Below are 47937 nucleotides of genomic sequence, written 5' to 3' on the forward strand. Positions count from 1 at the left end.
TTTCACGATAGGGGACCCAATTTTGGGTCCCCTATCGTCGTTTTGGGGTGCTTCCGCGCCCCTGGCGCCGTCGCGTCCGAGCCCCACCGACGGCACGTGATTCAATTTATGGGGCCCTGAATAACTCAGCGGAACCTAGAGAGGGATCACCGTGTCCGAACACAACGACGGTCGGAAGCCATTCCGACGTGGCGCTTCCGCCCCCGGTCAGCGCGACGCCGGTTCTGACCGGCCGTCCCGCGACACTGGTGGCTCCGCACGCGGCGACCGCGAGGGCGGCGACCGCAGTCAGCGCGGCGGCTTCGACCGCAGGAGCGGATCGGGTGAGCGCGGCGAATCCGGTGGCCGCGGCGGTTTCCGCCGCCGCGAGGATTCCGGCGGCGCGGACAGACGTCAGGGCTCCGAAGGGCGCGGCGGTTTCGATCGCGGCGGCGAACGTCGCGGTGGCTTCCAGCGCGGTGAGGGCGGCGGCGCCCGCGGTGGCTACGGTTCGCGCGGCTCCTCCGAGGATCGCGGCGGCTTCCAACGCCGCGGCGGCTCGGACGATCGCGGCCACGAGCGCCGCGGCGATTCCGGAGAACGCGGTGGCTTCAAGCCGCGCCGTGACTCCGAAGACAGAGGCTTCAAGCCACGTGGTTCCTCCGAGGAACGCGGCGGTTTCAACAGGGGCGGCTCCGGCGACCGGGGTGGATTCGACCGGCGCGGAGGTTCCGGTGAGCGCGGTGAGTTCAACCGTGGCGGCTCGGGTGAGCGCGGCGGTTTCAACCGTGGCGGTTCCGGTGAGCGCGGCGGTTTCAACCGTGGCGGCTCGGGTGAGCGCGGTGAGTTCAACCGTGGCGGTTCCGGTGAGCGCGGCGGCTTCAGCCGTGGCGGCTCGGGTGAGCGCGGTGGCTTCCATCGGGGTGGTTCCAGCGACCGTGGCGATTCGGGAGATCGCCGTGGCTACGAGCGCCGCGGCGACGCGGGAGATCGCGGTGGTTTCAAGCCGCGTCGCGACTCCGAGGACAGGGGCTTCAAGCCGCGTGGAGGCGATTCCGGTGAGCGACGCGGGTTTTCGGGTCGTGGTGACTCGGAGGAGCGCGGCGGCTTCGAGCGGCGCGGTGATTCCGGTGAGCGCGGTGGTTTCCAGCGTCGGGGTTCCGGCGACCGCCCCGATTACGGTCGGCGTGGCGAAGGCTCCGGTGGTCGACGCGATGCGGAGGATCGTGGCGAGAGCGGCGGCTTCAAGCGTCGCGGCGAGTCGGGCGAGTACGACCGTGGGCAGCAGGACCGTCGTCGCGGCGGCGAAGGCGCCCGCAGCGGTGGCCGTTCCCTGGACCGGCGTCCCCCGCGTCCTGAGGAGCCGGATCTCCCCGACGACGTGCAGGCGTCCGATCTGGACACCGCGATCCGTCGGGATCTCCTGAGCCTGGACAAGGGCAATGCCGAGACCGTGGCGCGGCACCTGGTGATGGCGGTCCGCCTCGTCGATGACGATCCGCGCCTCGCCCTCGCGCACGCGCGCGCGGCCAGACAGCGCGCAGGCCGGATCGCCGTGGTGCGCGAGACCGCGGGCGTCGTCGCCTACCACGCGGGTGAGTGGGCGGAGGCGCTGTCCGAGCTGCGCACCGCACGGCGCATGTCCGGCGGCTCCGGTCTGCTCGCCGTGATGGCCGACTGCGAACGCGGTCTCGGTCGTCCCGAGCGCGCCATCGAACTCGGCCGTAGCGAGGAGGCGCGGGCGCTCAGCGGTGACGAGGCCACCGAGCTGCGCATCGTGGTGGCGGGCGCCCGAATGGATCTCGGCCAATACGACCAAGCCGTGGTGACCCTGCAGACCTCCGACCTCGATCCGGAGCGCACCGGTTCCGCCGCGGCCCGCCTCTTCTACGCCTACGCCGACGCCTTGGTGGCCGCTGGCCGCACCGACGAGGGCCTGACCTGGTTCCTCAACGCGGCCTCCGCCGACCTCGACGGCGAAACCGACGCCGAAGAACGCGCAGAAGAACTGACCGGCGACACCGACCTGTAGCCTCGGCCGACCGCTCACAGGCGGTCCTGCCGACGCTGCCGAACTGAGGGCTGCTGGCCGGACGGCTGCCGACCGCCGACTGGTGGCCGGGGAACGCACCGAGGATGGCCTGGTTCCTCGACGAGCCCTCCGCCGACCTCGACGGCGACACCGAGGAACGCACAGAAGAACTGGCTGCCTGGCGGCACCGGCCTTTGGCTTCGCTCGACTGTCGACCAGTAACTGCTGACCACCGACTGGCGACCGGACACTGCAGATCAGAGACCGCCGACTGGCGATCACCGACTGCGACAGGCGACTGGTGGCCGCCGGGCGCACCGTTGAGGACCGGGTTCCTCAACGCGCTTTCCGCCGACTTCGACGACGAAACTGTCGTCGGGGATGCGCAGACGGCCTGACCGGCGGTATCGATCTGCCGACTGCCGACTGCCGACTGCTGGCCGCTGGCTGGCGATGGCCGACCGGCGACCGGGCGATTGTTGACTGGTGGCCGCCGACCGCCGATCGGCGACTGTCGACTAGCAGACCGGTGACCAGCAGACCGGTGACCAGCGACTGGTGGTCGGTGGCTGTCGGCTGCCGACCGGCGACGGGTGATCACCGACTGTCGGGCCTGCGGTCAGCGGGTCCGGCGGCTGTCGGATCCGCGGATCGACCACGCGCCGCCGTTCGTCGTAGACAGGTAATCGTGGGTCGCACGGCAGCAGGCATCGATCGATGGTTCGGTCGCTGGCCCGGTTCCAAGGTGCAACCACCATCGCGCGACGTGTGCCTTCGCGGAACGGGTTTCGGCCCTCGAAAGGTGTTATCGATCGCGCCATGCGGCGGGTGCGTGGCGTTGTGGGGCAGGCAACGCGATGGCGTGTCTGTCGGCCGGCTGACGTAGGGTCGAGTCCTCGGCGTGTTGTCGAGGCGGCCCGGATCGGCGGCCGCGCGTGGCGATGTGGCCATCGCGGCCCGACCGGCCATGGGCGCGCACGGAATTCGGCACGGCGCCGAGTGGTGACACGGAGAGTGGTGTGAAGCGGCTACGAGATCGCTATGAAGCCCTGCTGCTGGACCTGGACGGCACGCTGTACCGCGGTCCCGCGGTAATCGAGGGTGCACCGGAAGCGTTGGCGGGCGACGGCGAGTCGGCGCAGCGGCTCGTGTATGTCACCAACAATGCCAGCCGCGGCCCCGAGGTGGTGGCCGAGCATCTGGTGGAACTGGGCTATCCCGCGACCACGGAGGACGTGGTGACCAGCGCCCAGGCGGCCGCGCGGCTGCTGGCCGAGCGTCTGCGGCCCGGCGCGGAGGTGCTCGTCGTCGGCACCGACGATCTCGTCGCGGAGGTCGACGCGGTCGGCCTGCGCGCCGTGCGCCGATTCGACGGGACCGTGCCCGCCGCCGTGGTGCAGGGGCATTCGCCGCAAACCGCCTGGCCGGATCTGGCCGAGGCCGCGTACGCGCTGCGCGCCGATGCGCTGTGGGTGGCGGCCAACACCGACAAGACGCTGCCGAACGAACGCGGTCTCGCGCCGGGCAACGGCGCGATGGTCGCCGCGCTGCGCGCCGCGTCGGACCGCGAGCCGATCGTCGCGGGCAAGCCGTACGCGCCGCTGCTGGAGGACGCCCTGGTGCGGGCGGGTACCCGCAGCGCGCTGGTGGTCGGTGACCGGCTGGACACCGACATCGAGGGCGCCCAGTGCGTCGGTCTCGAATCGCTGCTGGTGCTGACCGGCGTGAGCACCCTGGACGAGCTGCGTACCGCACCCGAGACGCGCATCCCCACCTACGTCGCGGATTCCCTGGACGCGCTGAACCACCCCCCGGTCGAGGACGACTCGACCGATGACCTGTCCGAGCGCCTGCGGCGGAACCCCGGTCGGGCGGTGACGGTGCGCGCGGCCGGTTCGGAAATCCGATAGCGTTGGCACCACGATGACTACTCCGACGCCCCGCCCGCAGGGACCCGGTGTGCCCGGTCCCGGACCGAACGCGCCCCGCCCCGGCGTCCCGCTGCCCGGCAGGCATCTGCCGGGCGCGCAGGGTCGCCCGGAGCCCGCCGACCCGGACCGGATTCGCACCGAGATCGACAGCCTGCTGGCCGAGCTCGACGCGCGCGGCGCCGCCTTCGTGGCGGCGGCGGACAGCGCGGAATCCGGCGTCGACATCACCCGGCGCGCGCGCATCCTGGAGCAGGCACACGACGTGCTCGTCCAGGCCCTGGCTACGGTGGACAAGATCTGAGGTGGCCAGGCGCGCACGAGTGGACGCCGAACTCGTTCGCCGCGGGTTGGCGCGATCGCGAGAGCACGCGGTCGAGCTGATCGGCGCGGGTCGGGTCTTGATTGCTGGATCGGTCGCCACGAAACCGGCGACCGCGGTGGAAGCGGGTACCCCGCTGCTGGTGCGGGAGGAACCCGACGAGGTGCAGTGGGCTTCGCGCGGCGCGCACAAACTCCTCGGCGCGCTGGAGCGCTTCGAACCCGAGGGTGTGCGCGTCGAGGGCAAACGCTGCCTGGACGCGGGTGCGTCGACGGGCGGCTTCACCGACGTGCTGCTCAGTCGCGGCGCGCGGGAAGTGGTGGCCGTCGACGTCGGGTACGGCCAGCTGATCTGGCGGTTGCAGAACGACGACCGCGTGCGCGTCCACGACCGCACCAATGTCCGCAACCTGACGCCCGAACTCATCGACGGCACGGTCGAACTCGTCGTCGGCGACCTGTCGTTCATCTCCCTCGGCTTGGTGCTGCCCGCGCTTGCCGCCTGCGCCGCCGACGGCGCCGACCTGCTGCCCATGGTGAAACCGCAGTTCGAGGTGGGCAAGGAGCGGGTCGGTTCCGGTGGGGTGGTGCGCGATCCGGCGTTGCGCGCGGAGGCGGTGCGCACGGTCGCCGCGGTGGCCGCCGAGCACGGGTTGCGTACCCTCGGCGCGGTGGCCAGCCCGCTGCCCGGTCCGTCGGGCAATGTCGAATACTTTCTGTGGCTGCGCAAAGACGGGCAGTTCGAATACGACGCGGAACAGGTCGCTGCGCTCGTCGAGCGTGCGGTTGAGGAGGGTCCACAGTGAACGCGGTGGCGCCGGAATCCGGCGGCCGGGAGATCCTGCTGGTCTCGCATCCGGGCCGGGCGGAGATCATCGAGACCGCCCATCGGGTGGCGAAGATCTTCACCGAGGCGGGGATCGGGCTGCGGGTACTGGACGACGAGGCAGGCAGCACCCGCTTCGATGTCGAGGCAGGCCCGGACGCGGTGGCGCTGGCGGCGCCCGGCGGCTATCCGGTGCGGGTGGTCGAGCACGGGCCCGACGCCGCGGTCGGCTGCGAGATGGTGCTGGTGCTCGGCGGTGACGGCACATTCCTGCGGGCCGCGGAGCTGGCGCGGCCCGCCTCGGTTCCGGTGCTGGGAATCAACCTGGGCCGCATCGGTTTTCTCACCGAGGCCGAGGCCGAGCACCTGGACGAGGCGCTCGGCCAGGTGGTGCGCGGCGATTACCGCATCGAGCACCGGATGACGATCGACCTGTCGGTCCGGGTGGACGACGAGCTGGTGGAGACCGGCTGGGCGTTGAACGAGGCCAGCATCGAGAACGCTTCGCGCATGGGCGTGTTGGAGGTGGTGCTCGAGGTCGACGGGCGCCCGGTCTCGTCGTTCGGTTGCGACGGCATCCTGCTCGCCACGCCGACCGGTTCGACGGCTTACGCGTTTTCGGCGGGCGGTCCGGTGGTGTGGCCGGAGCTGGAGGCGCTGCTGGTGATCCCGAGCAACGCGCACGCCCTGTTCGCGCGGCCGCTGGTGACCAGCCCGGAGTCCAGGATCGCGGTGGAATCCGTTGCCACGGGTCACGATGCGATAGTTTTCCTGGACGGCAGGCGCACCATGGCGTTGCCGAAGGGCGGCCGCGTGGAGGCGGTGCGCGGCGCCGAACCGGTGCGCTGGGTGCGGTTGGACTCCGCGCCGTTCGCGGACCGGATGGTGCGCAAGTTCCAGTTGCCTGTGACCGGCTGGCGAGGCCGACGGCGAACGGAGAGCACACGTGCTGACAGAGATCAGGATTGACAGCCTCGGCGTCATATCCACGGCCACGGCGCAGTTCCACGAGGGGCTCACCGTCCTGACCGGTGAGACCGGCGCGGGCAAGACCATGGTGGTGACGAGCCTGCACCTGCTGAGCGGCGCGCGCGCAGACGCGGGCCGGGTCCGGCTGGGCGCGGCCCGCGCGGTGGTGGAGGGCCGCTTCACCGTCGACGACGTGAACGAGGCCGCCCGCACCGAGGTGGGTCAGGTGCTCGAGTCGGCGGCGGCCGAGGCCGACGACGACGGCAGTGTCATTGCGATCCGCACGGTGGGCAGCGACGGACGCTCCCGCGCGCATCTCGGCGGTCGCGGCGTGCCCGCTTCGGTGCTCGCCGATTTCACCGCGCCGCTGTTGACCGTGCACGGCCAGAACGATCAGCTGCGCTTGCAGCGCCCGGAACAGCAGCTGAACGCGCTGGACCAGTTCGCCGCCGAGACGGTCGGCTCGCTGCTGCGCAAGTATCAGGTGCACCGCCGCTCCTGGCTGGACGCCCGCGCCGAGCTGCTGGAACGCACCGCTCGCAGCAGGGAATTGGCGCTGGAGGCCGACCGGCTGAAGCATTCGCTCACCGAGATCGACGCCATCGCACCGGAACCCGGCGAGGACGCCAGGATCGTCGGGGAAGTGCGCAGGCTCAGCGACCTGGATTCGCTGCGCGAGGCCGCCGCGACCGCGCACGACGCGCTGGCCGGTCCGGCCCACGCGCCCGAGGACGGTTCCGGCGCACTGGAATTGCTCGGCGCCGCGCGTTCCCGGCTGGAATCCGCCGACGATCCGGCGCTGTCCGCGCTCGCGCCGCGGCTCGGCGAGGCCATCGCTGTGGTCGTCGACCTGACCACCGAGCTCAGCGGCTATCTCTCCGACCTGCCCTCCGATCCCGGTGCGCTGGATTCGCTGCTCACCAGGCAGGCCGAGCTCAAGAGCCTGACCCGCAAGTACGCCCCCGACATCGACGGCGTGATCGCTTGGGCCGACGAGGCACGCACCAGGCTGGATTCGCTGGACGTCTCCGAGGAGGCGCTCACCAAGCTGGCCGCGGAGGTGGACATCGCCGCCGAACGGGTGCGCACGGCGGCACGCAAGCTCACCGCGGCGCGCACCAAGTCGGCGGGCAAGCTGGCCGCGGCGGTCAGCGCCGAACTCGGCGGTCTGGCGATGGGGAAGGCCCGGCTGGAGGTCGAGGTGCGTCCGGTGCCCGCGGGCGCACAGGATTCCGCGCCGCTGACCGTCGACGGCGCCGAGCTGCACGCGGGCTCGTCCGGCGTGGACGAGGTCGAGTTCCGGCTTTCGGCGCATTCGGGTGCGCAGTCGCTGCCGCTGAGCAAGAGCGCCTCCGGCGGTGAACTCTCCCGCGTGATGCTCGCGCTCGAGGTGGTGCTCTCCAGTTCCGATCACGGCGCCACCATGGTGTTCGACGAAGTGGACGCCGGCGTCGGCGGCCGGGCCGCGGTGGAGATCGGCCGCAGGCTGGCCCGGCTGGCGCGCACCCATCAGGTCATCGTGGTGACCCACCTGCCCCAGGTCGCGGCGTTCGCCGATACGCATCTGGTGGTGGACAAGTCCGACGACGGCAAGGGCAAGGTCAACAGCGGCGTCCGCGCGCTCACCAAGGACGAGCGCGTCATCGAGCTGGCGCGCATGCTCGCCGGTCTGGACGACACCGAGACCGGTCGCGCGCACGCCGAGGAACTGCTCGAGACCGCCCGCGCCGAACGCGCCACCGCCTGACCTGTCGCACGAAAAGACCCTCGCCCCGCAGCATTACGCCATTCGGGGCGAGGGCCTCGTCATGTCGGTCTTGGTGTGAGCCCTCGATGGGTGGGCTCAGCGCGGCTGCCGTGAATTCAGCGGCACCGTGCAATCAGCGCCGCTGCCATGGGCTCAGCGCGGCCGGTGTGAATTCAGCTGAACGCCTTCTGCGCGCCCTTGATGAACTGGTTGATCAGGACCCGCAGCCCGGCCTCTACCGCCTTGGCGGGCACCGGCAGGCTCGGCTCCGACTCCATCGTGTACGTCACCCGGGTGCCGCCCTCGGCGTCGGCGAAGGTCACGATGCCTACGTGGCGCTTCACCGGCGCGCCCTTGATGATCTTGTATTCCATCCGCTCGCCGGGCACCAGCTTGGTGGTCTCCTCGACGAGGCCGACGCCGCCGACGCCGACCTGGTACTGCGCGCCGACGCCCGAGGGTGTCGGGGAGCCCGGCTTCTTCAGGGTGAACTGCACGACCGGGAGATGGCCGTTGATGCCGTCCCGTTCGGCGAAGAACTTGTAGACGGCCTCGCGCGGTGCGGGGATTACGGCGTCGACGGTGCTGGTGGCCATACGTGTCTCCTCTTCGAGCTGTCTGTGACGGAAGTGTATAGGTACCACGTCACGCGGCCGAGTGCCGTGTAGACGCGGTCACATTCGGTCGTGGTGGATTCGCCGAAGCCGGTTTCGGCGCGTGCTGGCGGGCAAATGCGGAAGCATCGACAGTCGAAACAGGAGGACGACGATGTTCCGAACGAGTGTTCGTTTGGCATTCATCACCGCGGCCGCCGCGTCGGCGGTCGTGCTCGGCGGCGGGCTCGCCGCCGCGGCGCCGACGCTCACCGCCGACACCACCGAGGAAGGCAGCATCGCGGTCGGCAGCAACCCGACCGGGGAGCAGTGGACCTGCGTGCTGGTCGGCTCGGCGGAGCAGGCAGGCAGCCGCTTCGACATGGCACGCGCCGGGGAGAGCCGCGGTGGCTTCGCCGCGGGCAGCACGGTGACCGCGGGATGCCTGAACAACCAGACGTTCGCGCTCACCGTCGTCACGGGCGTGACCTCGCTCGACGACGAGGACTGAGCGAACGGTCGAAATCACCCCTCGGCGCCCGGTTCGACGGCGCGGTGAAGACCGTGCTCGACCCCAGCGCGTGATCGCGGTCCTCAGTGGCGCCGCTTGCGCATCATCAGCACCCCGATGATCCAGCCGAGAACGAACATGACGAGCAGGATGAGCCACATCGGGGATTGCACGCTGATCAGCAGGAACTCGACTGTCACCGTGGCGCGGTTGTCGAAGACGAACAGGACGGCGAGCACGGTGAGGAGCAGCGCTACCCACTGCGTGGGTGACACCCGTGACAGAAATGAACGGGATTTGGTGGCCACCGGTCGAATGTAATCGAGGCGCCGGGTGCCGGTGGCTGTGACACGCTCGGGTGCCCGGGCCTCAGTCGGTGGCGACGTAGGCGTCGATCTCGCGCAGGTAGCCGTCCAGGCGCGCCGGGGTCAGCCAGGACGCGCGGAAGGAGTTGCGGGCCAGGCGCACCAGCTGGTCGACGTCCAGGCCCGCATGCTCCCGCAGCGCCAGGTAGTTGTCCGCGGCGTAGGCGCCGAAGTAGGCGGGATCGTCGCTGTTGAGCGTGACGAGCAGACCGCGGTCCAGCAGCCCGACGATCTCGTCGGACTTCATCTGCGCGGTGACGAAGGAATTCGAGACCGGACAGCAGGTGAGCCCGATTCCCTTGGCGCGCACCAACTCGACCAGTCGATCGTCCTCCACGATGTTCGTGCCGTGATCGAGCCGGTCGACGCCGATCTCCTCGAGCGCCTGGCGGATGTGCTCCCGGGAATCGGGTTGATCGATGTCGCAGTGCATGGTGAGCAGGAAGCCTTCGCGCCGCGCACGTTCGAATACCGCCGCGAACTTGCGGGGCGGGTTGCCGCGCTCGTCGGAGTCGAGACCGACGCCGATGATCCAGTCGCGATAGGGCAGCGCCTCCATCAAGGTGGCCATCGCGTATTCCGCCGAATGGTCGCGCAGGAAGCACAGGATCAGCTCGGCGGAGATGCCGAACTCACGGCGGGCCTGCACGATCGCGGAACGGTATCCGCTGATGACGGAGTGGAACGGGACGCCGCGTCCGGTGTGCGCCTGCGGATCGAAGAACATCTCGACGTGCCGGATGCCGTCGGCGTTCGCCCTGGTCAGGTAGTCGAACGCCAGATCGTGGAAGTCTTGTGGCTGCTGAAGCACCTGTATGGCCGGGTAGTAGACCTGGAGGAACGAGGTCAGGTCGTGGAAGCGGTAGGTCTGGCGGACCTCTTCGACCGTGCGCTGCGGCAGCTCGATGCCGTTGCGTTCGGCCAGCCGGAACTTCAGCTCCGGCTCCAGGGTGCCCTCGAGGTGCAGATGCAGCTCGGCTTTGGGCAGGCCGCGGACGAACTCGGCGAGATCGGGACGAACCGTGCCGGTCATGGGTCACCACCGTGTGCGTCGCGGAGGGCGGCGAACCCGGGGGCGCCGCATGCCAACGACCACGGTAGCCGGTGGCGGGGGCGGATTTCCGAGGTTCGTGCGCTCACCGCAGCCGCTGGAGTTCGGCGGCGAACTCGTAGCTCGCCTCCCATCCCGCGGGCGACGGCGCGAGGATCACCCGTTCGGCGCCGGACGCGGCGTATTCGCCCAGCTGATCGGCCGCCTGGCGGGGCGCTGCGGCCAGCGGTGGGGCGACCACGGTGATCGCCGGGGCGTTGCGGCCGAATGTCTCGGCGAGCGTGGATAATTCACGTCCGGCTGCGGCCACGTCGGCCGGGCTCGCGCCGATCGTGATCCAGCCGTCGGCGAACTCGGCGGCACGCCGCCGGGCCCGCGGACCGTCTCCCGCGACCAGGATCGGTGGCATCGCCGCGCTCGGGGCGAGGGTGAATTCCGCGCCGTCGGCGAATGTCACCGGTTTTCCCGCGACCAGGTCGGGGAGCACGCGCAGCGCCTCGTCGGTGTTTTGGCCGCGATCGGCGAAAGAGGCGCCCGCGGCACGCCAGCCGAGGTCGCCGTGGGCGGGATTGCCGGTGCCGACCCCGAGCAGCAGGCGGTTCTCGGACACGTACTGCAGTGCGCCGATCTGCTTGGCGGCCCAGGCGACCGGGCGCAGGGTGAGCAGCAGCACGCCGTAGCCGATGCGGAGGCGGTCGGTTGCCGCGGCAGCGGTGGCGAGCGCCACCGTGCTGTCGAGGATCGGTGCACTGGCCACCAAATGATCGGTGGACCACACCGATTCGAGCCCCGCCTGTTCGGCGAACCGGGCGGCCGCGCGGATGTCACCGAGGATGGGGTGTTCGGGATCGGGGGAGGAGGTGGGCAGGATGGCGCCGAGATGCAGTGTCATGTCCGTGACGGTACGAGCGTGCCTGGCCTGCGGCCAATGTCGCGGAAGCTCATCCTCATGTCACGGACGCTCAGAGCGAGAATTCCTGTCTACCAAGGACTTCGACGGTGGTCGAGACGATGCGCATTGCCGAGCCGAGGTAGTGGTGTTCGGCGCTTCGGGATCTGTTGGCGACGAATGGTTTCGAGCCGCGGTCACGGGAGTCGAGTGAGGGATTCGCCGTTGACGGTGGCGATTTCGGTGCGGATCTCGCGCGGGATTTCGTACACGGCGAACGGGGTGTAAGGACGGAAGCACTCGGGGTGGTCGACGCCGCCGAGCATTGCCGGGCGGAAATCGGCGCCTTGGCGGTGCAATTCGGTGGAGACGGGGGCGCGGCAGCCGGTGAGGGTGACGACCGCGAGGTAGGCGCTGCGCTCGAAGCCGGTGAGGCGACCCGGATCGCGGACGACCTCCGGCGAATTCGAGTGGACGCGTGCGGTGAACCACTCGGCGAAGGCGCGCGCGGCATCCGGGCTGTCGATGATCACCGCGAAGGGGGAGCCGTACACGCCGTTCGGATCGAACTCGACGACATTCGCGGCCACGCGTCCGCCGGAAGGGTCGGCGTTCGTCGCGGCGCCGCACCCGGCGGTGAGCAGGATGCCGATGACGACTCCGATGAGCAGCGCTGTTCTCCGCACACTGGCTTATCCGGTGCGGCACCGCTCGCCGTTACCGTGTGCGTCTACTTCTCCCGCCGCAGCGTGCGCGCGAGGGCGCTGGACCGTGGCATGCGGCCGCTCGGGCGGGAACTGTTCGGGGTTGGAGAGCGCCCTGACCAGCATCTCGATCAACTGAGGATGACGTGGCCGATGAGTTCGACACGAAGGCAACAGTCCGGTCGGTTCGGGAATGTGACGTGCTGGTATCACTGTGACGAATGTGGCGGGTGGGTTCGGCGCGCCTCCACCATTGGTCGAGGGTTTGCGCCCATCATCGGGCCATGAGGATGCTGGCGTTGTTGTCGAAGAACACCGAAACGATGCCCGGTCTGACCGGGATGGCCCGGGTGGATCGCAACACCCGGCGTCTACTGCGGCGAGTCGGTCCCGGTGATGTCGTCGTGCTCGACGAGATGGACCTGGACCGGATCACCGCCGACCGACTGGTACAGGCCGGTGTGGTCGCGGTGATCAACACCTCGCCCTCGATCTCCGGCCGCTACCCGAATCTGGGTCCGGAAGTGCTGGTGGCCAACGGCATTCTGCTGCTGGACACGGTCAGTTCCGACGCCTTCACCAAGATCAAGGACGGCAGCAAGGTCCGCATCGACGAGGGCGTCGTCTACGCGGACAAGCTGACCAAGAAGGAGCCGGAGGCCCTGGTCGAGGGCATCGAGCTCACCGAGGCCGCCGTCGCCGAGCGGATGATCGAGGCGCGCAACGGCCTGGCCGATCACCTGGAGGCCTTCGCGGGCAACACGATCGAGTTCGTCCGCACCGAGAGCGCGCTGCTCATCGACGGCATCGGCGTTCCCGATCTGGAACTCGAGATGAAGCGCAGACACGTGGTCGTGGTGGCCGATGGCCCCGACCACGCCGACGACCTCAAGCGGCTCAAGCCGTTCGTCAAGGAATACACGCCGATCATGGTCGGCGTCGGACGCGGCGCGGACACCCTGGTGAAACAGGGCTACCGGCCCGACCTCATCGTCGGCGATCCGGAGGAGATCACCTCCGCGACCCTGAAGTGCGGCGCCGAAGTCATCCTGCCCGCCGATACCGATGGCCACGCCAAAGGCCTGGAACGGATCCAGGATCTCGGCATCGGCGCGACCACCTTCCCGTCCTCCGGCGCGCCCGCCGACCTCGCGCTGCTGCTGGCCCACCACCACGGCGCCGCGCTGATCGTGACCGTGGGCGCCGCCGCCTCGCTGGACGACTTCTTCGACCGCGGCCGCCGCGACAGCAACCCGGCCACCTTCCTCACCCGGCTCAAGCTCGGGACCAAGCTGATGGACGCCAAGGCCGTCGCCACCCTGTACCGCAACCGGGTGTCGGGCGTGGCGATCGCGATGGTGGTGCTCGCCGCACTGATCGCGGTCATCGTGGTGCTGCTGGCCTCCCACTCCGGCACCGAACTGCTCGACTGGGCCGCGGACACCTGGCACCGCTTCGCGGTCTGGTCCAAGGACCTACTAGACGCGCGCGAGAAGTAGGCCGGGGGAGATCATGATTTCACTACGCCAGCACGCCGTATCCCTGGTGGCCGTCCTTCTGGCGATCGCGATCGGCGTGGTGCTCGGCTCGCAGACGCTGGCCGCCGACCTGCTCGCCGGTCTGCGCGCGGACAAGACGGATCTGCGTCAGCAGGTCGACGGGCTCGGCGCACAGAATCACCGCCTGACCGGCGAGCTCGACGGCGCCGACCGGTTCATCGCGGGGTCGGCGGGTCGCATCCTCGGCGGGGCTCTCGGCGGGCGTTCGGTGGTGGTCTTCACCACTCCGGACGCGGACGCGGCCGACGTGGAGGCGGTGTCGAAGGGTCTGGAGACCGCGGGCGCGACGGTGCCGGGCCGGATCGCGCTCACCGACGCCTTCACCGACGCGACCGAAGGCGACCGGCTGCGCACCGCGATCACCAACGTCATCCCGGCGGGCGCGCAGCTGCGCACCGGTGGCGTCGATCAGGGCAGCATGGCGGGTGACCTGCTCGGGATGGTGCTGCTGCTGGATCCGGCCAACGCGCAACCGCGCAGCACCCCGCAGGAGCTGAGCCTGGTGCTGGAGACCCTGCGCGGCGGTGGCTTCCTGGCCTACGGCGACACCCCGGTGCAGCCCGCCCAGCTCGCGGTGGTGGTGACCGGCAACGGCGCGAAAGCCGCTGAGCACGGCCAGGGTTCGAACCTGGCCCGATTCGCGGGCGGGCTGCGCGGCCGCGGCGCGGGCGTCGTGCTCGCCGGCCGTGCGGGCGCGGCCGAGGGCGCGGGACCGATCGCGTCCGTCCGTTCCGACGCGGACCTGGCCACCACCCTGACCACCGTCGACAATCTGGATCGGGAGATCGGCAGGGTCACCGCCGTCCTCGGCCTCACCGAACAGCTCAACGGCGGCGCGGGCCGATACGGCACCGGCGCCAAGGCGACCTCGCTCACCCTGGCCGCACTGCCGGGCTGAGCGCGGCGAGCACCCGACCGGCGTCGCGATCCCGCCGCACCTGCGGCCGCCGCCGAGCGATCCCGCTCACAGTCCGCGGCCCGGCGCTCTGACCGGGCTCCGGCGATCGATCAGCAAACGTGCGTGGCGTTCGTTTTACCGGGTGCCGACGTGTTACCGTGAAGACCCGTGGGTCAAACACGGATTCAGGCGCGAACTGCCACGAAACACATCTTCGTCAGCGGTGGTGTCGCCTCCTCATTGGGTAAAGGCCTTACCGCTTCCAGCCTCGGTCAGCTGCTGACGGCGCGCGGTCTGCGCGTCACCATGCAGAAACTCGACCCTTATCTCAACGTCGATCCGGGCACCATGAATCCGTTCCAGCACGGAGAGGTGTTCGTGACCGAGGACGGCGCCGAGACCGATCTCGACGTCGGCCACTACGAGCGATTCCTCGACCGGGACCTGTCCCGCGACGCGAATGTGACCACGGGGCAAATCTATTCGACGGTGATCGCCAAGGAGCGCCGCGGCGAATACCTGGGCGACACCGTGCAGGTCATCCCGCACATCACCGACGAGATCAAGAGCCGCATCCTCGCGATGAGCGGCCCCGATCTGCAGGGCCATGCCCCCGACGTGGTGATCACCGAGATCGGCGGCACGGTCGGCGACATCGAGTCGCAGCCGTTCCTGGAGGCCGCCCGGCAGATCCGCCACGACGTGGGCCGCGACAACGTCTTCTTCCTGCACGTCTCGCTGGTGCCGTACCTGGCGCCCTCGGGTGAGCTGAAGACCAAGCCGACTCAGCACTCGGTGGCCGCGCTGCGCAACATCGGCATCCAGCCCGACGCGCTGATCCTGCGCTGCGACCGCGAGGTGCCGCAGGCGCTCAAGAGCAAGATCGCGCTCATGTGCGACGTCGACGTGGACGCCTGCATCTCCACCCCCGACGCGCCCTCCATCTACGACATCCCGAAGGTGCTGCACCGCGAGGGCCTGGACGCCTACGTGGTGCGCAGGCTCGGCCTGCCGTTCCGCGACGTGGACTGGACCGTGTGGGGCGATCTGCTCGACCGCGTGCATCAGCCGCGTGAGGAGGTCGAGGTCGCGCTGGTCGGCAAGTACGTCGACCTGCCCGACGCGTACCTGTCGGTCACCGAGGCGCTGCGCGCGGGCGGGTTCGCCTCGCGGGCCAAGGTGAAGATCCGCTGGGTGCCCTCGGACGAGTGCGAGACCGAGTCCGGCGCGGCGGCGGCGCTGCGTGACGTGGACGCGGTGCTGATCCCCGGCGGCTTCGGCATCCGCGGCATCGAGGGCAAGGTCGGCGCCATCCGCTTCGCCAAGACCAGGAAGATCCCGCTGCTCGGCCTGTGCCTCGGGCTGCAGTGCGTGGTGATCGAGGCGGCCCGTTCGGTCGGCCTGGCCGAGGCCAACTCCGCCGAGTTCGAACCGGACACCCCGCACCCGGTCATCTCCACCATGGCCGACCAGAAAGAGGCCGTGGCGGGCGAGGCCGATCTCGGCGGCACCATGCGCCTCGGCGCGTACCCGGCCGTGCTGCAGAAGGGGTCCGTGGTCGCGCATGCCTACGGTGCCGACCAGGTGTCCGAGCGGCACCGGCACCGCTACGAGGTGAACAACGCCTACCGCGACAAGATCGCCACCAGCGGTCTGAAGTTCAGCGGCACCTCGCCCGACGGGCACCTGGTCGAGTTCGTCGAGCTGCCCGCCGCCGCGCATCCGTTCTTCGTCGCGACCCAGGCGCACCCGGAGCTCAAGAGCCGCCCGACCCGCCCGCATCCGCTGTTCGCGGCGCTCATCGCGGCGGCGTTGAAATATAAACTGGCCGAACGGCTTCCGGTGGACATCCCCGGCGAGGAACTGGCAAGCGCGGACCAAGGGTCGTAATGGATCAGGGAGGGGGAGACATGCCAGGCAGGCACGATTTCGAGACGGTAGCGAGCAAGACGCTGTACACCGGTGCGATCCTGGCGCTGCGCCAGGATCGGGTCGCGATGCCCGGTGGCGAGGTGGTCGAACGCGAGGTCGTCGAGCACCATGCCGCCGTCGCGGTGGCCGCCGTCGACGACGACGACGACATCGTGCTGATCCGTCAGTACCGGCATCCGCTCGGCATCCGGTTGCTCGAGCTGCCCGCGGGCCTGCTCGACATTCCCGGCGAAGACCCGCTCGAGGCGGCCAAGCGGGAGCTGGCCGAGGAGACCGGGCTGGCCGCGCGGGACTGGGCGGTGCTCGTCGACGTGGCGCTCTCGCCGGGTTTCACCGACGAGGCGCTGCGGGTCTACCTGGCAGGCGGTCTGTACGACACCGAGCGGCCGGATCCGGAGTTCGAAGAGGCCGACCTGGAGCTGGTCCGCATGCCGGTCGCCGAGGCGGTGCGCGCCGCGCTGGCCGGTGAGATCACCAACGCCACCGCGGTGGCGGGCGTGCTGGCCCTCGTCGCGGCGCGGTCCGGCGACACGCCGCTGCGACCCGCCGATGCGCCGTGGCCGGGCCAACCCACCGCACTGCTGCGGCGAAAAGCGGCGACGCCACCGGGAACCTGACAGGATTCCAGGGTGATTGCGCGCGAGATCGACTCCTACCTCGACCATCTCGCGGTCGAGCGCGGAGCCGCGCGCAACACCCTGGGCGCCTATCGCCGCGATCTGGATCGCTACCGCGATTTCCTGATCGACCGTGGCGTCACCGAATTGGACAGGGTCGCCGAATCCGACGTCGCCGATTTCACCGTCGCGCTGCGCGCGGGCGGTGAGCAGCATCCGCCGCTGGCGGCGAGTTCGGTGGCGCGGGCGTTGATCGCGGTGCGCGGACTGCACCGCTTCGCCGCGGCCGAGGGACTCACCAGAACCGATGTCGCGCACGCGGTGAAGCCGCCCGCGCCGGGGCGGCGGCTGCCCAAGGCGCTGCCCTACGACAAGGTGCTGCGCCTGCTGGAGGCGGCGGGCGGCCCGGCCGCGGGCGAGGAGCAGGACGTGGCCCCTGCGGTCGATGGCGGCCCGCGCGGGCTGCGCGACCGCGCCCTGCTGGAGCTGCTCTACTCCACGGGGGCGCGCATCTCCGAAATGGTCGGCCTCGATGTCGATGATCTCGACGCCGACGACCGCGCGGTCGTGCTGCGTGGCAAGGGCGGCAAACAACGCATGGTGCCGATCGGGCGCCCCGCGCTCGCTGCGGTGGACGCCTACCTGGTGCGCGGGCGACCGACACTGGCCGCCGCGGGCAAGAATGCCGCGGGCGCGCTGTTCCTGAACGCGCGCGGCGGCAGGCTGTCGCGTCAGAGTGCTTGGCAGGTCTTACAAACCGCGGCCGAGCGCGCGGGTATCGGCGCCGCCGTCTCGCCGCACACGCTGCGGCACTCCTTCGCGACACACCTGCTCGACGGCGGAGCCGACGTGCGTGTCGTGCAGGAACTGCTCGGCCACGCCTCGGTGACGACCACTCAGATCTACACGCTGGTCACCGTGAACACGCTGCGCGAGGTATGGGCGACCGCCCACCCGCGTGCTCGCTGACCATCGCGCGGCGGTGTCGAGTGCTCGTCGCCGCCCCGGACAGCGGGTATCGTCCGACAGCGAAGTGCTTCCGGCAGCTCGGTCGCGACATCTGCGGCGAGTCGGGGTGGGAGAGCATCGCGACAGCAATGCAGGTGTCGCGTGTCCGAGCGCGGGTCTCGCGCGGTCAAGCGGTAGCGTCTACCGAGAGCTGGACCGTACGAAAGCGAGGTCGGGCCTGATCGGTCTCGCTAGGCTCGGCGAGGCAACGGGCAGGAACTTCTAAGGAGCAGCGGATCGTGACGACAGCCGGAGCGGCGGAGCCGCCGATGGGTGCTGGGGCGCAGCCGCTTACGGGGCCCCGGTCGGACGGATACTCGGATGGCGCGGCGGAAACGCTGTGGGGCAACGGAGCCGAGCCCGTTCCGGAGAGTACGGACCTGGGACCGACGGGACGCCCGCTACGCCTCGTGCCCGACCCACCGCCGGTGGCCAGGCACGGCGAGGCGCTCATCGTGGCCATGTGCAACCAGAAGGGCGGGGTCGGCAAGACGACCTCGACCATCAATCTCGGCGCGGCACTGGCCGAATACGGGCGACGCGTGCTGCTGGTCGACCTGGACCCGCAGGGTGCGCTCTCGGCCGGACTCGGCGTCGCCCACCACGATCTCGAACTCACGGTGCACAACCTGCTGGTCGGCAGCCGCACCTCCATCGATGACGTGCTGATGCCGACCAGGGTCGAGAACATGGACCTGCTGCCGAGCAACATCGACCTCTCGGCCGCGGAGATCCAGCTGGTCAACGAGGTCGGCAGGGAGCAGACCCTCGGCCGCGCTCTGGAACCCGTGCGCGACCGCTACGACTACATCCTCATCGACTGCCAGCCCTCGCTCGGCCTGCTCACCGTCAACGCGCTGGCCTGCTCCGACGGCGTCATCATTCCGATGGAGTGCGAATACTTCTCGCTGCGCGGGCTCGCGCTGCTCAACGACACCGTGGAGAAGGTGCGCGACCGGCTGAACCCGCGGCTGAGCCTGTACGGCATCGTGGTCACCATGTTCGATGCCCGCCTACTACATTCGCGCCAGGTGATGGCGCGTGTCGTCGAGGTGTTCGGCGAGCTGGTCTACGACACCGCCATCTCGCGCACCGTCCGCTTCCCGGACGCCAGCGTGGCCGGTGAACCCATTACCACTTGGGCGCCGAAATCCGGTGGCGCCGAAGCGTATCGGGCGATGGCGCGGGAAGTCATCCACCGGTCGGGCCGGTGATCGAGGCAGCGGACCCCGCACGACAGAGGACGATCACGCAGACGCTCGGCCCGCACGTCGTCGACGCGCGGGCCGATTCGTTTGCGCCACGCGATATCGCGGAATCGGACGATGCGGTGCGACCTGGCGATTCGACGTTGCCTGGCGATTCGACGACTCCGCGCGATGCTGTGAAGCCGGGCGTTTCGGTGGCACAGGACGGTTCGGCGACACAGGGCGGCGCCGAGCCCGCCGAGCAGGGCGGATCCGGATTCCGGCTCAAGCTCAGCAATTTCGAGGGACCCTTCGACCTGCTGCTCACCCTGATCAGCTCGCGCAAGCTCGATGTCACCGAGGTGGCGCTGCATCAGGTCACCGACGAGTTCATCGCCTACACCAAGGCCATGACCGCCAGCATGAACGAACAGAGCGGGCTGCGCGCGGACAAGATCCTCGATCAGACCACCGAGTTCCTGGTCGTCGCCGCGACGCTGCTGGATCTGAAGGCCGCGCGGTTGTTGCCCTCGGGCGAGGTCACCGACGCCGAGGATCTGGAGCTGCTGGAGGCGCGCGACCTGTTGTTCGCCCGCCTGCTCCAGTACCGCGCGTTCAAGCAGGTCGCCGAGTTGCTCGGGGAACTGGAGGCGGTCGCGCTGCGCCGCTATCCGCGCTCGGTCGGCTTGGAGGAGCGGTTCGCCGGTCTGCTGCCCGAGGTTACGCTGGGAGTCGACGCGGCCGGATTCGCCGACATCGCCGCCGCGGCGTTCCGCCCGCGCCCGACGCCGACGGTCGGGCTGGACCACCTGCACGCGCACGCGATCTCGGTCGCCGAACAGGCCGCGCTGGTGCTGGAGCTGCTGAAGGCGCGCGGCGCGGGCGGCTGGACGACGTTCGCCGAGCTGGTCGCCGACTGCGAGATGCCGGTGCAGATCGTGGCGCGCTTCCTGGCGCTGCTCGAGCTGTACCGGGGCAAGACCATCGAGTTCGACCAGCCCGATCCGCTCGGCCCGCTCGCGATCAGCTGGATCGGCGAGCCCGAGGACGGAGCGCCTGCGCCGACCGTGACGATCGAGGAGGACTACGGGTGACGGACTCGACCATCGACACCGCGGCCGACGACACGGCGGAAGCCGCCGCGTTGGACGACGCCCGGTCCGGTGCCGACGCCGGCGACACCGCAGCGCGGGGTGTCGCCGAGAACGATGCCGAGGACATCGGAGCGCCCGGCGCGGCGGCGAACGCCTCCGATGACGTGACCGCAGCACCGAACGTGGCGGAAAACACCTCCGCGCGCGCTGGCTCCGAGACGGTGGCGGGTCTCACCCCCGAGCCCCTGGACGACGCCGAATTCCGCTCCGCGCTGGAGGCGATGCTGCTCGTCGTGGACGCTCCCGCCCCGGTAGAACAGCTGGCAGCGGCCCTGGACGACACCGCGGAACGGGTGGAGGCGGCCTTGCGCGCGATGTCGGCCGAGCTGACCGCGCGCGGCAGCGGCATCGATCTGCGTTTCGTCGGCGACGGGTGGCGCTTCTATACTCGCAGCGAGTACGCACCGTATGTGGAGCGCGTACTGCTCGACGGCGCCAGGACCAAATTGACACGGGCGGCGTTGGAGACACTGGCGGTGGTGGCCTACCGCCAACCGGTGACCAGGACCAGGGTGAGCGCGGTCCGCGGCGTGAACGTCGACGGTGTGATGCGCACGCTGCTCGCCCGCGGGCTGATCGCCGAGGCCGGGGTCGACCCGGACACGAACGGCACGCAGTACTGCACGACCGAACTGTTCCTGGAACGGGTCGGACTTGCCTCGCTGTCCGCTCTGCCACCACTGGCGCCCCTGCTCCCGGGCGTCGACCTGATCGATGAGATCAACGAGAGCCTGGAAACGGACCCCCGTTACACCAGGCTGAAGAAACCCGCCGAGACCAACCTGGATCTCGGCAGCGAGGATTGACAGGACAGATGAATACGCCCGCTCGCCGAGATGGCACACCGGATCGTAGGAAGAACAGCGCCCAGCCCGCCAGAGGCGGTACGGGTCGCAATGTAGGCGCCCGCGGCGCCAGGACCGCGCAGCGCGGTGAAACATCACGCGGCGGAACATCACGCGGCGCCGCGCCGTGGGGGTCGGACGACAGCGCCGGAGGGCGTCGCGGCGGCTCGAGCCAGGGCGGATCCGGCCAGCGTGGCGCGGGTCAGCGCGGTTCGAGTCAGCGAGGATCGGCCCAGGGTGGATCGGCCCACGGTGGTTCGAGTCAGCATGGTTCGAGCCAGCGCGGCTCGGCCCAGCGCGGTTTCGGCCGCGGCGGCTCCGGCCAGGGCGCCGCGCCGCAGCGTTCGTCGTGGGGCGGGCCGAGTGCGGCCAAGCAGGCCCCGGCCGCACGTAAGGCGAAGACCCCCAAACCGCAGCGCCAAACCCCGGCGCAGCCGCTGCTGAGCAACGCCAAACCCGCGCGCCGCCAGAACGTCGAGCCCGCGCACACCGAGGGTCCGGCGAAGCTGCCGTGGGGCGAGGGCGAGCGGCTCCAGAAGGTGCTCGCGAAGGCCGGTGTCGCCTCGCGGCGCGCGGCCGAGGAGATGATCGAGCAGGGCCGGGTGGAGGTCGACGGCGCGATCGTGCGCGAGCAAGGCCTGCGCATCGACCCGCAGACGGCCGTGGTCCGCGTCGACGGAACCCGCGTCGTGGTTCGCGACGAGCTGGTGCACGTCGCGCTCAACAAGCCCAAGGGCTGGCAGTCCACCATGTCCGACGACCTGGGCAGGCCCTGCGTCGGTGACATCGTCGCCGAGCGCATCGCGGCCGGGCAGCGGCTGTTCCACGTCGGGCGACTGGACGCCGACACCGAGGGGCTGCTGCTGCTCACCAACGACGGCGATCTCGCGCACCGGCTGATGCACCCGTCCTTCGAGGTGTCCAAGACCTACCTGGCGACCGTGCAGGGCGAGGTCAACAACAAGATCATCGGCAAACGGCTGCGCGACGGCGTCGAGCTCGAGGACGGCCCGGCCAAGGTGGACCGCTTCCAGGTGCTCGAACTCGGCGAGGGACGCTCGCTGGTGAAAGTGGTGTTGCACGAGGGGCGCAAGCACATCGTGCGCCGCCTGCTCGACGCGGTCGGCCATCCGGTGACCCGGCTGGTGCGCACGAATATCGGCCCGGTGACGCTGGGCGATCAGCGGCCCGGCACGCTGCGCGTGCTCGGTCGCGATGAAATCGGCAAACTCTACGAGGCGGTGTCGTTGTGAACGGTGTGGAGATTCCGGTCGAGGTTCCCGGTCCGGTGGCCGGTGAGACTCCGCTGGTGGTCGCCATGGACGGGCCTTCGGGCACCGGGAAGTCCAGCGTCTCCCGGCGCCTCGCCACCCGGCTCGGCGCCCGTTACCTCGACACCGGCGCCATGTACCGCGTCGCCACGCTGCGGGTGCTGCGGGAGGGCATCGAGCTCACCGACAGCGCTTCGATCGGCGCCGCCGTCAAGGAGCTGCCGCTCACGATCGGCACCGATCCCAGCCACGAGGTGATCGAGCTCGACGGCGAGGACGTGTCCGCCGAGATCCGCGGCGACGCCGTCACCAAGGCGGTCTCGGCCGTGTCCGCGGTGGCCGAAGTGCGCGAGCTACTCGTCGCGTTGCAGCGCGAGCTCACCGCGGTGGCCCAGCGCATCGTCGTGGAGGGCCGTGACATCGGCACCGTGGTGCTGCCTGCCGCGGACGCCAAGATCTACCTGACCGCCTCCGCGGAGGCGCGCGCCGAACGGCGCAACCAGCAGAACATTCGGGAAGGCCGCGGCGACGACTACGCGGCCGTGCTCGCCGACGTGCAACGTCGCGACAACCTCGACTCCACCCGCAAGGTGTCCCCGCTGCGCCCCGCCGCGGACGCGGTGCTGGTCGACACCAGCGAACTGGGTATGGACGAGGTCATCGACGAACTGTATCGCGTTGTCGCGCAGCAGATTGCGACTCCGGGAGGGGATCGATGAGCGAGGACGTACTGGCAGGCGACGGCATATGGGGCGACGAAACCGACTGGGAGATCGCCGATCTCGAAGGTGAGCAGGAGGGCGAGGAACACCTCGCCATGCCGACGCTCGCGGTCGTCGGCCGTCCGAACGTCGGCAAATCCACCCTGGTGAACCGGATCCTCGGCCGCCGCGAGGCCGTCGTCGAGGACGTTCCCGGCGTCACCCGCGACCGCGTCTCCTACGAGGCGAGCTGGGCCGGACGGCGGTTCCTCGTGCAGGACACCGGCGGCTGGGAGCCCGACGCCAAGGGCCTGCAGCAGCACGTCGCCCGCCAGGCCGAGGTGGCCATGGCGACCGCCGACGCGATCCTGCTCGTGGTCGACGCGACCGTCGGGGGGACCGCCACCGACGAGGCCGCGGTGAAGAAGCTGCGCCGATCGAAGATCCCGGTCATCCTGGTCGCCAACAAGGTCGACGACCAGCGCGTGGAGTCCGAGGCGGCCGCGCTGTGGTCGCTCGGGCTCGGCGAGCCGCGCATGGTCTCCGCCGCGCACGGCCGCGGCACCGGCGACCTGCTCGACGACGTGCTCGGGGTGCTGCCCGAGACGCCGCGCGAGGGCACCGGCGGCACGGGACCGCGCCGCGTGACGCTGGTCGGCAAGCCGAACGTCGGCAAGTCCAGCCTGCTCAACAAGCTCGCCGGCGACGAGCGCTCGGTGGTGCACGATGTCGCGGGCACCACCGTCGATCCGGTCGACTCGCTCGTCGAATTGGGCGGCAAGATCTGGAAATTCGTCGACACCGCGGGTCTGCGCCGCAAGGTCTCCAACGCCAGCGGTACCGAGTTCTACGCCTCGCTGCGCACCAAGTCGGCGCTGGAGGCCTCCGAGGTGGCGATCATGCTGATCGACGCCTCGCAGCCGATCACCGAGCAGGACCTGCGGGTGATCAGCCTGGTCGCCGACTCCGGCCGGGCGCTGGTGCTCGCCTTCAACAAGTGGGACCTGGTCGACGAGGACCGCCGCCTGCAGCTGGAGAAGGAAGTCGACCGCGAACTGATCCGGGTGCCGTGGGCTCAGCGCGTCAACGTCTCCGCCCACACCGGCCGCGCCGTGCAGAAGCTGGTGCCCGCCATGGAGACCGCGCTGGAATCCTGGGACAAGCGGATTCCCACGGGCAGGCTGAACACCTGGCTCAAGGAAGTCGTCGCGGCCACGCCGCCGCCGATGCGCGGCGGTCGCCTGCCCCGCATCATGTTCGCGACGCAGGCCTCCACCCGTCCGCCGACCTTCGTGCTGTTCACCACCGGGTTCCTGGAGGCGGGCTACCGCCGCTTCCTGGAACGCCGCCTGCGCGAGGAATTCGGTTTCGACGGGTCGCCGGTGCGCATCTCGGTGCGGGTGCGCGAGAAGCGGGATCGGAAGAAGTAGTTCGGAGCTGTCGCGGGCCCCGGGAGGACATCGTCCACCCGGGGCCCGTGTCGTTCCTGCGGCACCGCTTGCGGCACTGTCAGCTCGCCGAACTGGCTGCGCCGGTCGGCCTTCGCAACTCGTCATCCAGTCGGTGATGCCCCCCTGACCTGTGCGGGGACCGACTGGATGCGGTCGGTCGCAGGCCGCAGGTGACACTGAGAAGATGGCGAACGGTGGCGATGCGAGACGGTGGCGGGGTGTGGCCGCGCTGCGGCCGGGGCGGCTCGTGATCGGGACCGCCGCTTTGCTCGCCCATCACACGGCGCAGGTCGTCCTCGCCGAGGACATGGTGCTGGCGGACCGGCTGGGGGAGGGGTGGTCTGGTGGGCGTGGGTGACACTGAGGCGATGACGGGCACGGGTGGTGTGCGGCGCTGGCGGGGCATAGCCGCGTTGAGCCCCGGGCGATTGGTGATCGTCGGGCAGATCGGGACCGCGGCATTGCACGCCCATCACACGGTGCAGGTCATCGTCGCCGCCGAGGACATGGTGCTGGCAGACCGGGCGGGGGAGCGGGTGGTCTGCCGCGCGGCTGTCGTTCCGCCGGACGTGGCCCACGCGGTCGTGCGCGGTGCGTCGCACGGCGCGTTGGTGCACCTGGATCCGGAGTCGGCGCAGGGCGCGCGGTGGGCTGCGTTGTCGCGCCCGCGCGACTCTGCGCGCGGATGGGTTTGCGCCGCAGCGGAATTGCAGCTGGACATGCTCAGCGAATGGTTGCGCGGCGACCAACACGCGGGCGAAGGGTCATCCGCTGGGCAACGTGTGGGCGAAGGCCGATCCGCGAAGCTGGGCGGGGGCCAACTGTCATCCCCGGAGCTGGGCGAGGGCCAACTGTCACCCGCCGAGTTGGGCGAGGGCCAAAGATCACCCGACGGACCATCCGCCGGTGAACCGCCGCACGGCCCGCTCACCGACGAGGCGGCTGCCTTCGCAAGCTGGGTCCGGTCCGCGCTAGCCTCGGAATCGGAGAAGGAGTGGCTGCGCGTCGGGACGGGGGAGACGGTGCGCCATCCGGCCGTGGCCGAGGTGCTGCGGCTGCTGCCGGAGTGTTTGTCCGCCGGTCCCGTGCGGCTCGCTGAACTGGCCCGTGCGGTCCATCTGTCGGAAAGCCGTCTCGCCCACGTGTTCTCGGCCGAGCTCGGGATACCGTTCCGTCCGTACCTGCGGTGGCTGCGCGTGCAGCGCGCCGCGGAACTGATCGCGGCGGGACAGTCCCTCACCGACGTGGCGCACGGCGCCGGATTCGCCGACAGCGCGCACCTGACCCGCGTCTGCCGCAGCATGTTCGGCGCTCCGCCTTCGGAATTCGGCAGCCTGGACTGGCGAGGCGCCCTGCACCGGCCGCAGGCCACGCCTCCCTCGTAACAGGGCCTGCGCCATCCACACCGGACACCGGTCCCGGCCGCTTTGTGACACCCCGTGTCGGTGATGCACGCCACCTGGCCGAGCCGTCACAAATGCGCGGTCGTCGGCATCTTCTGTACGTCCAGTTATCAGACAGGAGGCCGACATGCAGGTGGTAGTGGTGGGCAGCGGTTACGCGGGCACGCTCGTGGCGAACCGGGTGTCCAAGAAGGTGAAGGATGCCGAGATCACGGTGATCAACCCGCGCCCCGACTTCGTGGAGCGGGTCCGGTTGCATCAGCAGATCGCGGGAACGGCGTCGGCGGCAACGCCTCTCGTCGAGGTGCTGCGGGAAGGCATCACGGCGCGGGTCGGCACGGTCGACAAGATCGGCAACGGCACCGTCGCCCTGACCGACGGCGCGAGAATCGACTTCGACTACGTCTTCCTTGCCGTGGGCAGCACCGTGGCGCCGATGCCGGGAACGGTCCCGGTGGGCACGTGGGAGGGCGCGCAACAAGCTCGCGAGGCGCTGACGGCGCTTCCCGCTGGCAGCCAGGTCACGGTGATCGGGGGAGGCCCGACGGGCATCGAGACCGCGGCCGAGATCGCCGAGGCCAGAACGGATCTGCGGGTGCGGCTGGTCGGTTCCGCGGTGGGCGGTGGCCTTGCCGACGGTGCGCGCCGACGTCTCCGCGCCGGGCTGGAGCGGTTGACGATCGACATCGTCGACGATGACGTGCTCGAGATCGGCTCGGGCGCAGGACAGTTCGACGGCGTCGTGCGGCTGCGGTTGGGGTGGGACCTGGCTTCCGATCTGACCCTGTGGGCGATCGTGTCGGACGTTCCCGACCTCGCGGCGCGCAGCGGCCTCGCGGTCGATCCGCGCGGTCGTGCGGTCGTCGACGAATTCCTGCGCAGCGTCAGCGACGAGCGGATCTTCGCGGTGGGTGACTGCGCGGCCGTGCCCGGCGCGCGCTTCGCCTGCTACACCGCGCTACCGCAGGCCATTCACGCGGCCGACAATTTCGCCCGGCTGCACAAGGGACGCAAGCCCAAACCGCACTCCTTCCCGTACTGGAACCGTGGCATCTCCCTCGGACGAAAGGACGCGATAACCCAGTTCACGCATGCCGACGATTCCGTGCGGCGGGCCTACCTCGCAGGCCGCGTCGCGGTGACGCTCAAGGAGATGGGGGCGCACAGCGCGTTCTCCACCGCTCGCGCGGGCGTCTCCAGCTTCTGACAAAGCACTGGCGTACGTCGTCCGGCGGGGATTCAGTCGGCCAGCGCCGATGCCAGCCGTTCGTAACCCGGTCCGAGACGGCGGATCTCGGCGGCCAGCGTCGCATCGTCGGCGACGACCAGCGGATGCTGGAGGCCGCCGACGATTCGCGACTGCTCGATGGCGATTCGGGCCGCGCGCTGCCGACCGACGATCGTCAGGCTCGAGGCGGCATCGGCGAGCCTGCGAGCGCCGAGACGGATACCGAACACCCCCAGCAGGTCTCGGGCGTCCGGCGACAGTCCCGCGTCGACCAACTCGGCGATGCGCTCGACGGAGTCCGCCGCTCCCGTCAGCCAGCGGAGGGCTCTCGGCACCGCGGCGTTCAGTGCCGCGTCGATGGAAACCGCACGCTCCCGGACGAATTCCGATCGCATGACGAAAGGAGCTTCGGCGTAGGCAATCTCGTCGGCCCGCCACGCCGCCACGAAATCGGAGGCGGGCAGCGTCGCGAAGGGATGCCCTTGCGGGTCGTGCAGCACGACGACGTCTGCCTCCATCGCGAGCGCTACGACGTAGTGGTCCGCGCCGAGGGGCGCGCCGGAGCCGGGCCGGTAGCTCAGCAGCCCCATATCGAGCGGACCGACCAGGACCGGGCCGTGTTCGAGCGCGGCACGCAGGCGGTCTACGGCATCGGCGGCGGACCCGCCCTTCGCTCGCGTGCACTGCCACCCCAGCAGCTCGATCGCCGCGTCCAGTCCGATCTCCGGATGCCAGCCGACCGGATCGAAGTACGGTTGCACGCCCTCCACCTGCGCGCCGAACGGTGATCCGGTCAGGGTTTCGATCACCCCGACCGGCGGTGCGTGCTCACCGAGCAGCATCGCCAGTGCGTTGCTGTAGCAGTAGGGACCGGAGCCGATGTAGGGATGCACGAGCTCCAGCCAACGGTCTGACACGGTGTGAGAGTCAAGACGCAGCAGGTTTGTTCAAGACTCCGGGCAGGCGGATAGGCGAGTCTCGAGGGCGAAGGCATTCCACGATTCCAGGAGAGACCATGGCCCCCATGCCGCCTATCGTTCGTACCGCTTTCGAGGAGGAGCTGCGCGCCGCGAACGACGCCGCCGATCTCGACGCCATGTGGCGCGCGTTGGAGCGCGCGCACATCCTGTCCCAGCCGTGGCCGTGGCCGCACACCCGCTCGCACTGGCACATGCTGCGGCTGGCGCTGCGGTGCCACGACCGTCGTGAGGCGATCGGCCAGCTGATCCGGTTGTCGGGGGCCGGGCTCGGTTCGTCACTCGGCCGGGTGCCCATCGGCAATACCGGCCGCACCGCCGTCGGCATCATGACGCCCATGCCGATCCCGTCCGACCTGGCATCGATCCTGGAAGCGGGTCGTCGCGAGACCGCGCGCACCTAGCCCGAATATCTACTACGGGCTGTCGTTTCGAGCGTAGGATGGCGGCAATCGGAAGTATCCGTGACCAGCTGAGGGGAGCCCGGGAAATGCGAACCGTTCTTCGTATTCGGAGCCACCTGGGGGCGTTCCGGCGGGCACGCCGGAACCGTACCGACCTCGTCGGCTGGCTGGGGCGCAGGCCGCAGCTGCTGGTGAGCACGGCGGTCTACGAGACCATGTCGATCTTCGCCAACCGCCTCGATCCGCATCTCAAAGATCTGGCCGAGCTGAAGACCGCGGGCTTGGTGAACTGCGAATTCTGTCTCGACATCGGCTCGGCCATCGCGCAGTCCGCCGGGGTCACCGAGCGGCAGATCACCGATCTGCCGCGCTATCGGACCAGCGACGCCTACACCGAGCTGGAGAAACTGGTCATCTCCTACGCCGAGGCCGTCACGGCGACGCCTGCGATCGAACTCGGCGAGCTGCGCGACCAGCTGCTGACCCATCTCACCAAGGCGCAGCTCGCCGAGCTGGCCGCCGCCATCGCCTGGGAGAACCAGCGCGCTCGCCTCAACCAGGCGCTCGGCGTGCGGCCCACCGGCATGTCCGAGGGCATGGCGTGCGCGATTCCCGAGTCGCGCATGGGCTGAGCGGTCGGGAGCGCTGTCCCGGATCGGATGACCGGGCGGCGCCCTGGCATCATCCGACCATGGTCATTCCCAGCGTCTTGCCGGAACGTCCGTCCATCGGAACCCCCTTTCGCACGGGGTGGCCGGTCCGTCTCGCCGACACCGACAGGGAACAGCGGCTTCGCCTCGACGCGGTGGCCCGCTACCTGCAGGACATCGGCTTCGAACACCTCGACGCGGTCGAGGATGGCGACGCGCACCGCGGCTGGGTGGTGCGCCGCACGGTGATCGACGTGCTCGAGCCCGTGAGGTGGGGCGAGCGGGTCACCCTGCAGCGCTGGTGCTCGGCCCTGTCCAACCGCTGGTGCAACATGCGCGTGCAGATCTTCGGCAGCGCGGGCGGCCGCATCGAGACCGAGGCCTTCCTCATCCACTTCGGTATCGACAGCGGCGTGCCGACCCGGATGAGCGACCGCTTCATGGCCCCGATGCTGGCCAGCACGACCGAGCATCGCCTGCGCTGGAAGGCCGCCCTCACCGACCCCGCGCCCGATGCGGCGGCGGCCGACGTCGAGGTGCTGCCGTTCCCGCTTCGGGTGGCCGACATCGACGTGCTCGATCACGTCAACAACGCGGTCTACCTCGGTGCGCTGGAGGAACTGCTGGCCGGGCACAGCGACCTGATCGCGACCCCGTACCGGGTGATCATCGAGTACGCCAAGCCGCTCGAGTCCCGCGACGAGGTCCGGGTGATCGGCCGCCGCGTCGACCACACCCTGGACGCCTGGCTCGCCGTCGGCGACGAAGTGCGCGCGGTGGCCCGCGTGACCCCGCTCTGAATCGGCGGCTGTGACGATGCGGTCTCGGGCTCCGCGGAACCCGTGACCGAGATCCTTAGGTGAGCTAACGTGTCGAAGGGGACCAGTAGCTCATCGTGGAGGCGGGTCAATGGCGGACGAAGCGCGGGCTGTGCGACAGACCGAGCGGATCGCGCGGTTGTATGCCGAGCATCCGCAGATCCGGGACGCGGCACCGAGCCGGGAGATCAGCGAGCTGATCCGGCAGCCGGGCATGCGATTGCCGCGCCTCGTGGAAACCCTCATGACCGGCTACGCCGACCGCCCCGCGCTCGGACAGCGCTCGGTACAGCTGAGCACCGATCCGCGGACCGGCCGCCGGACGACGCGGCTGCTGCCGACCTTCGACACCATGACCTACGGCGAGGCGTGGGCGCGCATCGGCGCGGTCGCCGCCCACTGGCGTCACGAAATCTCGGTGCGCGCGGGAGATTTCATCGCCATTCTCGGTTTCACCAGCGCCGAGTACACCATCCTGGATCTGGCCTGCGTGCACGTCGGCGCGATCGCGGTGCCGCTGCAAGCCGCCGCGCCCGTCGCGCAGCTGCGCCCCGTCCTCGCCGAGACCGCCCCGCGGATCCTCGCCACCGGTCTCGACCTGCTCGATCACGCCGTGGCCTGTGTGCTCGACGGCCACGCTCCGGAGCGCTTGATCGTCTTCGGCTACCACCCGGGCGACGACGATCACCGCGAGGCGCTGGAATCGGCTCGCCGCCGCCTGGTCGGCGTCCCGACCGTGGTCGACACCCTGGACGACATCATCACCCACGGCCGCGGACTCCCGCCCGCGCCCCTGCGCGATCCTGAAGACGACGCGCTGACGCTGCTCGTCTACACCTCGGGCAGCACCGGGACGCCGAAGGGCGCGATGTACTCGGGCAGTTTGGTGACCGCGATGTGGCTGGCCCAGCCGCTGGTCGCGGCGATCAACCTCAACTACATGCCGATGAGTCACGTGGCGGGCCGGATGACCCTGTACGGGGTGCTGGCCCGCGGCGGCACGGCGTATTTCACCGCGGCCAGCGATATGTCGACGTTGTTCGAGGACCTTGCCCTGGTGCGGCCCACCGAGCTGTTCTTCGTACCGCGCGTGTGCGACATGGTCTTTCAGCGTTATCAGAGCGAGCTCGATCGCAGGGCGGGCGCGGGCGTCGCCGCCGCCGATCTGGAGGCCGCGGTGAAAACCGAACTCCAGCAGGACTTCTTCGGCGGTCGCTACATGACCGCGATCTGCGGCAGCGCCCCGCTGGCCGCCGAGATGAAGACCTTCATGGAGTCCGTGCTCGACCTGGACCTGCACGACGGCTACGGCTCCACCGAGGCGGGCGGCGGACTGGTCATCGACACGGTGGTGCGCAGGCCACCCGTTCTCGACTACAAGCTCCTCGACGTGCCGGAACTCGGCTATTTCCACACCGATTCGCCGTATCCGCGCGGCGAGCTGCTGCTGAAGACGACCGCGATGATCTCCGGGTACTACCGGCGCCCTGAGCTCGACGCCGAGATCTTCGACGACGACGGCTTCTACCGCACCGGCGACATCGTCGCCGAACTCGGCCCGGATCGCCTCGTCTACGTCGACCGGCGCAACAACGTAGTGAAGCTGTCCCAGGGCGAATTCGTGACGGTCGCCAAGCTGGAGGCCGTGTTCGCGGGCAGTCCGCTGGTGCGGCAGATCTTCGTGCACGGCAGCAGCGAGCGCGCCTATCTGCTCGCGGTGATCGTGCCCACCGCCGACGCGCTGGCCCGCTGGGAGGGCGCGGAACTGGCCGCGGCGCTGAGCGCGTCGCTGCACCAGGTCGCCAAGGACGCGGAGCTGAATTCCTATGAGATCCCACGCGATTTCCTGATCGAGACCGAGCCGTTCAGTGCCGCGAACGGACTGCTGTCCGGTATCGGAAAGCTGTTGCGCCCCAAAATGAAGCAGCGGTACGGCGAACGGCTGGAGCAGCTCTACGCCGAGCTCGCCGCGGCGCAGAACGAGGAACTGCTCGCGCTGCGCCACGAGTCCGCGACACGACCGGTGCTGGAAACCGTCGGCCGGGCGACCCGCGCCCTGCTCGGCTGTGCGGGCACGGATATTCGTCCCGACGCGCATTTCACCGATCTCGGCGGCGATTCGCTGTCGGCTCTGTCGCTGTCGAACTTGCTCGGCGAACTGTTCGGCGTCGAGGTGCCGGTCGGCGTGGTCACCAGCCCGGCGAACGACCTGCGCGGGCTCGCCGACTACATCGACGCCGCACGTTCCGGGGGGACGCGACGGCCGAGCTTCGTCGCCGTGCACGGCGACACCGGCCGGGTCACGGCCGCGCAGCTCACACTGGAGGCGTTCCTCGATCCGGTGACACTGGCCACCGCCGCGGACCTGCCCTTGGCCGCCGATCCTGCCGGGACCGTCCTGCTCACCGGAGCCAACGGGTATCTCGGGCGCTTCCTCTGCCTGGAATGGCTCGAACGGTTGAATGCCACCGGCGGCCACCTGATCTGCCTGGTGCGCGGCGCCGACGAGTACGCCGCACGCAAACGGCTCGACGAGGCCTTCGACACCGGCGACGCCGACTTGATCGATCGCTTCCACGAGCTGGCCGAGCGCGGCCTCGAGGTGCTCGCGGGCGATATCGGCGAACCGAATCTCGGTGTGGACGAGGCGACTTGGCGGCGTCTGGCCGCGGACGTCGACCTCGTCGTGCATCCCGCCGCGCTGGTCAACCACGTGCTGCCGTACCGGCAGCTGTTCGGCCCCAACGTGGTCGGCACGGCCGAACTGATTCGCCTGGCGCTGACCACGCGCCGCAAGCCGATCACCTACCTGTCGACGGTGGCGGTCGCCGCGCAGATAGATCCGTCGAAGTTCGCCGAGGACGGCGACATTCGCGAGATGAGCCCGGTCCGGGTCGTGGACCAGAGCTACGCCAACGGGTACGGCACCAGCAAGTGGGCGGGTGAAGTGCTGCTGCGCGAGGCCAATGATCGCTTCGCGCTCCCGGTCGCCGTCTTTCGCTCGGACATGATCCTGGCGCACAGCCGATTCGCCGGTCAGCTCAACCTGCCCGACATGTTCACCCGGTTGCTGCTCAGCCTGCTCGTCACCGGCATCGCACCCGCCTCGTTCTATGAGACCAATGGCGCAGAGCAGCGTCCTCGCGCCCATTACGACGGCCTGCCAGCGGATTTCACCGCCGCCGCCATCGCCGCGCTCGGCGCCGCGACCACCGCAGGCTTCCACAGCTACGACGTGCTCAACCCGCACGACGACGGAATCTCCTTGGACACCTTCGTCGATTGGCTGATCGAGGCGGGGCACCCGATCCACCGCATCGCCGACTACGACGACTGGTTCGCCCGTTTCGAATCCGCGCTGCGCGCGCTCCCCGAGCACCGGCGCACCCACACCTTGCTTCCGCTGCTGCGCGCGTACCGGCGTCCGGCGCCGCCCCTGCACGGCGCGGCCCTGCCCGCAGCGAATTTCCGCGCCGCGGTCCGATCGCTCGGACTCCCCGGTGCAGCGGACATCCCGCACCTGTCGCGGCCCCTCATCGAGAAGTACGTCAGCGATCTGCGGCGGCGCGGACTGCTCTGATCGGTGCCGCACAGAGCCGAGGCGCCGCGCACCGACGTTGCGGTGCGCGGCGCCTCGGCGCTCGGAATCAGGAGCCCACGAACTGATCTCCCGCGATCGACCGGGACGGTGCGCCGTCGACGCCTACCGGAATGTCGCCTTCGAGCGTCGTCCGGTAGAGCACCCGGGTGACGTCGAGGTGCTCGAGGTCGCTCGGGGCCAAGTGGGCGGTGGCCCGGTTGTCCCAGAACGCCAGACTGCCCTTCTCCCAACGGAACCGGACGGTGTACGCGGGATCGGACAGCTCGTCGAACAGCAGCTTCAGCACCGCGTCGCTCTGGCGCGGGCTGAGTCCGACGATCCGGGTGGTGAAGCCCGGGTTGACGAACAGAACGCGCTCCCCGGTGACCGGATGCACCCGCACCACCGGGTGTTCGGTGATCAGCGGCGCCTTGGCCACCTTCTTCGCGTAGTCGCTGTCCTCGTGCCACGCGGGCTGTCTGCCGCCGAACCGGTGCTCGGCACGCAGACCGTCCACGAATGTCCTGAGCACCTCGGGCAGGCCCGCGTAGGCGGCGGCCAGGTTGGTCCAGCTGGTGTCGCCGCCGCGTTCCGGTGCGATCTCCGCGCGCAGCAGCGAGGCGGCGGGCGGGTTGATCAGCGGCGAGACATCGGTGTGCCAGTGGTTGGTGTAGCTGAACTTGCGCACGCCGAAACGCTTTTCGTACAGGCGGCTGTCCACGGCGAGGATCTCCGGGAACTCGGTGGGCGCGTCGTCGTACGGGTGCGAGGGCGTGACGGAGCCGAAGCGCCGGGAGAACGCGATCTGTTCGGCGTGGCCGATGTGCTGGTCGCGGAAGAACAACACCTTGTGCGCGTGCAGCGCGGCGGTGATGTCGGCGACCTGCTGGTCGGTGAGATCGGTTCCCAGATCGACGCCGGTGACCTCGGCGCCGATGTGCCCGGCGACGGGGGCGATGTGGGCGGTGCTGGTCGGAGCTTCGCTGACGGTGGTCATTGTCGTGTCTTTCGGGAGGTGATCGGCGGTGGGCGGCGGTCACGGCGACAGTTGCTGCTGCCCATACGCATGTAGTCGACCTCGAGTCGTCGGATCAGCGGCATGGCACTGGTGGTTCGGTGCGTGCTCAGGCGCTCGCGCGCGTGGCGCTGTGCGCGAACTGGTTGTCCACGGGGTCGAGGCCGTAGTGCCCGCGCAGCGTGGTCGCCGTGTACTCCGTGCGGAAGAGCCCGCGGTCCTGCAGGATCGGCACCACCCGGTCGACGAAGTCGGTGAGCCCGCCGGGCAGGTACGGGGGCATGATGTTGAACCCGTCGGCGGCGTCGTTCTCGAACCAGGTCTGCAGTTCGTCGGCGATCTGCTCCGGTGTCCCGGCGAAGGTGCGGTGCCCGCGCCCGCCGCCGAGCTTGCCGATGAGCTGGCGCACCGTGAGCTGCTCCTGCTCGGCGAGCTCCTTCACGAGCGTGAATCGGCTCTTGCCGCCCTCGATCTCGCTCTCCGCGGGCAGCGGAGGCAGCGGCGCGTCCAGCGCGTGCGCGGTCAGGTCGACGCCGAGCAGGCCGGACAGCTGGCGCAGCGCGTAGTCGGGGGAGATGAGGTCGGTGAATTCCTGCTCGAGGGCGCGCGCCTGCTCGGGGGTGTCGGCAATGAACGGCACCAGGCCGGGCAGCACCTTCAGCTCGCCTGCCGAGCGCCCGTACTTGGGCAGCCGCGACTTCAGGTCGCGATAGAACCGCTGCCCTTCCTCGAGCGTGCGCTGCGCGGTGAACACCGCCTCGGCGTACTGGGCGGCGAACTCTTTGCCGCTCTCCGAGGAACCGGCCTGCACCAGCAGCGGCCGCCCCTGCGGGCTGCGCGGCGCGTTGAGCGGGCCGCGGACGCGGAACCGCTCGCCCGCGTGATCGATGGTGTGCACCCGGTCCGGATCGGCGAACACGCCGGACTCCTCGTCGAGCACGATCGCCTCCGATTCCCAGCTGTCCCACAGTTGGACGGCGACGTCGACGAACTCCGTCGCCCGTTCGTAGCGGCGCGCGTGCTCCGGGATGGCGTCGTAACCGAAGTTGAACGCCTCCTGCTCGTTACCGGAGGTGACGATGTTCCAGCCCGCCCGGCCGCCGCTGAGGTGATCCAGCGAGGCGAAGACGCGGGCCAGGTTGAACGGCTCGTTGTAGGTCGTCGACGCGGTCGCGATGAGCCCGATCCGTTCGGTCGCCGTGGCGATCGCCGACAGCAGGGTCACCGGCTCGAAGACGGCCAGCGTGTTGCGTTTGATCTGCGGACCGACCGCGAGCCCGTCGGCGAAGAAGACGGAATCGAGCTTGCCGCGCTCGGCGATCCGCCCGAGCTCCTGGAAATGCGCGACGTCGAGCACCCGGCGCGCCTCGGTACGCGGGTGCCGCCAGGCGGCCTCGTGATGGCCGACGCCCATCAGAAAGGCGTTGAGGTGAAAGGTTTTACGAGGTTCGGACATGGGGTTCTGCGTTCTTTCGGAAGGGCACGATCAGGAGTGGTTGCGCCAGCGGGAGAAGCGGCGCTCGAGGGCGACGAGTACCCCGTTGAAGGTCAGGCCGAGCAGCGAGATGGCGAGGATGCCCGCGTACATGTTCGGGATCTGGAAGTTCTGCTGCGCGGCGGTGATGAGGTAGCCGAGTCCGGCGCGCGCGCCGACCATTTCGGCGGCGATGAGCACCAGGATCGAGGACGCCGCGGCCATCCGGACACCGGTGAAGATCGACGGCACCGCGGCGGGCAGCACCACCTTCTGGAACAGCCGCAGCGGTCCGAAGCCCAGGGAGACCGCCGATTTGATCAGCAGCGGGTCGACGGTGCGCACGCCGGTGATGGTGTTCAGCAGGATCGGGAAGAAGCTCGCGTAGAGCACCAGCGCAACCTTCGACGTCTCGCCGATGCCGAGGATCAGGATGAAGACCGGAAGCAGCGCCAGCGCGGCGGTATTGCGGAACAGTTCGAGGATCGGATTCAGGAAATCGGCCACCGGCTTGTACCAGGCGATGCCGATGCCGACCGGAATGGCGACGAGCAGCGCCAGGGTGAAACCGCTGAGCGAGCGGGTCAGACTGGTGGAGACGTGATCCCACATCTCGCCGCTGGCCACCAGCTCGGCGAACGCCTGCACCACCACCGAGAAGCGCGGCAGGAACACCTCGTCGACGAGCCCGAGGCGCGGCGCTGTCTCCCACAGCGCGAGGAACAGCGCGATGACCACCGTCGGCTTCAGGACCCGCCACCCGAGTCGCAGGGTGAGGCCGAGCAGGCGGGACGTCCGCCCCGGGCGCACTCGCGCCGGTGGCGTCGCGGCGGCCGTCTTCGGTGCGGCCCTCCGGGCGGTGGTCTTCTCCAAGACCTGCACTGCGCTAGACATGGGCGTGCCTCCTGTCGTTGCCCGCGGAGCCGATCTCCGCGCGTTCGAGTCCCTGCGCGCGACTCACTTCGGTCTGCAGCTGCTCCCAGATCGCGTGCCGGTATTCGCGGAAGCGTTCGCCGGAGCGGATGTCGGCGCCGGACGCACGGTCGATGTCGATCTCGAGGATCGACTTGACCCGCCCCGGCCGCGAGGTCAGCACCGCGACGCGCTGCCCGAGATAGACCGCCTCATCGATGCCGTGGGTGATGAACAGGATCGTCTTCCCTGTCGTCTTCCAGATGCGTAACAGCTCGTCCTGCAACGACTCCCGGGTCTGCGCGTCCAGCGCGGCGAACGGCTCGTCCATCAGCAGCACCTCGGGGTCGAACGCGAGGCTGCGGGCGATGGCCACCCGCTGTTTCATGCCGCCGGACAGCTCGTGCGGGTAGCGGTCGCCGAACCCCGCCAAGCCGACCAGTTCCAGGTAGTGATCGGCCAGCTCCCGGCGCTGCGCCCGGCGCAGCCCTTTGGCCTCGAGGCCGAATTCGATATTGGCCCGCGCGGTGCGCCACGGCAGCAGCGCGTACTGCTGGAACACGATGCCGCGGTCCAGCCCGGGTCCGGTGATCGGCTTGCCGTCCAACAGTAGTTCGCCCTCGGTGGGCTTGCTCAACCCGCCGAGCAGATCCAGCAGCGTCGACTTGCCCGACCCGCTGGGGCCGACGAGGACGAGGAATTCGCCTTCGCGCAGCTCGAGGGAGATGTCCTCGACCGCGGTGAACTGCTCTTGCGAGCCACGGACCGCGAACTGCTTGCGCACTCCGGTGAGGCGCAGTTTGACTGCGGTGTCGGTCATTTCGCCGCCACCACCTCTCCGGTCGGGCCCGTCGCCGGGCCGTAGGTCCCGTTCGCGTAGGGGTTGTCCTTGTTGGTGAACAGGTCCTTCGCCGAGAGCTTGCCCTCGGCCAGGTCGCCGTTGCGGATCAGCCAGTCGATCCAGATCTGCAGTTCCTTCTCCGCGATCACCGCGCCGGGGACCGGAATGCCGGGACTGCGCCAGTACTTCAGCAGCTGGGTGTTCTCGTTGCGCCCGCGCTTCGTGATGATGGATTCGAAGCGGGCGAGCACTTGGTCACGCGGGGTCACCTGGAGCCAGCGGGTGGCGCGGGCGGTGCCCTGGACGAAATCGCGCACCGCGGCCGGATGCTGCTGGAGGTAGTCGTTGCGGAAGACGTAGGTGCCGTAGTCGAACTCGCCGAAGATCGCCTTGTCGGCGAAGAGCGGGTGGATGCCACCGCGCTCGACCGCGGTCTCGCGGAACACCCCGCCGAGCGCGGCCACATCGATCTGCCGGTTGCGCAGCGCCTCCTCGGTGTTCACCGGCGGCACCACCACGAGCTCGACCTGCTTGATCTCCTGCTCGCTCAGGCCCTCTCGGTGCAGCCATTCGCGGGTGACGAACTCGTGGTGCGCGCCGAGAGTGTTGATACCGACCTTCTTGCCGATCAGATCCCGAGCCGAGGCGATGCCGGAATCGTCGCGCACGAAGTAGCCGGTGTACGAGAGCTCGTCGGCGCCATAGGAACTCAGGACCGAGGTGACCTGGGCGCCACCGGACACCAGCTTCACGACGGCGCCGTTGAACGCGCTGCCGAATTCGATCTGCTTGGTGGCCGCGGCCTGGATATTGGCGGGCCCGCTGGTGGTGTCGCCTTCCCAGCGCAGCTCGATCTCCGAGAAGTAGCCGAGATCGGCGGCCAATTCGAAGGCCGTGACCTGACCGGTCTGCCCCTGATAGCGGAGCACGGACTTGCCGTCGGCGGTGGTGGCGGGTTCGGACGAGCCGCACCCGGCCAGGACCGCCACGGCGGTGGGGATCGCGAATGCGGCGGCGAGCGCGCGGATGACCCGCGGCCGTCGGTTCAGGGACAACATCTTTCGGTTCTTTCACTGGATGCGCCCACCACCCGGATGCGGGCATGCCGGTACGGCAGGTGAGCAGGGGAAGGGCTACCTGATCGAGGGTCGTGGCGCGGCGAAGCGCCGCCGGTCAGCGGCGACAGACGCCGTGCGGGACGCGCATGAGATCCACGGTGCGGCGGCGGATCAGCGGCGGGGATACGACCGGTGTCCGCGGCGAATCGATGGCACCCATGCGGACCTCCCGTGTGTCGGCGGAATCGAACGTGCAAGCACTATCGCCCGGCGGGCTCGTCGCAACAATGGTTCCGCGCAGGTCGCGCCTAATCCTTGGGGCGCGCTCAGAGGTGGTACCGCACGACGGGGCTCCACAGCACGAAGCTGTCGATCCCCGCGGCTGCGGTCGCATCGATCTGTGCCCTGACCTCGGCGTGGCCGTAGGTGACGCCGAGGCTGAAGTCCTGCAACCACGGCACGACCTTCGCCCCGGTGCCCTCGGTGATCCTGCGGAAGTCCTCCAGCGAGCGCAGCACGATGTCGTAGGGCTGCCCGTTCGGGTGCGCGACGCCGTACTCGCCGGAATTCCAGTGCGAGGGATAGACCATCGGCGCCACGTAGTCCAGGTGCGCGGCCATCATCGGAATGTCCTGGGCGATCTGATCCGGCCGGGTGGCGGCGATGCCGAACACCGCGGCGCTCTGGAACGCGCCCGCGTCGTGCACCGGATCCCGGCTCTCGCGGAGGAATTCAGCGATCGAGACGGTCGGGTCGGCCGTGGCGCCGGGAAACACCATGCTCGACAGGCTGCCGTCCGGGCGCCGGATGTAGTCGTACATGATCTCGTCGAACCCGAGCGCCGCCGCTTCGGTCGCGAGATCGATGTTGTACTTGCGCACTTCGGGATGCGCGAAGTTGGTGAACGCGATCGGCCCGTACTTGCTGGAATACGGTCGGCCACCCGGACTCTGGACGACCCAGTCCGGCCGCCCCGCGTGCCATGCCCATTCGGCCAGCGTCGGGTCGCGGAACGCCACGATCCGGCCGATCACCCGCAGGCCCATCTCGTGCAGCCGGGTCAGGGCGGCGCGCGCGTCGTAGATCGAGGTCGCGGCACCGGATTCCCTGGCCAGCGGCACCTGGGAGTCGTAGCCGATCACGCCGTCCTCGTCCTTGATGTCGAGCTGGACGGTATCGATGTGCCCGGCGCGGGCCAGGTCGAGCACGCCCTCGCGCAGCCCTTCGTGCGACCAGGCGTGCGCGGTGACGTGCACCGCTCTGATCCTCGGCAGCTCGACGAGCGCCGGGACGGGCGTTCGCGTCGTATTGCCCGCGGCGTCGGCCGCGACGAGCTCGACACCGGCAGGCGCGCGCGGCAGGGTGATCTCGAAGGCGCCGTCCGCCGCGGCCGGCGTCGAGACCGCACCGACCGAGACGAGCTGCGCGCCGATCGCCTTGCCGCGCAGCGTGACCGGCTCGCGGTAGGAGCGCACGGGCTGCGCCGGGTCCAGCTGCACCGTGGGCGGCGTCGAGTCCACCGTGAACGACTCGGTGGCGCCGGGCTTGGAGCGCAGGAACCCGAGCAGGCCATCCGCGGGGATCTCGGCGCTGAGTTCGTGTGTCCCATCGGGCAATACGCCCGGACGGTAGACGACGTCGTCACCCTCGACCACGCCCTGCACCGGCACGCCGTCCAGTGTCAGGCGCACGGCGTTCGGGTCGTGGCCCGACGCGTCGACGCGCAGCGCCAGCTCCGACGCGGCCGCGGTGCCGACGACCCCGGTGGGCAGTCCCGTCACGGTGAACCGCTCGGCCTCGGGCCGGAACGCCGTGACGAGGGCCGCGACGGCGAGGATCGACCCGACGACGGCCACCGCGATCGCCGCGAGCCGCCGAACGCGGGTTTCCGGACGTCGTTCGAGCAACGCGCACACCAACTTTCGACTCAGGTTTCCCTACTATCCACGGCGGCGGTGCCCGATGTCGGGCATTTCGCCCATAAGCGGACGATTCGACTCATCGCCCACGTACGGTGAGCCGATGGCGAGCAATGGCGCGTTCGCGTTTCGATGCGCACTGTCGGTCCTGACTTCCGCGCTGCTGCTCGGGTGTGGCGCGGCGGCCGAATCCGCCACGCCCGCGGTCGTTTCCACCCCGGCGTCGCCCGCGCCGGTGGACCCGGCCGCGGTCGGCGCGAACGAGCTGGGACTGATCCCGGTGCTGATGTACCACCAGGTGACGGCGAATCCCGCGGGCGAATACGACCAGACGCCCGAGGAATTCCGCGCGGAACTCGACCGGCTCTACCGCGAGGGCTACCGCCCGGTCACGGCGGCGGCCTACATCTCCGGCGCCATCGATATCCCCGCGGGCACCCACCCGGTGGTGCTCACCTTCGACGATTCGACGATCAGCCAGCTCACGCTGACCGGCGACGGCCGCCCCGCCCCCGACAGCGCCGTGGGCATCCTCGAGGAATTCGGCGCGGGCCACCCGGATTTCCGCCCGACCGCGACCTTCTACGTGAACAACGGGTCCTTCGGTGACGACCGTCGCGCGCTGACCTGGCTCGCCGAACACGGCTACGACCTCGGCGCGCACACCGCAACTCACGCCAACCTGTCCCGATTGGACGCCGCCGGTGTGCAGCGCGAACTGGTGCAGAACCTGCGCGCCATCGCCGCTGCCGCGCCGGGCGCCCCGGTGCGCACCATGGCGCTGCCGCTGGGCATCTTCCCCGCCGATCGGCGGCTCGCCGCCGCGGGCGAATGGGACGGCACGCGCTACGTCTTCGAGGCCGTGATGCTGGTCGGCGCCGAACCCGCGCCCTCGCCGTTCGGACCTGTCGATCCGGCCGGTGTTCCGCGCATCAGGTCCGGGCGCGGGGAGGTCCCGTTCGATTCGGCGCACTGGCTGGACCGGCTCGCCCGGGATCCTGGCCTGCGCTACACGTCCGACGGCGATCCGCGCCGCATCTCGTTCCCACGGCTCCTCGCGCCGGAAATCGGTGCGGCATGGGCGGATCGGGCGCACGCCTACTGAGGCTCGCCGCGCCGCTCAGGGGTGCGTCCGGTACTCCGCGAGCAGCCGTTGCACGCCGTCGACGAGTTCGCCGCGCCAAGAGAACCCGAGCCGGGCGGCGACCTCCGCGGCGACCTCGGCGAACAGGTCGACCGAAGCATCCAGTGCCCGCCGGGCGTCGTCGGCGTCGAAGCGGCCGAAGGTCTCGTGCACCCGCCGCCACAGGTCGGCGGGCAGCCACTCGTCCATGTGGTGGCCGATGTACCAGGTGTAGCGCGGATGGTCTCGGGCGGTCGACCCGTACCACTCGAGCATCTGGAGCAGGCACACCTTCATGGTGTTGTCACGAAACTTCGCCACCCACAGCTCGCCGCGGTTCAGGTAGATCGGCACCTGGGTGGCCTCGAAGAAGAATTCCTCGGTGACCGCGGTGAATTCGGCGAGATCGGGCGGCGCGGGCTTCGGGGTCTTCCCGGTGGGGACGGGCAGCCGCGCGGTGAGGCCGGTGCGGTCCAGATGGACACGGAAGCCGCGCTGGTACAACTCCTCCAGCCCGTGTTCGATCATGCCGGTGAGGCGTTCCTCGCCCGCGATCGTGATATCGATCTTGCGGCCGCCCGCGTAGACGACCAGCAGGGGAGCGGGCCACGGAGCGTCCGGGTCCGCGTCGTCTTCGTCCTCGAAGGACACCGCGAGCAGGACGTCGCCGAAGCGGTGCAGCCAGCTCCGGTCGGCGAAGAACTCGCGCCAGTACGGAGTGATGATCTCCAGATCGAGATCGGAGTATCGGTCGATCCGGTCGCCGCGTCCGCGCGATCCCGTCTGGACCAGTGCGGTGATCCGGTCGTCCTGCCGCGCCCATGCGACAACGGCGGCGAGGAGTTCCTCGGCGTCCTCCATGGGACGACCGTACCAAGGGGCGGAATTCCGGCGGGCCAGATGGGATTCGGGCTGAAGCCGGGACCCGAGTCCCAGCTGACCTGCTCGGCGATGGTGGGCGCTTTCGGGGGCATTGCGACCCACCCTGCAACCTCGGGGCTACCAAGGCGATTCCAGCGTAAGCCAATGATTTGCTGTACCAGCTCGTTTCGGACGAATGACACCGTGTCGTTACAGAAATTCCGCAGCCAGTAGGTGACGCAGGTCGTATTTCATCGGATGTCTCGGTGTGTTGCGCGGTGCGCGCGAAGCGGTCACGTTCGCGCCACGATGCGGCGTGTTCGACGCCACGACGGGCAAGAGATGGATTGATCGGCAATGACAAGGCACACTTCGCCGTGAGTAATCCCGAAACGGGGTGAATCCCTCAGTAGCCGAGTATTTCGAGTCGAGTATTTCGTCGGCCCCGCTCGCGGGCGGGCCGCAGGAAAGGTCGTGATCGATGATCCGGGAACGCGTGAACGAGATCGTGCTGTCGGCGATCGGTAGAAGCGCCCGAGCGCAGACGCCGTTGGTCGAGTGGTACGGCGACTGGCTGCGCGGTGCGTATCCGAACGAAACACCCGAGCAGATCCTCCAACGCGTGCAGCGGCACTATCGCACCGCGGTGACCGCGAGCGGGGCCACGGTGGGCGTCTGCGCCGCGGTACCGGGGATCGGCGTGGTCACCGGTCTGGCGGCGATGGGTGTGGACACCGTCTTCTTCGTCGAGGCGTCGGTGCTCTACGCGCTGACGGCCGGAGCGATCCACGGTGTCGAGCCCGGGGAGGTCGCCCGCGAGACCGCGCTGGTGTCCGGCATCGTGTTCGGTCCTGGCGGGGTCCGCTTCGTCGGGAAGCACACCGCGAATGCGGCGAAGAACTGGGCCGCCGAGCTCGCGGACCGGATTCCCGGGGTGTCGAGTCTGAACGAAGGCGCGGTCAGGCGAATCGTCGTGCAGACCATCGCGAAACGCAGCGTGCTCGCCTTCGGCCGGGTGCTTCCGGCGGGCATCGGCGTAATCGTCGGCGCGACCGGGAACCGGGTGCTGGCCGATACGGTGATTACCAACGCGCGCAACGCATTCGGACCTGCCCCTGTGGGCTGGGCCGTGCTCGACGTGTCGCTGCCGGAGACCGCGCACACCGGGGAACCGCTCGTGAACGTCTTCGAGTCGAGCTGAACGACGCTCCGAGCGGGAGCGGGAAGAACGCGTGAAGGCTACTGGCGCGCAGTGCCGTACCGAGACTCGCGCGGGGTGCTTGGCCGAGCGCTCGATCCGAACATGACGCGCTGCCACCAGGGCTCGAGCCGACTGGGTTCGGGCCAGATCACGATCGCGGGATCGGGTTCGGACTGCTCGGTTGCGGCGTTGTCGACCATGCTTGCCTCCTCGGCAGGTGGGTCGGGCGCCGACATCGCCGAATTGCGATGACATCGTGATGCGACATTGCACCGGACCGACGGGCGAACCCACAGACTTCCTGTTTCCGAATGTGATGACGTTGAACAGGACGTCGACCCACTTGGTATTCCAGGTATCCACAATTTTAGCTGATGTCAGTACTTCGCGAGCGAAACTTTACGGAGGGGGTCCCTGTGCTCAGCCCGGTTTGCGAACGCTGAGACAGTGAGGCCGCCTGATTCCGGCCGGTCGGTGGCGCTGTATCGGCTTGCGGTGGGAGTGTGGGCTAGTGGCTACGAAGACGGCGTTCCGGTGCGCGAGCGGACCGCCGAGGCGGGTGTATCGGTCCTCGGTGGCGCTGCTGTCGGTGCTGGTCCTGCTGCTGGCCGGGCTGGTGGCGTGCGGTGCGCAGCACGAACGCGTCGCGGCGGCGCCCGGCGAGGTCGTCTCGGTGACGCCGGTGCTCGGCTCGACGACGGAACAGACGGCCGACTACCTGAAGGACTGGGCGATTCAGACCCCGGTCCGCAACGGCATCGACGCCTACCGGGTCGTCTATCGCACCTCGGCACCTGACGGCGCGGACACCACCGCCAGCGGCCTGGTGGTTCTTCCGCGCACCGAGGCGCGCAGACTGCCGGTCGTCAGCTACGCGCACGGCACGATCGTGCGCAAGGACGAAGCACCCTCGGCCGACGCCGAGACCGATCGCGCACGTACCGCCCTGTTCGCGGCCGTTGGCTACGCCGCGGTCGCCCCGGACTATCTCGGCCTCGGTGAGGGACCTGGCTCGCATCCCTACGCGCACGTGCCGACCGAGGCCAGTGCGTCGGCGGATCTGCTGCGCGCCGCGCGGATGGTCGCCGCGCGGGAGGGACGCGAATTCGACGGCACGCTGCTGGTCACCGGGTTCTCCCAGGGCGGCCAGGCCGCGATGGCGCTGGCCGAGCGGGTGGCTGCCGCGCCGGACCTCGGATTCACCCTGGCGGGCGTCGCGGCCGTGAGCGGTCCCTATGCCGTCCGCGAGGTTCAGGCGCCCGCCGCGTTGGACGGCCGGATCAGCCCGCGCGCCGCGGTGCTCTACATCGCCTACTGGCTCACCGCGATGAACCGGATCTATCGCCTCTACGACGAACCGGGCGAGGCATTCCAACCGCCCTACGCCGAACGCGTCGAGCAGCTTTTCGACGGTCGTCACGACATTCTCTCGGTGTCCACCGGGCTGCCTGCCACACCGAGGGAACTGCTGACCCCGCGCTTCCAGGCCCTCGCGCTCGACCCGACCGGTGAGGCGTTGCGCGCGATGACCGACAGCGACGGCGCCTGCGACTGGACGCCCCGCGCCCCCGTCCGGCTGTATGTCTCCTCCGACGACCGCGCCGTGCCCGCGGCGAACGCCGAGCGGTGCCATGCGGCGTTGGGCGGCGACCGGGCGAGCGTCGTCGATCTCGGGCCCGTCGACCACTCGGCCACCGTTCGTCTCGCGCTGCCCGGGATCCTCACGTGGTTCGGCGAGCTGACCCCCGCTCCGTGACGCTCCGCGCGGCACCTCAAACCCCTTGCCGGGCAACGTCGCTGGTGAAAGCCGTGTGAGAGGCACGCGCGGCAATCATGGGTATTGTGGCCGTCAGGTCGGGGTCTTCGATAGGAGTGATTCACTGATGAGTCAAAGGTTGACGTTCGGCCTAGGCGTCGTGTCCGTCGTCGTGGCGGCGGCCGGAATACTGGCGCCGCAGGCGGTGGCGCAGGAGTTGGCGCCCGGCGTCTCGTGCGAGGGATTCAGCTGTCGCAATGACACCGACGACACCTACCGGGTGGAGTCCGTGGTGACGTGCTCGGACGGGGCGGGCCAGGCCACGGTCGTGACGTACGCGCGGCCGCAGGCCACGACCGACCTTCAATTCTCGTGCCCGTTCAAGACCTTTCCGGGCAAAATGGAGCAGCAGCCGCCGAGACTGAACCCGGACGGTCCGGGATACGTCTACCCGCCGCCCACTCTGGGGCCGCCGGAGGTCAAGATGACCCGTCCGGTGCTGATCGAGCACCGCAGTGCCGAGATCGACAACAACCCGCCGCAGTAGCCGACGGGATCGGCGAGCTGATCGTGAGGCGGGGTGCGCTGAGCGCCCCACCTCGGTTCAGGGGCGATTCGCACGGGCGATCGGCGTCGGAATCGACTGCTCGAAGTCACCCGCGGGCGCAACGGTGACCGCCAAGGTGTCGGTCACCGGGAAGATCGCGCGCCGGTATCGGCCGCGCTGAGTGGCGGCGGCGACGCCCGCCGCGATGGCGATCAGCAACGCCATCGTGGCGGCGAGCCAGTTCCGGCGCAACAGCCTCCGGGCGCGGCGGCGGGGAACGGCGTCTTCGAGCGCTCGCAGCAACCGGTGTTCCAGGCCGGCCGGCGGCGGCACAGCATCCAGAATGCTCAACGCCGCCAACGTTTCTCGCACCTGGCCGACCGTCACGTCGAACTCCGCGGCGCATGCCCGATCGGCGACCGCGCGCTTGCGTTCGATGCGTCGCCGCTCGACGTCGGTGACGGCGTGCATCGCATACGGGTAGGCGAGCTCGCGCAGGTCGGCGCCGGGGTGGTGCGGCCGATTGTTCGTCGTCATCACTGTTCTGTACTTCCGTGGTTGCGAGCCGAGCCGGCCGCTGGCTGATGGGACGGTATGGACTTCGGTGAGCTCCGCCGCGTGGATGGGCCTCCGGCCGGGAAATGTGTGAAATTTGTGCGTTTCACCTCGAGGTAGGGTCTTTCGCTGATGAAATGGGTTGGCGATTTTCGGGACTCGGCCGGGGCCGGTGCGGCAGGAGGTGCTCAGGTGAATCGATCCGACCGCGCCGCCACGGTCTTTGGCACGATGCGTGCGGCGTCGCTGCTGCTGATTTCGGCGATGATCGCGGTGGTCACCGGCGTCGTGCCGGGCGCGGCCGTCGCGCGTGCCGAGGCGGATCCGGGCTGTCCGGCGGTCGCAGGCGTCTTCCTGCCGGGAACCTGGGAGACGAATCCGTGGGCCGACGAGTCGGCGCCGGTGGGCATGCTGGCGCCGCTCGCCGCTGCGCTGGCGGTCGGCCTCGGCGACGCCTTCGCCTTCCGGTTCCCCGCCTACGAGGCCTCGGCATTCGATCGGATGCCCTACGGCGACAGCAAGGCGACCGGCGTCGAGGCAGCGTCGCGCGCAATCGCCGACTTCGGGCGTGACTGCCCCGCAACGAAATTCGTGCTCGCCGGGTACAGTCAGGGCGCCGACGCGATGGGTGACGTGGCCGCGACGATCGGCTGCACCGGCACGCCGGTCGCCGCGGACCGGGTGCTCGCGGTGGGGCTGATCGCCGACCCGCGCCAGGGCACCGGCGGCGCGACCCTGGTCGGCCCGCCCGTCCCGGGGCAGGGCATCGCGGGGCCGCGCCCGAGCGGCTTCTGCGCGGTGTCGGCCGTGACGGCCCAGATCTGCGCGACCAAGGACAGGTACTGCTCGACCGACGCGGCGACCCATCCGCTGCTCGCCTCCCTCGGACGCCTGCTCGCCCAGCCGATCGACGCCGACCCTGGGACCGCGAACGATTCGGCCACCGCCGCGCTGAACAGCATGCTCGCCTCCGACTTCGGCGACGTGCGGCTGGCGGAGCTGCCCGCCGCGATCGATCGTCTCGGCGGATACGGCGCGACGGGGACGACCGCCACCGCCCGGCTCGCGGCCGCGGCG

44 protein-coding genes and 1 pseudogene are annotated in these 47937 nt (G+C 69.7%); 31 read left to right on the forward strand and 14 right to left on the reverse strand.

Annotated elements, in window-relative coordinates; all coding sequences use genetic code 11:
- Positions 1-1042: 1042 nt before the first annotated feature.
- From NL1_RS39095 to recN, 7 genes and pseudogenes are all read left to right on the forward strand, one after another.
- Positions 1043-2011 (forward strand): annotated as a pseudogene (locus NL1_RS39095) (tetratricopeptide repeat protein); the annotation flags it as partial.
- A 104-nt stretch (positions 2012-2115) separates the two neighbouring features.
- Positions 2116-2409 (forward strand): hypothetical protein, encoded by a 294-nt coding sequence (locus NL1_RS37870; protein WP_156095072.1) that lies wholly within the window; start codon positions 2116-2118, stop codon positions 2407-2409.
- 621 nt (positions 2410-3030) lie between these two features.
- A complete protein-coding gene (locus NL1_RS27250) occupies positions 3031-3921 on the forward strand; it encodes an HAD-IIA family hydrolase (protein WP_067845049.1) in 891 nt (296 codons plus the stop codon).
- Between the two features lie 13 nt (positions 3922-3934).
- Positions 3935-4243 carry a hypothetical protein gene (locus tag NL1_RS27255; protein WP_084510987.1) on the forward strand — a complete coding sequence of 103 codons (309 nt, stop codon included), beginning with the start codon at positions 3935-3937 and terminating at the stop codon, positions 4241-4243.
- Between the two features lies 1 nt (position 4244).
- Positions 4245-5066, forward strand: a complete 822-nt coding sequence (locus NL1_RS27260; RefSeq protein WP_067845053.1) for a TlyA family RNA methyltransferase — start codon at positions 4245-4247, stop codon at positions 5064-5066.
- Positions 5063-6055 carry an NAD kinase gene (locus NL1_RS27265; protein ID WP_067845119.1) on the forward strand — a complete coding sequence of 331 codons (993 nt, stop codon included), beginning with the start codon at positions 5063-5065 and terminating at the stop codon, positions 6053-6055. Before NL1_RS27260 ends, NL1_RS27265 begins: the two co-directional genes overlap by 4 nt.
- Positions 6033-7802 carry a DNA repair protein RecN gene (gene recN, locus NL1_RS27270; RefSeq protein ID WP_067845055.1) on the forward strand — a complete coding sequence of 590 codons (1770 nt, stop codon included), beginning with the start codon at positions 6033-6035 and terminating at the stop codon, positions 7800-7802. The genes NL1_RS27265 and recN overlap by 23 nt, the downstream gene beginning before the upstream one ends.
- Before the next feature lie 173 nt (positions 7803-7975).
- Here the strand turns inward: recN and NL1_RS27275 are convergent, their stop codons facing one another.
- Positions 7976-8398: an SRPBCC family protein gene (locus NL1_RS27275; RefSeq protein WP_067845057.1), complete on the reverse strand. Its 423-nt coding sequence runs from the start codon at positions 8396-8398 to the stop codon at positions 7976-7978.
- A 193-nt stretch (positions 8399-8591) separates the two neighbouring features.
- On the opposite strand from NL1_RS27275, the gene NL1_RS27280 reads away from it, so the two are divergent.
- Positions 8592-8906: a hypothetical protein gene (locus tag NL1_RS27280; RefSeq protein ID WP_067845059.1), complete on the forward strand. Its 315-nt coding sequence runs from the start codon at positions 8592-8594 to the stop codon at positions 8904-8906.
- Between the two features lie 83 nt (positions 8907-8989).
- Here the strand turns inward: NL1_RS27280 and NL1_RS27285 are convergent, their stop codons facing one another.
- From NL1_RS27285 to NL1_RS27300, 4 genes are all read right to left on the reverse strand, one after another.
- The gene (locus NL1_RS27285; protein ID WP_245673556.1) at positions 8990-9214 is read right to left on the reverse strand and encodes a LapA family protein; all 225 of its coding nucleotides are present in this window, start codon (positions 9212-9214) and stop codon (positions 8990-8992) included.
- Between the two features lie 61 nt (positions 9215-9275).
- Positions 9276-10304 (reverse strand): adenosine deaminase, encoded by a 1029-nt coding sequence (gene add, locus NL1_RS27290; RefSeq protein WP_067845063.1) that lies wholly within the window; start codon positions 10302-10304, stop codon positions 9276-9278.
- 103 nt (positions 10305-10407) lie between these two features.
- Positions 10408-11214, reverse strand: a complete 807-nt coding sequence (locus NL1_RS27295; RefSeq protein ID WP_067845065.1) for an LLM class flavin-dependent oxidoreductase — start codon at positions 11212-11214, stop codon at positions 10408-10410.
- Between the two features lie 194 nt (positions 11215-11408).
- On the reverse strand, positions 11409-11897 hold the full coding sequence (locus tag NL1_RS27300) for a hypothetical protein (RefSeq protein WP_067845067.1): 489 nt from the start codon (positions 11895-11897) through the stop codon (positions 11409-11411).
- Between the two features lie 302 nt (positions 11898-12199).
- Here NL1_RS27300 and steA point away from each other — a divergent pair, with 302 nt between their 5' ends.
- From steA to NL1_RS27365, 14 genes are all read left to right on the forward strand, one after another.
- Positions 12200-13414, forward strand: coding sequence for a putative cytokinetic ring protein SteA (gene steA / locus NL1_RS27305; protein ID WP_067845069.1), 1215 nt, complete (start codon positions 12200-12202; stop codon positions 13412-13414).
- A 13-nt stretch (positions 13415-13427) separates the two neighbouring features.
- Entirely contained in the window at positions 13428-14372 is a 945-nt protein-coding gene (locus tag NL1_RS27310) for a copper transporter (RefSeq protein WP_067845071.1), read from the forward strand.
- Between the two features lie 168 nt (positions 14373-14540).
- Positions 14541-16262: a CTP synthase gene (gene pyrG, locus NL1_RS27315; RefSeq protein WP_067845073.1), complete on the forward strand. Its 1722-nt coding sequence runs from the start codon at positions 14541-14543 to the stop codon at positions 16260-16262.
- A 20-nt stretch (positions 16263-16282) separates the two neighbouring features.
- The gene (locus tag NL1_RS27320; protein ID WP_067845075.1) at positions 16283-16921 is read left to right on the forward strand and encodes an NUDIX domain-containing protein; all 639 of its coding nucleotides are present in this window, start codon (positions 16283-16285) and stop codon (positions 16919-16921) included.
- Positions 16922-16933: 12 nt separating this feature from the next.
- Entirely contained in the window at positions 16934-17890 is a 957-nt protein-coding gene (gene xerD / locus NL1_RS27325; RefSeq protein ID WP_067845077.1) for a site-specific tyrosine recombinase XerD, read from the forward strand.
- A 308-nt stretch (positions 17891-18198) separates the two neighbouring features.
- Positions 18199-19143 (forward strand): ParA family protein, encoded by a 945-nt coding sequence (locus tag NL1_RS27330; protein WP_067845079.1) that lies wholly within the window; start codon positions 18199-18201, stop codon positions 19141-19143.
- Positions 19144-19331: 188 nt separating this feature from the next.
- Positions 19332-20210, forward strand: coding sequence for a segregation and condensation protein A (locus NL1_RS27335; protein WP_156095079.1), 879 nt, complete (start codon positions 19332-19334; stop codon positions 20208-20210).
- On the forward strand, positions 20207-21076 hold the full coding sequence (scpB, locus tag NL1_RS27340) for an SMC-Scp complex subunit ScpB (RefSeq protein WP_373862600.1): 870 nt from the start codon (positions 20207-20209) through the stop codon (positions 21074-21076). The genes NL1_RS27335 and scpB overlap by 4 nt, the downstream gene beginning before the upstream one ends.
- 8 nt (positions 21077-21084) lie before the next feature.
- Positions 21085-22368 carry a pseudouridine synthase gene (locus NL1_RS38655; protein ID WP_169813609.1) on the forward strand — a complete coding sequence of 428 codons (1284 nt, stop codon included), beginning with the start codon at positions 21085-21087 and terminating at the stop codon, positions 22366-22368.
- Positions 22369-22433: 65 nt separating this feature from the next.
- On the forward strand, positions 22434-23105 hold the full coding sequence (gene cmk / locus NL1_RS27350) for a (d)CMP kinase (protein ID WP_067845124.1): 672 nt from the start codon (positions 22434-22436) through the stop codon (positions 23103-23105).
- Entirely contained in the window at positions 23102-24517 is a 1416-nt protein-coding gene (gene der / locus NL1_RS27355; protein WP_067845081.1) for a ribosome biogenesis GTPase Der, read from the forward strand. The genes cmk and der overlap by 4 nt, the downstream gene beginning before the upstream one ends.
- A gap of 205 nt (positions 24518-24722) precedes the next feature.
- The gene (locus tag NL1_RS37875) at positions 24723-24896 is read left to right on the forward strand and encodes a hypothetical protein (protein ID WP_156095073.1); all 174 of its coding nucleotides are present in this window, start codon (positions 24723-24725) and stop codon (positions 24894-24896) included.
- Positions 24897-24906: 10 nt separating this feature from the next.
- Positions 24907-25923, forward strand: coding sequence for a helix-turn-helix transcriptional regulator (locus tag NL1_RS27360; RefSeq protein WP_218024491.1), 1017 nt, complete (start codon positions 24907-24909; stop codon positions 25921-25923).
- Between the two features lie 145 nt (positions 25924-26068).
- Positions 26069-27148, forward strand: a complete 1080-nt coding sequence (locus tag NL1_RS27365) for an NAD(P)/FAD-dependent oxidoreductase (RefSeq protein ID WP_067845085.1) — start codon at positions 26069-26071, stop codon at positions 27146-27148.
- 32 nt (positions 27149-27180) lie between these two features.
- Here the strand turns inward: NL1_RS27365 and NL1_RS27370 are convergent, their stop codons facing one another.
- Complete coding sequence (locus NL1_RS27370) at positions 27181-28086, reverse strand: YobF C-terminal domain-containing protein (protein ID WP_245673560.1); 906 nt, start codon at positions 28084-28086, stop codon at positions 27181-27183.
- A 98-nt stretch (positions 28087-28184) separates the two neighbouring features.
- On the opposite strand from NL1_RS27370, the gene NL1_RS27375 reads away from it, so the two are divergent.
- The 4 genes from NL1_RS27375 to car all read left to right on the forward strand — a co-directional run bounded on the left by NL1_RS27375 (position 28185) and on the right by car (position 33598).
- Complete coding sequence (locus tag NL1_RS27375; RefSeq protein ID WP_067845087.1) at positions 28185-28550, forward strand: DUF3703 domain-containing protein; 366 nt, start codon at positions 28185-28187, stop codon at positions 28548-28550.
- An 86-nt stretch (positions 28551-28636) separates the two neighbouring features.
- Positions 28637-29182, forward strand: a complete 546-nt coding sequence (locus NL1_RS27380) for a carboxymuconolactone decarboxylase family protein (RefSeq protein WP_067845089.1) — start codon at positions 28637-28639, stop codon at positions 29180-29182.
- 59 nt (positions 29183-29241) lie between these two features.
- Positions 29242-30000, forward strand: a complete 759-nt coding sequence (locus tag NL1_RS27385) for an acyl-[acyl-carrier-protein] thioesterase (RefSeq protein WP_067845091.1) — start codon at positions 29242-29244, stop codon at positions 29998-30000.
- A gap of 109 nt (positions 30001-30109) precedes the next feature.
- A complete protein-coding gene (car, locus tag NL1_RS27390; protein WP_067845093.1) occupies positions 30110-33598 on the forward strand; it encodes a carboxylic acid reductase in 3489 nt (1162 codons plus the stop codon).
- A 67-nt stretch (positions 33599-33665) separates the two neighbouring features.
- On the opposite strand, the gene NL1_RS27395 is transcribed toward car, so the two are convergent.
- The 6 genes from NL1_RS27395 to NL1_RS27420 form a co-directional block, all read right to left on the reverse strand.
- Positions 33666-34595 (reverse strand): TauD/TfdA dioxygenase family protein, encoded by a 930-nt coding sequence (locus tag NL1_RS27395; protein WP_067845098.1) that lies wholly within the window; start codon positions 34593-34595, stop codon positions 33666-33668.
- Positions 34596-34722: 127 nt separating this feature from the next.
- Positions 34723-36069 carry an LLM class flavin-dependent oxidoreductase gene (locus NL1_RS27400; protein WP_067845100.1) on the reverse strand — a complete coding sequence of 449 codons (1347 nt, stop codon included), beginning with the start codon at positions 36067-36069 and terminating at the stop codon, positions 34723-34725.
- Positions 36070-36099: 30 nt separating this feature from the next.
- Positions 36100-36981 (reverse strand): ABC transporter permease, encoded by an 882-nt coding sequence (locus NL1_RS27405; protein WP_067845102.1) that lies wholly within the window; start codon positions 36979-36981, stop codon positions 36100-36102.
- Entirely contained in the window at positions 36974-37819 is an 846-nt protein-coding gene (locus tag NL1_RS27410; protein WP_067845104.1) for an ABC transporter ATP-binding protein, read from the reverse strand. The genes NL1_RS27405 and NL1_RS27410 overlap by 8 nt, the downstream gene beginning before the upstream one ends.
- Positions 37816-38898, reverse strand: coding sequence for an ABC transporter substrate-binding protein (locus tag NL1_RS27415; protein WP_084510992.1), 1083 nt, complete (start codon positions 38896-38898; stop codon positions 37816-37818). The genes NL1_RS27410 and NL1_RS27415 overlap by 4 nt, the downstream gene beginning before the upstream one ends.
- A 326-nt stretch (positions 38899-39224) precedes the next feature.
- Positions 39225-40805: a putative glycoside hydrolase gene (locus NL1_RS27420; RefSeq protein ID WP_245673562.1), complete on the reverse strand. Its 1581-nt coding sequence runs from the start codon at positions 40803-40805 to the stop codon at positions 39225-39227.
- Between the two features lie 115 nt (positions 40806-40920).
- Here NL1_RS27420 and NL1_RS27425 point away from each other — a divergent pair, with 115 nt between their 5' ends.
- On the forward strand, positions 40921-41922 hold the full coding sequence (locus NL1_RS27425) for a polysaccharide deacetylase family protein (protein ID WP_067845107.1): 1002 nt from the start codon (positions 40921-40923) through the stop codon (positions 41920-41922).
- 15 nt (positions 41923-41937) lie between these two features.
- Here the strand turns inward: NL1_RS27425 and NL1_RS27430 are convergent, their stop codons facing one another.
- Positions 41938-42801 (reverse strand): aminoglycoside 6-adenylyltransferase, encoded by an 864-nt coding sequence (locus NL1_RS27430; RefSeq protein ID WP_067845109.1) that lies wholly within the window; start codon positions 42799-42801, stop codon positions 41938-41940.
- 481 nt (positions 42802-43282) lie between these two features.
- Here NL1_RS27430 and NL1_RS27435 point away from each other — a divergent pair, with 481 nt between their 5' ends.
- The 3 genes from NL1_RS27435 to NL1_RS27445 all read left to right on the forward strand — a co-directional run bounded on the left by NL1_RS27435 (position 43283) and on the right by NL1_RS27445 (position 46305).
- A complete protein-coding gene (locus NL1_RS27435; protein ID WP_156095074.1) occupies positions 43283-44002 on the forward strand; it encodes a hypothetical protein in 720 nt (239 codons plus the stop codon).
- A gap of 511 nt (positions 44003-44513) precedes the next feature.
- The gene (locus tag NL1_RS27440) at positions 44514-45758 is read left to right on the forward strand and encodes an alpha/beta hydrolase family protein (protein WP_156095075.1); all 1245 of its coding nucleotides are present in this window, start codon (positions 44514-44516) and stop codon (positions 45756-45758) included.
- 127 nt (positions 45759-45885) lie between these two features.
- Complete coding sequence (locus tag NL1_RS27445; RefSeq protein WP_156095076.1) at positions 45886-46305, forward strand: hypothetical protein; 420 nt, start codon at positions 45886-45888, stop codon at positions 46303-46305.
- A 57-nt stretch (positions 46306-46362) separates the two neighbouring features.
- Here NL1_RS27445 and NL1_RS27450 read toward each other — a convergent pair whose 3' ends face one another.
- Entirely contained in the window at positions 46363-46842 is a 480-nt protein-coding gene (locus NL1_RS27450; protein ID WP_067845117.1) for an RskA family anti-sigma factor, read from the reverse strand.
- A gap of 210 nt (positions 46843-47052) precedes the next feature.
- On the opposite strand from NL1_RS27450, the gene NL1_RS27455 reads away from it, so the two are divergent.
- Positions 47053-47937: cutinase family protein (locus tag NL1_RS27455; RefSeq protein ID WP_156095077.1), on the forward strand; the 885-nt coding region annotated here is incomplete at its 3' end.

This window comes from Nocardia lijiangensis NBRC 108240 (assembly GCF_001613045.1).
GTDB classification, from domain to species: Bacteria; Actinomycetota; Actinomycetes; order Mycobacteriales; family Mycobacteriaceae; genus Nocardia; species Nocardia lijiangensis.

Coding starts and splice junctions, on each gene's coding strand:
- NL1_RS27320 (WP_067845075.1), top strand. CDS start 16,283: ATGCCAGGCAGGCACGATTTCGAGACGGTAGCGAGCAAGACGCTGTAC.
- der (WP_067845081.1), top strand. CDS start 23,102: ATGAGCGAGGACGTACTGGCAGGCGACGGCATATGGGGCGACGAAACC.
- NL1_RS27435 (WP_156095074.1), top strand. CDS start 43,283: ATGATCCGGGAACGCGTGAACGAGATCGTGCTGTCGGCGATCGGTAGA.
- NL1_RS27255 (WP_084510987.1), top strand. CDS start 3,935: ATGACTACTCCGACGCCCCGCCCGCAGGGACCCGGTGTGCCCGGTCCC.
- cmk (WP_067845124.1), top strand. CDS start 22,434: ATGGACGGGCCTTCGGGCACCGGGAAGTCCAGCGTCTCCCGGCGCCTC.
- NL1_RS27330 (WP_067845079.1), top strand. CDS start 18,199: ATGGGTGCTGGGGCGCAGCCGCTTACGGGGCCCCGGTCGGACGGATAC.
- NL1_RS27410 (WP_067845104.1), bottom strand. CDS start 37,819: ATGACCGACACCGCAGTCAAACTGCGCCTCACCGGAGTGCGCAAGCAG.
- NL1_RS27310 (WP_067845071.1), top strand. CDS start 13,428: ATGATTTCACTACGCCAGCACGCCGTATCCCTGGTGGCCGTCCTTCTG.
- NL1_RS27430 (WP_067845109.1), bottom strand. CDS start 42,801: ATGGAGGACGCCGAGGAACTCCTCGCCGCCGTTGTCGCATGGGCGCGG.
- NL1_RS27415 (WP_084510992.1), bottom strand. CDS start 38,898: ATGTTGTCCCTGAACCGACGGCCGCGGGTCATCCGCGCGCTCGCCGCC.
- NL1_RS27405 (WP_067845102.1), bottom strand. CDS start 36,981: ATGTCTAGCGCAGTGCAGGTCTTGGAGAAGACCACCGCCCGGAGGGCC.
- NL1_RS38655 (WP_169813609.1), top strand. CDS start 21,085: ATGAATACGCCCGCTCGCCGAGATGGCACACCGGATCGTAGGAAGAAC.
- add (WP_067845063.1), bottom strand. CDS start 10,304: ATGACCGGCACGGTTCGTCCCGATCTCGCCGAGTTCGTCCGCGGCCTG.
- NL1_RS27275 (WP_067845057.1), bottom strand. CDS start 8,398: ATGGCCACCAGCACCGTCGACGCCGTAATCCCCGCACCGCGCGAGGCC.
- NL1_RS27445 (WP_156095076.1), top strand. CDS start 45,886: ATGAGTCAAAGGTTGACGTTCGGCCTAGGCGTCGTGTCCGTCGTCGTG.
- NL1_RS37870 (WP_156095072.1), top strand. CDS start 2,116: ATGGCCTGGTTCCTCGACGAGCCCTCCGCCGACCTCGACGGCGACACC.
- NL1_RS37875 (WP_156095073.1), top strand. CDS start 24,723: ATGGCGAACGGTGGCGATGCGAGACGGTGGCGGGGTGTGGCCGCGCTG.
- NL1_RS27360 (WP_218024491.1), top strand. CDS start 24,907: ATGACGGGCACGGGTGGTGTGCGGCGCTGGCGGGGCATAGCCGCGTTG.
- NL1_RS27400 (WP_067845100.1), bottom strand. CDS start 36,069: ATGTCCGAACCTCGTAAAACCTTTCACCTCAACGCCTTTCTGATGGGC.
- NL1_RS27450 (WP_067845117.1), bottom strand. CDS start 46,842: ATGACGACGAACAATCGGCCGCACCACCCCGGCGCCGACCTGCGCGAG.
- car (WP_067845093.1), top strand. CDS start 30,110: ATGGCGGACGAAGCGCGGGCTGTGCGACAGACCGAGCGGATCGCGCGG.
- NL1_RS27365 (WP_067845085.1), top strand. CDS start 26,069: ATGCAGGTGGTAGTGGTGGGCAGCGGTTACGCGGGCACGCTCGTGGCG.
- NL1_RS27375 (WP_067845087.1), top strand. CDS start 28,185: ATGGCCCCCATGCCGCCTATCGTTCGTACCGCTTTCGAGGAGGAGCTG.
- NL1_RS27385 (WP_067845091.1), top strand. CDS start 29,242: ATGGTCATTCCCAGCGTCTTGCCGGAACGTCCGTCCATCGGAACCCCC.
- NL1_RS27295 (WP_067845065.1), bottom strand. CDS start 11,214: ATGACACTGCATCTCGGCGCCATCCTGCCCACCTCCTCCCCCGATCCC.
- NL1_RS27380 (WP_067845089.1), top strand. CDS start 28,637: ATGCGAACCGTTCTTCGTATTCGGAGCCACCTGGGGGCGTTCCGGCGG.
- NL1_RS27425 (WP_067845107.1), top strand. CDS start 40,921: ATGGCGAGCAATGGCGCGTTCGCGTTTCGATGCGCACTGTCGGTCCTG.
- NL1_RS27395 (WP_067845098.1), bottom strand. CDS start 34,595: ATGACCACCGTCAGCGAAGCTCCGACCAGCACCGCCCACATCGCCCCC.
- steA (WP_067845069.1), top strand. CDS start 12,200: ATGAGGATGCTGGCGTTGTTGTCGAAGAACACCGAAACGATGCCCGGT.